The 57465-nt window shown below is 59.8% G+C and carries 52 protein-coding genes and 4 pseudogenes (2 of these 56 cut by a window edge); 23 read left to right on the top strand and 33 right to left on the bottom strand.

Going from position 1 to position 57465, the window contains the following annotated elements:
• Both alaC and F8N43_RS29930 read left to right on the top strand, forming a co-directional pair.
• On the top strand, window positions 1-790 hold the 3' portion of the coding sequence (gene alaC, locus F8N43_RS18055) for an alanine transaminase (protein WP_150633898.1). Its footprint begins 428 nt before the window's first position; 790 of the gene's 1218 nt are visible here — the last part of the coding sequence; the start codon falls outside the window, past its left edge; the stop codon is at window positions 788-790.
• 213 nt (window positions 791-1003) lie between these two features.
• Entirely contained in the window at window positions 1004-1858 is an 855-nt protein-coding gene (locus tag F8N43_RS29930) for an RHS repeat-associated core domain-containing protein (protein WP_150654108.1), read from the top strand.
• Window positions 1859-1988: 130 nt separating this feature from the next.
• On the opposite strand, the gene F8N43_RS18040 is transcribed toward F8N43_RS29930, so the two are convergent.
• Both F8N43_RS18040 and F8N43_RS18035 read right to left on the bottom strand, forming a co-directional pair.
• Window positions 1989-3341: a GntP family permease gene (locus F8N43_RS18040; RefSeq protein WP_150633896.1), complete on the bottom strand. Its 1353-nt coding sequence runs from the start codon at window positions 3339-3341 to the stop codon at window positions 1989-1991.
• Window positions 3342-3423: 82 nt separating this feature from the next.
• Window positions 3424-3957 (bottom strand): gluconokinase, encoded by a 534-nt coding sequence (locus tag F8N43_RS18035; protein ID WP_150633895.1) that lies wholly within the window; start codon window positions 3955-3957, stop codon window positions 3424-3426.
• A 215-nt stretch (window positions 3958-4172) separates the two neighbouring features.
• On the opposite strand from F8N43_RS18035, the gene F8N43_RS18030 reads away from it, so the two are divergent.
• From F8N43_RS18030 to F8N43_RS18020, 3 genes are all read left to right on the top strand, one after another.
• Window positions 4173-5204 (top strand): LacI family DNA-binding transcriptional regulator, encoded by a 1032-nt coding sequence (locus F8N43_RS18030; RefSeq protein WP_150633894.1) that lies wholly within the window; start codon window positions 4173-4175, stop codon window positions 5202-5204.
• Between the two features lie 80 nt (window positions 5205-5284).
• A complete protein-coding gene (locus F8N43_RS18025) occupies window positions 5285-5917 on the top strand; it encodes a glutathione S-transferase family protein (protein ID WP_150633893.1) in 633 nt (210 codons plus the stop codon).
• A 158-nt stretch (window positions 5918-6075) separates the two neighbouring features.
• A complete protein-coding gene (locus tag F8N43_RS18020; RefSeq protein ID WP_150633892.1) occupies window positions 6076-6639 on the top strand; it encodes a hypothetical protein in 564 nt (187 codons plus the stop codon).
• Window positions 6640-6723: 84 nt separating this feature from the next.
• On the opposite strand, the pseudogene F8N43_RS29925 reads toward F8N43_RS18020, so the two are convergent.
• The 3 genes and pseudogenes from F8N43_RS29925 to F8N43_RS18010 form a co-directional block, all read right to left on the bottom strand.
• A pseudogene (locus tag F8N43_RS29925) lies at window positions 6724-7146 on the bottom strand (methyl-accepting chemotaxis protein); the annotation flags it as partial.
• A gap of 120 nt (window positions 7147-7266) precedes the next feature.
• Window positions 7267-7938 (bottom strand): annotated as a pseudogene (locus F8N43_RS29920) (PAS domain-containing protein); the annotation flags it as partial.
• Between the two features lie 521 nt (window positions 7939-8459).
• The gene (locus tag F8N43_RS18010) at window positions 8460-9332 is read right to left on the bottom strand and encodes a LysR family transcriptional regulator (protein WP_150633890.1); all 873 of its coding nucleotides are present in this window, start codon (window positions 9330-9332) and stop codon (window positions 8460-8462) included.
• Window positions 9333-9431: 99 nt separating this feature from the next.
• Between F8N43_RS18010 and gstA the strand changes: the two genes are divergently transcribed.
• Entirely contained in the window at window positions 9432-10034 is a 603-nt protein-coding gene (gene gstA, locus F8N43_RS18005) for a glutathione transferase GstA (protein ID WP_150654107.1), read from the top strand.
• A gap of 127 nt (window positions 10035-10161) precedes the next feature.
• On the opposite strand, the gene F8N43_RS18000 is transcribed toward gstA, so the two are convergent.
• The 4 genes from F8N43_RS18000 to F8N43_RS17985 all read right to left on the bottom strand — a co-directional run bounded on the left by F8N43_RS18000 (window position 10162) and on the right by F8N43_RS17985 (window position 13669).
• Window positions 10162-11175 (bottom strand): ABC transporter substrate-binding protein, encoded by a 1014-nt coding sequence (locus F8N43_RS18000; protein ID WP_150639980.1) that lies wholly within the window; start codon window positions 11173-11175, stop codon window positions 10162-10164.
• Window positions 11172-11705, bottom strand: coding sequence for a sigma-70 family RNA polymerase sigma factor (locus F8N43_RS17995; protein ID WP_150639979.1), 534 nt, complete (start codon window positions 11703-11705; stop codon window positions 11172-11174). Before F8N43_RS17995 ends, F8N43_RS18000 begins: the two co-directional genes overlap by 4 nt.
• Window positions 11706-11861: 156 nt before the next feature.
• A complete protein-coding gene (locus F8N43_RS17990; RefSeq protein ID WP_150639978.1) occupies window positions 11862-12653 on the bottom strand; it encodes a phosphate/phosphite/phosphonate ABC transporter substrate-binding protein in 792 nt (263 codons plus the stop codon).
• Between the two features lie 74 nt (window positions 12654-12727).
• The gene (locus F8N43_RS17985) at window positions 12728-13669 is read right to left on the bottom strand and encodes a fatty acid desaturase (protein WP_150639977.1); all 942 of its coding nucleotides are present in this window, start codon (window positions 13667-13669) and stop codon (window positions 12728-12730) included.
• Window positions 13670-14100: 431 nt separating this feature from the next.
• On the opposite strand from F8N43_RS17985, the gene F8N43_RS17980 reads away from it, so the two are divergent.
• Window positions 14101-14523, top strand: coding sequence for a GNAT family N-acetyltransferase (locus F8N43_RS17980; protein ID WP_150634000.1), 423 nt, complete (start codon window positions 14101-14103; stop codon window positions 14521-14523).
• A gap of 120 nt (window positions 14524-14643) precedes the next feature.
• On the opposite strand, the gene def is transcribed toward F8N43_RS17980, so the two are convergent.
• The 3 genes from def to F8N43_RS17965 all read right to left on the bottom strand — a co-directional run bounded on the left by def (window position 14644) and on the right by F8N43_RS17965 (window position 16499).
• Window positions 14644-15183, bottom strand: coding sequence for a peptide deformylase (gene def / locus F8N43_RS17975; RefSeq protein WP_150634001.1), 540 nt, complete (start codon window positions 15181-15183; stop codon window positions 14644-14646).
• Window positions 15180-16136, bottom strand: a complete 957-nt coding sequence (locus tag F8N43_RS17970) for a YihY/virulence factor BrkB family protein (protein ID WP_150634002.1) — start codon at window positions 16134-16136, stop codon at window positions 15180-15182. Before F8N43_RS17970 ends, def begins: the two co-directional genes overlap by 4 nt.
• Window positions 16137-16307: 171 nt before the next feature.
• Complete coding sequence (locus tag F8N43_RS17965; RefSeq protein WP_010457349.1) at window positions 16308-16499, bottom strand: CsbD family protein; 192 nt, start codon at window positions 16497-16499, stop codon at window positions 16308-16310.
• Between the two features lie 200 nt (window positions 16500-16699).
• Here F8N43_RS17965 and F8N43_RS17960 point away from each other — a divergent pair, with 200 nt between their 5' ends.
• Window positions 16700-17077, top strand: a complete 378-nt coding sequence (locus F8N43_RS17960; protein ID WP_150634003.1) for a hypothetical protein — start codon at window positions 16700-16702, stop codon at window positions 17075-17077.
• A 173-nt stretch (window positions 17078-17250) separates the two neighbouring features.
• Here F8N43_RS17960 and fadD1 read toward each other — a convergent pair whose 3' ends face one another.
• Together fadD1 and fadD2 are read right to left on the bottom strand one after the other, a co-directional pair.
• Window positions 17251-18951: a long-chain-fatty-acid--CoA ligase FadD1 gene (fadD1, locus tag F8N43_RS17955; protein ID WP_150634004.1), complete on the bottom strand. Its 1701-nt coding sequence runs from the start codon at window positions 18949-18951 to the stop codon at window positions 17251-17253.
• Between the two features lie 354 nt (window positions 18952-19305).
• Entirely contained in the window at window positions 19306-20994 is a 1689-nt protein-coding gene (fadD2, locus tag F8N43_RS17950) for a long-chain-fatty-acid--CoA ligase FadD2 (protein ID WP_150634005.1), read from the bottom strand.
• A gap of 214 nt (window positions 20995-21208) precedes the next feature.
• Between fadD2 and F8N43_RS17945 the strand changes: the two genes are divergently transcribed.
• Window positions 21209-22153: an alpha/beta hydrolase gene (locus F8N43_RS17945; RefSeq protein WP_150634006.1), complete on the top strand. Its 945-nt coding sequence runs from the start codon at window positions 21209-21211 to the stop codon at window positions 22151-22153.
• Window positions 22154-22195: 42 nt separating this feature from the next.
• Window positions 22196-22666, top strand: a complete 471-nt coding sequence (locus F8N43_RS17940) for a MaoC family dehydratase (RefSeq protein WP_008151121.1) — start codon at window positions 22196-22198, stop codon at window positions 22664-22666.
• Window positions 22667-22709: 43 nt separating this feature from the next.
• Here F8N43_RS17940 and F8N43_RS17935 read toward each other — a convergent pair whose 3' ends face one another.
• The 4 genes from F8N43_RS17935 to F8N43_RS17920 form a co-directional block, all read right to left on the bottom strand.
• Window positions 22710-23573, bottom strand: a complete 864-nt coding sequence (locus tag F8N43_RS17935) for an HlyD family secretion protein (RefSeq protein ID WP_150634007.1) — start codon at window positions 23571-23573, stop codon at window positions 22710-22712.
• 10 nt (window positions 23574-23583) lie between these two features.
• Window positions 23584-23790 carry a DUF1656 domain-containing protein gene (locus F8N43_RS17930; RefSeq protein WP_150634008.1) on the bottom strand — a complete coding sequence of 69 codons (207 nt, stop codon included), beginning with the start codon at window positions 23788-23790 and terminating at the stop codon, window positions 23584-23586.
• A complete protein-coding gene (locus tag F8N43_RS17925; RefSeq protein ID WP_150634009.1) occupies window positions 23777-25765 on the bottom strand; it encodes an FUSC family protein in 1989 nt (662 codons plus the stop codon). The genes F8N43_RS17930 and F8N43_RS17925 overlap by 14 nt, the downstream gene beginning before the upstream one ends.
• Window positions 25766-25932: 167 nt before the next feature.
• Entirely contained in the window at window positions 25933-26400 is a 468-nt protein-coding gene (locus F8N43_RS17920; RefSeq protein WP_150634010.1) for a ferritin-like domain-containing protein, read from the bottom strand.
• Window positions 26401-26603: 203 nt separating this feature from the next.
• Between F8N43_RS17920 and F8N43_RS17915 the strand changes: the two genes are divergently transcribed.
• Both F8N43_RS17915 and F8N43_RS17910 read left to right on the top strand, forming a co-directional pair.
• Complete coding sequence (locus F8N43_RS17915) at window positions 26604-26840, top strand: DUF3820 family protein (protein ID WP_003213031.1); 237 nt, start codon at window positions 26604-26606, stop codon at window positions 26838-26840.
• A 9-nt stretch (window positions 26841-26849) separates the two neighbouring features.
• Window positions 26850-28031: an aminotransferase class V-fold PLP-dependent enzyme gene (locus F8N43_RS17910; RefSeq protein ID WP_150654106.1), complete on the top strand. Its 1182-nt coding sequence runs from the start codon at window positions 26850-26852 to the stop codon at window positions 28029-28031.
• A 2-nt stretch (window positions 28032-28033) separates the two neighbouring features.
• On the opposite strand, the gene F8N43_RS17905 is transcribed toward F8N43_RS17910, so the two are convergent.
• The 4 genes from F8N43_RS17905 to zwf form a co-directional block, all read right to left on the bottom strand.
• Entirely contained in the window at window positions 28034-28759 is a 726-nt protein-coding gene (locus tag F8N43_RS17905; RefSeq protein ID WP_150654105.1) for an intradiol ring-cleavage dioxygenase, read from the bottom strand.
• A 182-nt stretch (window positions 28760-28941) separates the two neighbouring features.
• A complete protein-coding gene (locus F8N43_RS17900; protein ID WP_150634014.1) occupies window positions 28942-29607 on the bottom strand; it encodes a bifunctional 4-hydroxy-2-oxoglutarate aldolase/2-dehydro-3-deoxy-phosphogluconate aldolase in 666 nt (221 codons plus the stop codon).
• A gap of 17 nt (window positions 29608-29624) precedes the next feature.
• Window positions 29625-30338: a 6-phosphogluconolactonase gene (gene pgl / locus F8N43_RS17895; protein ID WP_150634015.1), complete on the bottom strand. Its 714-nt coding sequence runs from the start codon at window positions 30336-30338 to the stop codon at window positions 29625-29627.
• Window positions 30325-31794 carry a glucose-6-phosphate dehydrogenase gene (gene zwf, locus F8N43_RS17890; RefSeq protein ID WP_150634016.1) on the bottom strand — a complete coding sequence of 490 codons (1470 nt, stop codon included), beginning with the start codon at window positions 31792-31794 and terminating at the stop codon, window positions 30325-30327. The genes pgl and zwf overlap by 14 nt, the downstream gene beginning before the upstream one ends.
• Before the next feature lie 242 nt (window positions 31795-32036).
• Between zwf and F8N43_RS17885 the strand changes: the two genes are divergently transcribed.
• Entirely contained in the window at window positions 32037-32897 is an 861-nt protein-coding gene (locus F8N43_RS17885; protein WP_172825977.1) for a MurR/RpiR family transcriptional regulator, read from the top strand.
• Window positions 32898-33046: 149 nt separating this feature from the next.
• On the opposite strand, the gene F8N43_RS17875 is transcribed toward F8N43_RS17885, so the two are convergent.
• The 11 genes from F8N43_RS17875 to edd all read right to left on the bottom strand — a co-directional run bounded on the left by F8N43_RS17875 (window position 33047) and on the right by edd (window position 46733).
• Window positions 33047-33901, bottom strand: a complete 855-nt coding sequence (locus F8N43_RS17875; RefSeq protein ID WP_150654104.1) for a D-hexose-6-phosphate mutarotase — start codon at window positions 33899-33901, stop codon at window positions 33047-33049.
• 112 nt (window positions 33902-34013) lie between these two features.
• The gene (locus F8N43_RS17870; protein WP_150634018.1) at window positions 34014-35360 is read right to left on the bottom strand and encodes a carbohydrate porin; all 1347 of its coding nucleotides are present in this window, start codon (window positions 35358-35360) and stop codon (window positions 34014-34016) included.
• Window positions 35361-35579: 219 nt separating this feature from the next.
• Window positions 35580-36740, bottom strand: coding sequence for an ABC transporter ATP-binding protein (locus tag F8N43_RS17865; RefSeq protein ID WP_150634019.1), 1161 nt, complete (start codon window positions 36738-36740; stop codon window positions 35580-35582).
• A 4-nt stretch (window positions 36741-36744) separates the two neighbouring features.
• Window positions 36745-37590 (bottom strand): carbohydrate ABC transporter permease, encoded by an 846-nt coding sequence (locus F8N43_RS17860; RefSeq protein ID WP_064679357.1) that lies wholly within the window; start codon window positions 37588-37590, stop codon window positions 36745-36747.
• Window positions 37583-38491 (bottom strand): carbohydrate ABC transporter permease, encoded by a 909-nt coding sequence (locus tag F8N43_RS17855; RefSeq protein ID WP_150634020.1) that lies wholly within the window; start codon window positions 38489-38491, stop codon window positions 37583-37585. Before F8N43_RS17855 ends, F8N43_RS17860 begins: the two co-directional genes overlap by 8 nt.
• A 185-nt stretch (window positions 38492-38676) precedes the next feature.
• Window positions 38677-39984 (bottom strand): ABC transporter substrate-binding protein, encoded by a 1308-nt coding sequence (locus tag F8N43_RS17850; protein WP_150634021.1) that lies wholly within the window; start codon window positions 39982-39984, stop codon window positions 38677-38679.
• Between the two features lie 117 nt (window positions 39985-40101).
• A complete protein-coding gene (locus F8N43_RS17845; RefSeq protein ID WP_150654103.1) occupies window positions 40102-41361 on the bottom strand; it encodes an AGE family epimerase/isomerase in 1260 nt (419 codons plus the stop codon).
• Window positions 41362-41595: 234 nt separating this feature from the next.
• Window positions 41596-43065 carry an ATP-binding protein gene (locus tag F8N43_RS17840; protein ID WP_150634023.1) on the bottom strand — a complete coding sequence of 490 codons (1470 nt, stop codon included), beginning with the start codon at window positions 43063-43065 and terminating at the stop codon, window positions 41596-41598.
• Window positions 43055-43786: a response regulator gene (locus tag F8N43_RS17835; RefSeq protein WP_150634024.1), complete on the bottom strand. Its 732-nt coding sequence runs from the start codon at window positions 43784-43786 to the stop codon at window positions 43055-43057. Before F8N43_RS17835 ends, F8N43_RS17840 begins: the two co-directional genes overlap by 11 nt.
• 173 nt (window positions 43787-43959) lie before the next feature.
• Window positions 43960-44910: a glucokinase gene (locus F8N43_RS17830; protein WP_150654102.1), complete on the bottom strand. Its 951-nt coding sequence runs from the start codon at window positions 44908-44910 to the stop codon at window positions 43960-43962.
• Window positions 44907-46733 carry a phosphogluconate dehydratase gene (gene edd, locus F8N43_RS17825; protein WP_150634026.1) on the bottom strand — a complete coding sequence of 609 codons (1827 nt, stop codon included), beginning with the start codon at window positions 46731-46733 and terminating at the stop codon, window positions 44907-44909. Before edd ends, F8N43_RS17830 begins: the two co-directional genes overlap by 4 nt.
• 220 nt (window positions 46734-46953) lie before the next feature.
• Here edd and gap point away from each other — a divergent pair, with 220 nt between their 5' ends.
• From gap to F8N43_RS17780, 10 genes and pseudogenes are all read left to right on the top strand, one after another.
• Window positions 46954-47955 carry a type I glyceraldehyde-3-phosphate dehydrogenase gene (gene gap, locus F8N43_RS17820; RefSeq protein WP_150634027.1) on the top strand — a complete coding sequence of 334 codons (1002 nt, stop codon included), beginning with the start codon at window positions 46954-46956 and terminating at the stop codon, window positions 47953-47955.
• A gap of 146 nt (window positions 47956-48101) precedes the next feature.
• Window positions 48102-48566 carry a methylglyoxal synthase gene (locus F8N43_RS17815; protein ID WP_150634028.1) on the top strand — a complete coding sequence of 155 codons (465 nt, stop codon included), beginning with the start codon at window positions 48102-48104 and terminating at the stop codon, window positions 48564-48566.
• Between the two features lie 77 nt (window positions 48567-48643).
• Window positions 48644-49162 carry an RNA polymerase sigma factor gene (locus F8N43_RS17810; RefSeq protein ID WP_150634029.1) on the top strand — a complete coding sequence of 173 codons (519 nt, stop codon included), beginning with the start codon at window positions 48644-48646 and terminating at the stop codon, window positions 49160-49162.
• 82 nt (window positions 49163-49244) lie between these two features.
• A complete protein-coding gene (locus tag F8N43_RS17805) occupies window positions 49245-50210 on the top strand; it encodes a FecR family protein (RefSeq protein ID WP_150634030.1) in 966 nt (321 codons plus the stop codon).
• 122 nt (window positions 50211-50332) lie between these two features.
• Entirely contained in the window at window positions 50333-52924 is a 2592-nt protein-coding gene (locus tag F8N43_RS17800; RefSeq protein ID WP_150654101.1) for a TonB-dependent receptor, read from the top strand.
• Window positions 52925-53038: 114 nt separating this feature from the next.
• On the top strand, window positions 53039-53641 hold the full coding sequence (locus F8N43_RS17795) for a biliverdin-producing heme oxygenase (protein WP_150654100.1): 603 nt from the start codon (window positions 53039-53041) through the stop codon (window positions 53639-53641).
• A gap of 163 nt (window positions 53642-53804) precedes the next feature.
• A complete protein-coding gene (locus F8N43_RS17790) occupies window positions 53805-54200 on the top strand; it encodes a YbaN family protein (protein ID WP_150654099.1) in 396 nt (131 codons plus the stop codon).
• A gap of 201 nt (window positions 54201-54401) precedes the next feature.
• Window positions 54402-55634 (top strand): annotated as a pseudogene (locus F8N43_RS29915) (chemotaxis protein); the annotation flags it as partial.
• Between the two features lie 381 nt (window positions 55635-56015).
• A pseudogene (locus tag F8N43_RS29910) lies at window positions 56016-56540 on the top strand (methyl-accepting chemotaxis protein); the annotation flags it as partial.
• Between the two features lie 197 nt (window positions 56541-56737).
• On the top strand, window positions 56738-57465 hold the 5' portion of the coding sequence (locus tag F8N43_RS17780) for a CoA transferase (RefSeq protein WP_150633181.1). It continues 604 nt past the right edge of the window; the window shows 728 of its 1332 coding nt (coding positions 1-728); the start codon lies at window positions 56738-56740; its stop codon lies off the right edge, out of view.

Here is a 57465-nt window from a genome sequence, read left to right as displayed (position 1 = left end):
CGCCCAGGTGCGTTCGGTGCCGTTGATTCCGGGCGTGGATTTCTTCGCGGAACTGGAACGGGCGATTCGCGGTTCGATTCCAAAACCGAAAATGATGATCCTCGGCTTCCCGTCCAACCCGACCGCGCAGTGCGTGGAGCTGGATTTCTTTGAGCGGGTGATTGCCCTCGCCAAACAGTACGACGTGCTGGTGGTGCACGACCTGGCCTACGCCGACATCGTCTACGACGGCTGGAAAGCCCCGTCGATCATGCAAGTACCGGGCGCCAAGGACATCGCGGTGGAGTTTTTCACCCTGTCCAAGAGCTACAACATGGCGGGCTGGCGCATTGGTTTCATGGTCGGCAACCCGGAACTGGTCAACGCCCTGGCGCGGATCAAGAGTTACCACGACTACGGCACCTTTACTCCGCTGCAAGTCGCGGCGATTGCGGCGCTGGAAGGCGATCAGCAGTGCGTGAAAGACATCGCCGAGCAGTATCGGCAGCGTCGCAACGTGTTGGTCAAAGGCCTGCATGAACTGGGCTGGATGGTCGAGAATCCGAAGGCGTCGATGTATGTCTGGGCGAAAATCCCCGAGGCGTATGCACACCTGGGTTCACTGGAGTTCGCCAAGAAAATGCTCGCCGAGGCCAAGGTCTGCGTCTCGCCGGGTGTCGGGTTCGGGGAATATGGGGATGATCATGTGCGCTTCGCGCTGATCGAAAACCAGGACCGGATTCGCCAGGCCGTGCGCGGGATTCGCGCAATGTTCCGCGCCGATGGGTTGATCACAAAAACCAGCGCCTGACACAAAACCTGTGGGAGCGAGCCTGCTCGCGAATGCGGTGTATCAATCAACATCACCATTGACTGATACGCCCCCTTCGCAAGCAGGCTCGCTCCCACATTTGTTTGGCGGTGCACTCGACGAAACCTGGTAGTTCTACCAGTTACCGGTGCTGGAACAACGTGAAATGCTGGAGACCTTTATTGACCTGCGGTCTAACAAAGAGGCCCCACCATGCCCACATCCAAGCCTGCCCATCACACATCCCGCACCTTATTGTTGGCCAGCGACTGCAAAAACACTGTGATCGCCGAGATGGCCGGCAGCATTCATCACCTCGCCTACTCCCCCTATGGTCAGCAGTCCTCCCGACAGGAGGTCATGACGCAATTGGGGTTTAACGGCGAACGGCGAGAGGCGAAGATTGATGGGTATGCTTTGGGGAACGGTTATCGCGTCTATAACCCGCGATTGATGCGCTTTCACAGTCCGGACAAATCCAGTCCTTTCGAAAAGGGTGGAATGAATACGTACATGTATTGTGGTGGTGAGCCAGTGATGAATGTGGACCCGACGGGACGTTCCTTTTGGAGCAAGTTACTCAACATCTGGGATTTTTTAAGTTTGTCCAATACGTCAAGTGGCCCGCGAAGAAACGCACTACTACCCCAAAAGGGATCTGGAGAAAGTGGACTTTTGAACGTTGCTGGCGGCATTGTCGAGAATGCCCAAATGAATAGACGCCCCCCAATCGTACCAGCCGGGGGGAAAGGTCGAAGACACGCCGCGCCCACCTGGAAGGGCGAACAAGCTCACTCGAATCCGGTCACAACATCCCCAGCGACCTCTACAGAAGCCACGACACCGAATACAGCGCAAAACGGGGGCCTGTCTCGCCAACCATCCAGACGCAGCGTCTCCAGTCACTCCAGTTCTGCTTCCACTCCCAGCACTGTCAGTACTGTTTCAAGCATCAGCAATCACAGTGCTGACTCGGGTTATGCGAGCTCAACCCCGGGCTCCAACAGAAGCAATGCTTCTGCCGATGACCGGCTCCAAGTGCGTCTTAATAATCTGCGACAACGCTAACTGCGCCCAGCATAAAAAACTGTGGGAGCGAGCCTGCTCGCGAAGAGGGCTTAACATTCAATGAAGATGTTGAATGTCAGTCCGCATTCGCGAGCAGGCTCGCTCCCACATTTGGTGTTTTGAGCTGTATTTAAACGAACATCGACAACAGCAGGATAAAGCCCAACCCGACCACCGACAGGATGGTTTCCATGGCCGTCCAGGTCTTGAAGGTTTCCGCTACGGTCATGTTGAAGTACTGCTTCACCAGCCAGAAACCGGCGTCGTTGACGTGCGACAGAATCAACGAACCGGCGCCAGTCGCCAGCACCAGCAGCTCACGGTTCACACCCGGAATCATCCCCACCACCGGCACCACGATGCCTGCGCCAGTAATGGTCGCCACGGTCGCCGAGCCGGTCGCAATACGGATCACCGCCGCCACCAGCCACGCCAGAAGGATTGGCGAGATTTCCGCGGCCACCGCCATGTTACCGATGACATTACCCACGCCGCTGGTCACCAGCATTTGCTTGAAGCCACCACCGGCACCGATGATCAGGATGATCGCGGCGGTTGGCGCAAGGCTCGCGTCCAGCCATTTGAGCATCTGATTGGAACCAATGCCCTGCTTGTAGCCAAAGGTGTACAGCGACAGCAGCAACGCCAGCAGCAGCGCCGAGATCGGGTGACCGATCAGGTCCATGAAAGTGCGGAAGAAGTTGCCGTCCGGCAGCACCACATCGGCAAAGGTCTTGAGCAGCATCAGGAACACCGGCGACAGCACGGTAATCAAGGTGATGGAGAAGCTCGGGAGATCGGCAGAATCGTTCTCGCGCGCCAGTTGATCCACCAGTTCCTGGTTAGGGTGGCCGGGGATGTATTTGGCAATGAATGTGCCGTAGATCGGGCCGGCGATGATGGCCGTCGGCAGCGCAACGATCAGGCCGTAGAGAATGGTTTTACCGATGTCGGCACCGAACACGCCGATCGCCAGCAGCGGGCCCGGGTGTGGTGGCACCAGACCGTGCACCGCAGACAGACCGGCCAGCAGCGGGATACCGATCTTGATGATCGACACGCCGGTACGTCGGGCGACAATGAACACCAGCGGGATCAACAGCACGAAACCGATTTCGAAGAACAGCGGAATGCCGACCAGGAACGCAGCGAACATCATTGCCCACTGCACCTTGTCCTTGCCGAACGCGCGAATCAGCGTCTGGGCAATCTGATCCGCCCCGCCCGACTCGGCCATCATCTTGCCGAGCATCGTGCCCAGCGCCAGGATGATCCCGACGAAACCGAGCACACCACCGAAGCCGTCCTGGAACGCCTTGATGATGGTGCCGATCGGCATGCCGGAGGTCAGCCCGAGAAAGGCTGCGGCAATAATCAGGGCAATGAACGGGTGGAACTTGAACTTGGTGATCAGGACGATAAGCCCGATCACCGTGACCACTGCATCGAGCAGCAGGAACGTCTCGTGGGACATGCCAAACATTAGGGGTGTCTCCTGGTTGTTGTTGTTATTAAAGCGGGTAATTCGAAAGCCATAAGGACAGCGCTATCTCTTCAAGCAAAATTTAACCGGCGCGTTTCAAGCCGTGTTCCAGCCACCAGGCATGCGCCTGTATCGCCAATTGGTCGACGCTGTGGTTCGAGGCATCGAGGGCCAGTGTCAATGGTTCACCAACGGGGGATTCAAGGGTGGCGAACTGGCTGTCGATCAGGGTCGACGGCATGAAGTGGCCCGGCCGATGGGAGACGCGATCGGCGGCGACTTCAGGCGTGAGTTCAAGGAACACGAAGCCCAGGCCTGGCAAGGCACTGCGCAATACTTCGCGGTAACTGTGTTTGAGCGCCGAGCAGGTCAGCACCGGGCGCTGGCCCGTGGCGTCGACGCGACGAAGTTCATCGCACAGGCTGTCGAGCCAGCCGGCACGGTCGTCGTCGTTCAGGGGAATGCCCGCGCTCATCTTTTCGATATTGGCGGCGGGGTGAAAAGTGTCGCCTTCAATGGCCGTGGCGCCGCTGAGCTCGCACAAGGCTTCGCTGACGCAGGTCTTGCCGCAACCGGCAACGCCCATGATGACCAGGGCGGTGATGGGATGATTCATGTAACACCTCAGCGCGCAGACAGCGCTACCTTTGCCAGTTATGACACTAGATCAAAAGCAGAAGTTGCCGACGCCTTCTTGTCATTTTTGTGGGTTGCAGCATGTTCGTTGCCGACGCTGAAAAGCGAGGTTCAGGCAAAACTCGCTTACGCATTTGCAGCTGCATCGGGACAGCGCTACCTTAGTGCCTTGAATTTTGTTTGGCAAGCCGCCCGATGACCTCCTCTAAAAACGATAAAAATACGCGAACCACTGGCCGTCCTACCCTCAATGAAGTCGCCAGACTGGCCGGCGTCAGCCCGATTACCGCCTCCCGCGCCTTGCGTGGCGTGAGCACGGTGGCCGCCGAACTGGTGGAAAAAGTGCAGAGGGCCGCGCTTGAACTCAACTACGTGGTCAACCCCGCCGCTCGCGCGTTAGCCTCGGCCCAGAGCCATTCCGTGGTGGTTTTGGTGCCGTCGCTGTCGAACTTGCTGTTCATCGACACGCTGGAGGCCATTCATCAGGTTTTGCGACCGAAGGGCTTCGAAGTGCTGATCGGCAACTTCCATTACTCACGCGATGAAGAAGAAAACCTGCTGCGCAATTACATGGCCTATCAGCCACGCGGCTTGCTGCTGACCGGGTTTGACCGCACCGAAAGTTCGCGGCGGATGATCGAGGCGAGCAATATTCCCTGTGTGTACATGATGGAACTCGACAGCGCCGCCGGACTTAATTGCGTAGGTTTCTCGCAACTGGCGGCCGGAGAAACAGCGGCGGAGCATTTGCTGTCCCGCGGCCGCAAGCGCCTGGCGTACATCGGTGCGCAACTGGATCAACGAACGCTGCTGCGTGGCGAAGGTTTTCGCAAGGCCCTGCAAAAGGCCGGTCGATATGATCCCGACCTGGAAGTGCTGACACCACGCGCGTCCTCCGTCGGTCTGGGCGGCGAGCTGTTCCTGCAACTGATCGCCAGCCATCCCGATGTCGACGCCATCTTCTTCGGCAACGATGACCTGGCGCAGGGCGCGCTGCTGGAAGCGATGCGTTGCGGGATCAAAATCCCTGAACAAGTGGCAATCCTCGGTTTCAACGACCTGCCAGCCTCGGCGCACATGGTCCCGCGCCTGAGCAGCATCAGCACTCCGCGCGAGGCGATTGGCCGGCGCGCGGCGGAACAGATGCTGACGTTGATGGCGGGCAATACGGTGGCAAAACCGGTGCAGGACATGGGGTTTGAGTTGAAAGTGCGCGAAAGTACGTAGCACTGTAGGAGCCGGCTTGCTGGCTCCTAGAGGGGTATTCTGACCTTCCAGAAGCGTCTGATCGCTAAAGGAGCAGCTCCATGGAACATGTACTGAAAATCCTCGGTAAAGCGTCGTCCATCAACGTCAGAAAAGTCCTGTGGACCTGCGACGAGCTGGACCTTTCCTACGAGCGAGAAGACTGGGGCAGCGGTTATGCGTCGACCCACAGCCCCGAGTTTGTCCGGCTCAACCCCAATGCGCAGGTACCGGTGATCATCGACGACGCTGGCGTGCTGTGGGAGTCCAACACCATCTGCCGTTACCTGGCCGGCAAACATTCACACGCTGAATTGCTGCCGCACGAACCCGCGGCGCGTGCCCGGGTGGAGCAATGGATGGATTGGCAGGCCACTGATCTCAACTCGTCCTGGAGCTACGCATTCACAGCGCTGGTACGCAAAGACCCGGAGTTCCAGGACGCGCACCGGATTGCCACTGGCTTACGCGGCTGGAACCAGAAGATGGGCATTCTCGAACATCAGCTCTCGGCCACTAAAGCTTATGTTGCAGGGCCACGGTTTACGCTGGCCGATATCGTCATCGGGCTGTCAGTCAACCGTTGGCTGATGACGCCGATGGATCGACCGGATTTCCCGGCCATCGACGAGTATTTCCAACGTTTGGCGCAACGACCAGGGTTCCTCAAACATGGCTGCAACGGTCTGCCTTGATGGGTCGACCTCTGCCGGCAGGCGGCAAAGGTTGACCGCAATTCTTCCGCCAATGGCTCAAGCAAAAACATAACTCATTGAAAATATTTGAGTTTATTGCTTAGGCACGCTATTTGCTGAAATCACTGCAACGCAAACACCTACAAGGTCTATTCATCATGTTGGTCAGTGCAAAACAGAACGTAATGACGCCGCTCCCCAAAAAGCCGGGCGACGAACCGACCGCGGACGCCGCTGCAGGTCTTCAGGGTGGCCTGCAAGCCGTGTTGATGCAGAGCGTGCAAAACAATATCCAGCTGCAAAACCTGAAGAACGAGGGGAAGGTCCAGGCATCTACTGCCAGACTCGCCACGGAACAGGTCAACGCCGCCAACAAAATCAGCGACAACATCGATGAAGCGTTCGCCAAAACCCGTGTTGCGTTGCAAGCCACCGATGCCTCGCCAGTGCCGAAGGCCGGTGAAAGCAGCGCCATGGCAGACTTCAAGGACTACATGAGCAAAACCCCGGAACAGCGGTTGCGCGACAGTATTCTGGAGGAGATGGGGATTACCGAAGAAGACCTGAAAGCCATGCCGCCAGAGAAACAACTGGCGATCGGTAAAGAGATTGCCGAGCGCCTGCAAGACAAGATGAAACTGGCGCAGGCCGATAAAGACAACGGCAGCAGCAGTGAGAAAGGCAGCACCCAAGTGGTCGACAAGTTCCTCGCATCGCTCTGAATTTGCTGATGCATCTGTTGAAGCCCGGCTTGCCGGCGATGGCGATCTTCAGGACGCCATCGTCAGCAAGCTGGCTCCAGCGTTTCAATTCAACTGTAGCGTTGAATTGAACTGGCTGATCGCGTCCACCACATGCCGCGAGCCCTGCTGGATTTCCAGAATCACCTCCCCCGCTTCGTTCGCCAGTTCCACCCCAAGACCGGTGCGGCTCAGACTCGACTGCATGCTCGACACCGCGCTCAACGACAAATCATGGTTTTTACGCACCACGTCGACAATCTCCAGCGTCGCCTGACTCGTGCGTGCCGCGAGGTTGCGAACCTCATCCGCCACCACGGCAAACCCTCGGCCGTGTTCCCCGGCCCGAGCCGCCTCGATGGCCGCGTTGAGCGCCAGCAGGTTGGTCTGGTCGGCAATGCCGCGAATGGTCTGAACGATGGTGCCGATGATGTCGGACTGTTTGCTCACCGCATCGATGCTCATCGCGGCTTCGTTCAAGTTTTTGGAAATGTCCTGGATGATCTGCACCGTCTGCTGCACCACCTGCGATCCCTTCTGCGCACAGGCGTCGTTCTGTACAGAAGTGCTGTGGGCCGACTCCGCCGCCGTTTGCAGTGTGGTCACTTGTTGCGTGATGTCGCTGGCGAACTTCACCACTTTGTACAATCGGCCGTTGGCGTCGAACAGCGGGTTGTAGGACGCTTCGAGATAAATGGTATGACCGTGCTTGTCTCTGCGTTCGAAACGGTGTGAGTGATATTCGCCGCGATTCAGTGAGGCCCAGAACGCTTTGTAAGACGGCGATTCAGCTTCGGCGCGGTGGCAAAATAGACTGTGATGCTGGCCGACGATTTCGTTGAGCGCGTAATGCGTGGTCTTCAGGAAGTTTTCATTGGCAGTGATCACATTGCCTTCGGGGGTGAATTCGATCATCGCCATCGACCGACCGATTGCAGCGAGCATGCTTTCGTTTTCGTGTTCCTTGTTAATCCTGTCCGAGATGTCGGTCGCGACTTTGATCACACTGCTGACTTGCCGGTCGGCACCGATAACCGGCATGTAACTGGCTTCGAGCCAGATCTCCTTGCCGCTCTTGTTCAAGCGTAAAAAAGTCCCGCTGACCGGTTCGCCACGGGCCAGGTCACGCCACAACTTCGCGTAGGCTTCGCTGCGATAAAACGCTTCTTCGCAAAAGATCCGGTGATGTTTGCCGCGCACTTCTTCGGCGCTGTAACCCATGACGTTGCAAAAGTTGTCGTTGGCATCAAGCACGATGCCGTCAGGGGTGAATTCAATCATCGCCATCGAACGACTGACGGCAGCCAACTTGGCGTTGGCCTCGGTCAGCGCACAACTGTAGCGCTCGATTTCCAGCAGGTCAGACTTGTGATGTAGGTTAAACATGGTCGTATCACCCTAAGCGCGGTCGTTTGATTGATGAAAGTTCTGCGGTCTTTCAACGTATCCACCACAACGTTCCATGGAACAGGCACACGCATTCCTCCAAGGGAGGATTTGTCAGGTGATCAATGATGTTGAATCGGAGAGTCCATGTGGCAACGCTCTTATCAAGACATCCGTCTCTTGATAGCCCGGGACCGGGCCAGCCCTAACGTTTTTTCCATAAGTAATTCCCTTTACCGTAACGCTCCTTGTGCTCGCATCGGCGCCTTGGGTTGCGCACTCTTGGAGCGGGCATGACGGCCTTCACATGGCGACCGACATGGTTACTCAGAACTGAGCATAGCCAGCCGCAATAGGCTTGCAAGGCCACTAGTCGGCCAGTATCGAGGACAAAATCGGTTCAGCTAACGCCAGACTTATCGTTCCGCCAGCATTCCCAACAACGCCTGCACCGCCGCCGAGGGTTGTTTGTTTGCCGCGACCACCAAGGCAAACTCGCGATCGATACGCGGTTTGACCGGCACCACACGCAGCCCCTGGAGATGGCTGGGCAAAGTCATTTCCGGCACCAGGGTTACCCCGATGTTTTCCCGCACCAAGGTGAACGCACTGCTCCACTCACGAACCTCGACCCGAACGTCGCGCAATTGCAGACCGGCATCGAGGGCCAGGCTGCGGGCGTTGGTCGAACAGCCGCCGGTGGCCAGCACAAACGGCTGGTCTGCCAACTCCGCGAGGGTGACGCCTTGTTCAATCGAGCGGCGCGCCAAGGGATGGCCGCCCGGCAACACCGCGACCCAGGCATCGCGCCCCAAACGACCGGCATTGCGCTCCGGCGCCGGGTTCAGCACCACGCCGACATCCACCAGACCGGCGCCGAGCAATGTTTCCACTTCATCGTCGCTGACTTCCAGCGCGACTACCTGAATGCCAGGGTAAAGCCGACTGAAAGTGCGCAGCAACGGCGGCAGAAAGGTCGCCAGCACCATGGGGAAACTCGCCAGCCGAATCGTCCCGCGCTGGATGTCTTTTGCGGCATCGACGGTGCTGCGGATGTTTTCCAGGGCGCCGAGCATGGTCCGTGCCTGCTCGATGACCGGCAGGCCGATGGCGGTCGGCAGCGTTTGCCGATTCTCCCGAGTGAACAGCTGCACGCCGAGGGTTTCTTCGATCAGCGCCAACGCCTGGCTCGCGCCTGATTGAGTCATGCCGACCCGCTCGGCCGCGCGGGTGATGTTGCCCGTATCGGCCACGGCCACCACCATTCGCCAGTGCATCAGGTTCATCATGGCAGTAGCTTTCCTTATGGCAATTTTCTGAAAAATTAATTTTACCGATGCTCCCGCGCACTATGACACTGGCACAAATCCCCAACCAGAGCCCCGCCGATGAAGTTGTACTACGCCCCCCACGCCTGCTCGCTGGCACCGCACATTGTGCTGCGGGAACTTGATCTGCCGTTCGAGTTGATCCGCGTCGACAACCGCACCAAACAGACCGCGAGCGGTGCCGACTTCCTCGCCATCAACCCGAAGGGTTACGTCGCGGCGCTGCAACTCGACAACGGTGAGGTGCTGACTGAAGGCCCGGCGATCCTGCAATACCTGGCGGACCTGCGACCCGAGGCGGGTCTGGCGCCCGCCAATGGAACGTTCGAGCGGGTAAGGTTGCAGGAGTGGCTGAATTTCGTTTCGACGGAGATTCATGGCGGGCTGGGCTGGCTGTTCAACACACAGTTCCCTGAAGAAGTGAAAACGCTGCTCAAGGAGAAACTGTTCAAGCGCTTTGCGGTGTTGTGCCAGACACTGGAGCGGCAGGATTATCTGCTCGCGGGTGGCTTCAGCATTGCCGACGCGTATTTGTTAACGGTGTTGCGGTGGGCGCCGTTGTTTGCGATTGATTTGAATGACTGGCCGGCGTTGGTGCGGTTTCAGGCACGGGTAGATTTGCGCCCGACAGTGCAAGCGGCGTTGGCCGCAGAATCTGCGTAAGCCTTGAGATCATCGCGGGCAAGCCCGCTCCCACAAGGATCGGCTGTGTGCCACTCGATGAGTGAACACCGACGAACCCTGTGGGAGCGGGCTTGCCCGCGATGGCGATCTTCCAATCACAGCAGAACTACAAACTCGCACTCACCTTGGTCGCCACCTCACCCGGCACCCAACCCTTCCAGATCTGCGGCTGATCACGCAAAAACGCCTGCGCCACCTGACGCGGGTGCTGGCGTTTTTCGCTCATCTGCGCCAGCGTCTGGTTCAGCAGATCGATCGGCAAATCGACTTTCTCGAAGAACGCTACCAAATCCGGATACTGCGTCTTGAACGGCGCAGACACGCCGATCGCTAGGCTCGCCGGCATCGAGCGCGTGCCTTTAGGGTTTGGATTGTTGGCATCGGCCAGGGTCTTCCAGGCTTCGGCGTCGAACGGCGGCTCTTCGAGTTTCACCAGTTTGAAGCGACCCAACAGCGGCGTTGGCGACCAGTAGTAGAACAACACCGGTTTGCCGCGACGGATCGACGATGCGACCTCGGCATCCAGCGCCGCACCAGAGCCGGTGCGGAAGTTGACGAAGCTGGTGGTCAGGTCGTAAGCCTTGAGTTTCTGACTGTTGACGATCTCCGAGGTCCAGCCGGTCGGGCTGTTGAGGAAGCGTCCGCGGCTTGGGTCTTCGGGGTCGCGGAACACGTCTTTGTAGCGCGCCAGATCGGCAACGGATTTCAGCTCCGGCGCCAGCGGTTTGATCCCGCGTTCCGGGTCGCCCTTGATCACGTATTCCGGCACCCACCAGCCTTCGGTGGCGCCTTTGACCGTGTCGCCCAGCCCAAACACTTTGCCTTCCGACGCAGCCTTGACCCACGCGGGACTGCGACCGGCCCATTCTTCGCCGATCACTTGGATGTCGTTCTTGGCCAATGCCGCTTCGAGGCTGACAGTGCTGCCCGGCAACGTGTCGGTCGGGTAGCCGTAACCTTTTTCAACGATCAACCGCAGGATCTCGGTGATCAGGCTGCCGCTTTCCCAGGTGATGTCGCCGAAGTGGATCGGCGCGGTTTTTTCTGCGGCAGGAACGTGGGTCGCCACAAGGCTCAGGGCCAGCAGCGAACTGCCGAGCAGGGTTTTGATCGATTTCATGCGGACCTCTGGTGCAAGGGTTCATTGGCGCTGTGCTGGGTGCACAACGCTTGGGAGCGGGTCATGTAGACGCTGACCGAGCGCTGGGAAATGCCCAGTTCGGCGGCGATTTGCGGGTACGTCAAGCCATCGATGCGCGACAACAGGAACGTCGCCCGGACTTTGCCCGGCAAACGCTCCAGCGTCCGGTCGAGGCGGTGCAACGCCTGGGTCAGCTGCAGCAATTCCTCGGGCGAGGAGGCGCGTGGCTGATCGAGGTGTTGCAGTTGATCGAGGTGCTGACGTTCCAGATCGCGACGACGCCAGAGCTGATAAATCAATCGGCGGGCGATGGTGGTGAGCAAGGCGCGAGGCTCGCGGATCGGCGTCAGCCCCGGCGATTCCAGCAGTTGCGCGAAGGTCTCGGCGGCAACGTCTTCGACGCTGGAACTGGCCCCCAGAAACTGGCGCAACCGAGCGCACAGCCAGGGGTAATGGGCGCGGAACAATCCGCCGACATCGTTTCGATGGGACACGTCGGTGCCGGACATAGAGGCTCCAAGAGTTAGGGTCGCTGAACGTCCGGTGGTCCGGTGACGCGAATCCTAGCAAGGAGCCTTATTCGTTAATAATACTTAAAAAGCATTTTTATATTCTTTTATGGAATTACCTAACGATCGATGGCTTGCCCGCGAAAAAATCTTAAGTCAACGCAGACGCCCGAACCCCAACGCCTCGGCTTCCTGCTGATAGTCGAGAACAATTTGATAGTCCCCCTCCCTCGCCGGTAAAACCTCCTGCAAACCAAGGACTTCAACCACATCAGGCAGCTCCCGCAATGCCTCGTTCATCACCTGCCGTAGCGCCTCAACCTGTTCATCGCTAACCGTCGCCACGGTGATATACGGCAAGGTCGGGCTGAACGCGCTACGTACCACCACTCTCAATCCCGCGACTTCCTCTTCGGCGTGCTGCGCAAGGTAGGCGAAGGTCACGCTGTCGATGGCGGCGAGGTCGGCACGGTCTTCACGCAGCCAGCGCAGGCTTTCACGATGGCTGCCGCTGATACCGACATTGGCGAAGAATTGTCCGTCACGGTGCAACGGCGCCAGTCGTTGGCGCAACAGGTTCATGCCGCTGTTGGAGTCTTCGCCGTTGATCACGCCACGGCTGCCGAAAAACGCGGGCAAGGTCCGGCGTGAATCATCGGCACGGCTCAGCAGCAGGCTGCAATGGTTGCCGCCGCTGCTGTCCGGCAGTTCGTAGCGAGGCCGGCCGATGATCCGAACCTGGCCGCGCAATGCGGTCATCAGCGGGTAGCCGCAGGTTTGGGTCACCAGCAAATGCGGGGACAGCCACAACTCCATCAGCGACGCCGCTTCGGCGTTTCGACGGGTTGCACCCAGACGCTCGAGGATCCCTGTCAGCCAGCGCTCGTTGGCCTCGCGGATCGGTTCGGGGGCGACGTACATCAGTAATTCGGCGATGTCTTGTGTCATCAAAAGTCTTCCCGGCAACGGAGTTCAACTGTGGGAGCGAGCCTGCTCGCTCCCACAGGGGAATGGGTTCGTAATCAGTGAAATGGATGTTTCGGGCTATCGATCGCCTTTATCCCATTCTCACGCCACAACTGGCCATAACCCTGCACCAGAAACCCGCCGCTGCGCGCCACCCATTGCTCGCGACGCGCGTGATAGGCGCGGGGCAAGTCGTACCAGGGCAAGCCAGGCAGGTCGTGATGCACCAGATGAAAATTGAGGTTCAGGAACAGCCAGCGCCACGGCCAGCCGGCTTCGTTGAGCACGGTGCGTTGCTCGGGTTGCGCATGGGGACGGTGTTCGTAGTAAGAGCGGATCATCGAGATCGACAGCGCTGGCACACTGATCAACAACAGGTAATGCCACACCGGCAGCACGCTGTAGCGGGCGATGAACAGCAACATCAACACCGTCAGTGTGCCGTGGGTCAGCCACATCAACCAGGCCTGCCGCTCACCCGCTTTCAGGCGCTGCAGTTCTTCGCGGGCCAGCGCCAGCAAGGCCAGCGGCGCACCGAGGATGAAGCGCCCCAGCACGGTTTTGTTCAGCCAGTGCAGGCTCTGCTCGAACACTGAGCTGCCCTGCCACCGCCCGGCACTCAGGTAACGGCTTTCCGGATCGATGCCCGGCAGGGTCAGGTCTTCGTCGCGGTGATGCAGCAAGTGGCTGTCGCGATACAAGGTGTAGGGATACCAGACGGCGAACGGTGCATAGCCGAGGATTTTGTTCAGCGTGGTCCATCGGGTGGGGTGACCGTGGAGCAATTCGTGCTGCACCGACAACCACAGCACCACCAGCGGAATCAGCAGCAATGTGCTCCACCAGATGCCCAATCGATCGCTGACCAGCACGATGCTGAACCAGCCGACGTACACGCCGATCAGCAGCAACCAGGTCGGCCACTCGGTGCGAGCGGTCAGGCGTTGGCGCAGGGTTTCGATTTCTTCTTGGTGGGCGCTATCGAAATAATGGGGCATGGCGTTGCTCAGATCGGGGACCAGTCCCCTTCTGTGCAATGGCATCGGGAAATCTTGCAGATTATTTTGCGCCCCCTGTAGGCGCTGGCTTGTCGGTTCGCCGCACCGCAGCGATGGGCGTTAACGACGACGCGTTTACAAAGATAAACGCGGGGTCTGAAAGTCCATCGCCGGCAAGCCAGCGTCTACAGGGGAACGTGGGTTTGATACTTACAGCTTAATGGCCGAACACATCCACCTTCTTGGCCTTCTTGTCCGCGCGCTTTTCATCGGCGGTTTTCGCCGGTTTTTTCTTCGCTGCTTTTTTTGAATCCATGCCTTTGGCCATGATACGTACTCCACTCATACGGGATGTGAGATCAGGTATACACCTATCCCCCGCCGCGCGTTCTTTTATAATCGCCCGCTTTGCGCACTCACAGACCCAACCCATGCCCGACACCCAGTACACCTTGCTCGCCGAGCCGTTATGGCCGCTGATGAACAAGTTTTATCGTGCCCACCAATCGTCGATGAAAGCAGTCCGCGACGCTCGGCTGTGGGTGGCCAGGCGCGACGAGATCATTGCGGCACTGTGCTTGCGGCCAGTCTCGGGCGGGCATTGGTTGACCGGTTTGTTCGTCGATCCCGCCTGTCGTGAACAAGGGATCGCAGCGACGCTGATTGCCGAAGCGGTGAAAGGTCTCGAACTACCGGTGTGGCTGTTCTGCCACCCGGATTTGCGCGGATTTTATGAACGACGCGGTTTTACCTTCGATCCGGCCATGCCTTACGCCATGGTCGAACGCTTGAGCCGCTATGCGCGCAGCAAACCGATGATTGCGATGGGGCTGGAACCGGTAGGGTCGACATGAAGATCAACTGTGGGAGCGAGCCTGCTCGCGATAGCGGTTTTACATTCAACACATCGGTTGACTGACACACCGCTATCGCGAGCAGGCTCGCTCCCACATTTGTTTTGTTGTGAATTCGGGTTAATCGTCGGCGTTGGGATCAAGATCCGGGAACATGACTTCGGTGAAGCCGAACTTGCTGAAATCGGTAATCCGCGACGGATATAACCGGCCGATCAGATGATCGCATTCGTGCTGCACCACACGGGCATGAAAGCCCTCGGCAATGCGCACGACCGGCTCGCCCTTAGGGTCGAACCCTTCGTAACGAATCTGCTGATAACGGTCTACCGCGCCACGCAGGCCGGGCACCGACAGGCAACCTTCGAAACCCTCTTCCATCACCGGGCTCAACGGCGTGATCAGCGGATTGATCAGAATGGTCTGCGGCACCGCTTCGGCATCCGGGTAGCGCTCGCTGTGCTCGAAGCCGAAGATCACCAGTTGCAGATCGACGCCGATCTGCGGCGCGGCCAGACCGACCCCACCGACGCTTTCCATGGTCTGGAACATGTCGTCGATCAGTTGCCACAACTCGGGGCTGTCGAACATCTCGGCGGGGACCGGCGGTGCAATGCGCAGCAGGCGCTCGTCGCCCATTTTCAGAATTTCACGGATCATTTGATGACTTCGTCAGTGCTCGGTTTGATCGAGTGGTCCCGACCCAGTCCCGAAACGTGGTGTTTGTGTTCATGGTCGAGCTCGCCGGGGACCTTTTCGCCAGGGTCCTTGCCTTCGGTCGACATGTGTTCGATCACCGCATTCATCTCCGCGCCGAGCAACAGCACCGCGGCGGAGATGTAGAAGTACAGCAACAGCACGATGATCGCGCCGATACTGCCATACATGGCGTTGTAGTCGGCGAAAGTCTTGACGTAGAACGCGAACCCCAGGGAAGCGACAATCCACACCGTCACCGCCAGCACCGAGCCAGGGGTGATGAAACGAAACTCTTGCTTGACGTCGGGCATGACGTAATAGATCAAAGCCACCGCAATCATCATCAGGACAACGATGACTGGCCAGCGGGCGATCGTCCAGACCGTGACAATGAAGTCTTCCAGCCCGACCTGCGCAGCAATCCAGCCCATCACCTGCGGCCCGAGCACCATCAACGCGGCGGCGATCAACAACATGCCGGCAATGCCGATGGTGTAGAAAATCGACAGCGGAAAACGTTTCCACGCAGGACGACCCTCCACCACATCGTACGCGGCGTTCATCGCGCTCATCATCAGGCGCACGCCGGCCGAAGCCGTATACAGCGCGATGACAATACCGACCGAGAGCAAGCCACCCTTGGATTGCTGGAGCTGGTCGATCACCGGGTTCACCTGCTCCAGCGCCTGGGGCGGCAGGACCAGTTCCGATTGCAGGCGCAGCCAGGAGAAGAAGTCCGGCAGGTGCAGGAAACCGATCAAGGCGATCAGGAACAAGATGAAGGGAAATAGCGAAAACAGCATTTGATAGGCGAGCGCCGAGGCATAGGTCGACATCTCGTCGGCGACGAACTCGGTCACCGTGCGCACCATGACACGGTGCAGGCGCAGGCCTTTCATGTGTGGGAAAAACATTAGCGTCTCCTTTCGCCGCAAATCGGGTTGAAGTCGTGGCGACTCAGGGGCCGTTTTCTACATCAAAGTAGCCTACTTGGCGACTTTGAAACAATTTCAGTGTGCAAGTTCAGGCTGACACAAAAACGGCCATCCGTGGATGGCCGTTTCTGATACTCACCCAAGGCCGAATTAAGCCTTGTCGACGCCTTTCTTGATGGCGTCCTTGGCTTTGCCCACTGCTTGCTGAGCTTCGCCTTTCCTTTCCTGCACGACGCCTTCGGCGCGCATTTTGTCGTTACCGGTGGCCTTGCCGACGCCTTGCTTGACGTTGCCGGCGGCTTCGTTGGCCATGCCTTTTACTTTATCGCCAGTGCTGCTCATGGTGATTCTCCTGTGAACAATTGAACGAGAAAAGTCGTTACACAAGGATTGACCGGAGCCGTTTGTGCGGAGTTTCATTTATTTTCCCGGCGTCATTTCATCGTTCTGTGCAGGTTGGGCTTTATGTTTGCCAACCAACCCCCGAGAATGCGCAACGTATTCAGGCCATGGCGCTGAAGATCCAATCCCGTAGGAATGTTATGAAACTCGATAAAAAGCAGGCCATTGCCCGCAGAAACCTGGAACTCGGCGGTGCTGTGCTTGGCGTCAACAACTGCCATTTCGCCGAATTGAACCGTAACCGCAACATCTGGTGGTTCGATCTCCCGGTGGCGCGCCTGGCCATTGGTCAGTACGAATGGATTCACCTGCTGATGCACACGCCGGACACCGACGAACTGCTGCACCTGAAAGTGCCGACGGTGTTCCTGCGCGAGAAGCTCGAAGGCCTGGTGGTGCGCAACGAAGGTAAACGCAAAGCGGCCTTGAGCCTGGAACTGAGCGCCGACAAGGACTCGTACCTCCAGGACATGCGCCCGGCGGGTACCAACGTCAATTTCGCGCAGTTCCGCCTCTGAGCTAAAAGCTTCGCGAGCAGGCTCGCTCCCACAGTTGACCGAGTTCCTCCAGGAAGAATGCGGTCACATGTGGGAGCGAGCCTGCTCGCGAAAGCGGTCTGACAGACAATGAACCTTTCCGGTCAGGCAACAAAAAGCCCCGCATCTTCGGCATCTGCGGGGCTTTTTGTTTGTTACGCGCCTACTTTCTTCGCGTTGATCTTCTTCAGCTCTTCGTCGCGCAACTCACGACGCAAGATCTTGCCGACGTTGGTGGTCGGCAGCGCATCGCGGAATTCCACCGCTTTCGGCACTTTGTAACCGGTGACGTTCGCACGCATGTGCTCCATCACCTGCTCTTTGGTCAGGGTCACGCCCGGTTTGGCGACGATGAAAATCTTGATCGCCTCGCCCGACTTCTCGTCCGGCACGCCGATCGCTGCGCATTGCAGCACGCCCGGCAGGGTCGCCAACACGTCTTCCAGTTCATTGGGGTAGACGTTGAAACCGGACACCAGAATCATGTCTTTCTTGCGATCGACAATGCGCATGTAGCCGTCAGGCTGGATCAGCGCGATGTCACCGGTCTTCAACCAGCCTTCGCTGTCGAGCATTTCGTCGGTGGCTTCCTGACGCTGCCAGTAGCCCTTCATGACCTGTGGGCCTTTCACACACAGTTCGCCGATTTCGCCCAACGGCTGTTCAACACCGGCATCGTCGATGACTTTGCACAGGGTCGACGGCACCGGAATGCCGATGGTGCCGATCTGGATGTGCTGGATCGGGTTCACCGTCGCGACCGGGCTGGTTTCGGTCATGCCGTAACCTTCACAGATGGCGCAACCGGTGACCGCTTTCCAGCGCTCGGCCGCGGCCAGTTGCAGGGCCATGCCGCCGGACAGGGTGACTTTCAGCGCCGAGAAATCCAGCTTGCGGAAGCCTTCGTTGTTGCACAGGGCCACGAACAAGGTGTTGAGGCCGACGAAGCCGCTGAACTTCCACTTCGACAGTTCCTTGACCATCGCCGTCAGGTCGCGCGGGTTGCTGATCAAAATGTTGTGGTTGCCGATCAGCATCATCGCCATGCAATGAAAGGTGAAGGCATAGATGTGGTAAAGCGGCAGCGGCGTGATCAGGATCTCGCAACCTTCATTCAGGTTGGAACCCATCAGCGCCTTGCACTGCAACATGTTGGCGACGAGGTTGCGATGGGTCAGCATTGCGCCCTTCGCCACGCCGGTGGTGCCGCCGGTGTATTGCAGCACCGCCACGTCGCCGCTGGCCGGGTTGGCTTCCGCCACTGGCTGGCCATGGCCCTTGCTCAACACGTCGTTGAACTTGATAGCTTTGGGCAAGTGATACGCCGGGACCATCTTCTTCACGTACTTGATGACGCTGTTGATCAGCAGGCGCTTGAGCGGCGGCAGCAGATCGGCGACTTCAGTGACGATGACGTGCTTGACGCCGGTTTTCGGCACGACGGTCTCGGCCAGATGCGCCATGTTGGCCAGGCACACCAGGGCTTTGGCGCCGGAGTCGTTGAATTGATGTTCCATTTCCCGCGCGGTGTACAGCGGGTTGGTGTTGACCACGATCAGCCCGGCACGAATGGCACCGAACACGGCGACCGGGTACTGCAATACGTTGGGCAGTTGCACGGCGATTCGATCGCCCGGCTGCAAGTCGGTATGCTGTTGCAGGTAAGCGGCAAAGGCACCGGACAATTCGTACAGTTCACCGTAGGTGATTGTCTTGCCCAGGTTGCTGAATGCCGGCTTGTCGGCGAAGCGCTGGCAGGACTGTTTCAGCACTGCCTGAATATTCGGATACTCGTCCGGATTGATGTCGGCAGCAATCCCGGCAGGGTACTTATCCTTCCAGAAGTCTTCGATCATGGAAGCCCACTCCTCAGCAACGCGAATTCAAATACCGCATTTGATGCGATTATTATTGGTGTTTGATTATTGGTGAGTCTGGGCTTTTACAGAGGCCGAGAGGTCACAAAGCGCGCCGAGAGTAGCAGCTTTGCCAAGGGCCGACTAGAGCCAAAAGCGGCCTCTACAGTCACATTCGTGACTCAAGAATAACAAGCAGTCATTTTAGAGCAAAAATTCTATAAACCCCTGAAAGCCTTTAAAATCGGGGGCTTGTCCAAAAAAATCGCGAGCAGGCTCGCTCCCACAGGATCACCGGTGACCTTGTGGGAGCGAGCCTGCTCGCGATCCGCGCAAAACGCGGCCATTCACCGATCAGGCAATATCGCGCAACTCCCGCCGCAGAATCTTGCCCACCGGCGTCATTGGCAACGACTCACGCAACACGATGTGCTTGGGCACTTTGTACGCCGTGAAGTTTTCCTTGCAGTAAGCCTTCAACTCTTCAAGGCTGACCCCCGACTCACGCGCCACCACAAACAACTTCACCGCCTCGCCCGAACGCTCGTCCGGCACACCAATGACTGCGCAGTTGGCGACTTTCGGGTGAGCCATCACCACGTCTTCGATCTCGTTCGGGTACACGTTGAAACCCGAGACAATGATCATGTCTTTCTTGCGATCAACGATGCGCACAAAACCGTCCGGGTCGATCACGGCAATGTCGCCGGATTTGAACCAGCCTTCGGCATCCAGCACTTCGGCAGTGGCTTCGGGTTTCTGCCAGTAGCCCTTCATGATCTGCGGGCCTTTGATGCACAGTTCGCCGCGCTCGCCCATCGGCTGCTCGACACCTTCATCGTTGATGACTTTCAGCGTGGTACCCGGCACTGGCAGGCCGACCGTGCCGATCCGCGATTTGTCGCCGTACGGGTTGGTGCACGCCACCGGCGAGGTTTCGGTCAGGCCGTAGCCTTCGGTGATACGGCACCCGGTCAGTTGCTCCCAACGCTCGGCGGTGGCCTTGACCAGCGCGGTGCCGCCGGAGTTGGTGAGCTTGAGGCTGGAGAAGTCCAGGGTTTTGAAGTCCGGATGGTCCATCAGCGCGACGAACAGCGTGTTGAGCCCCAGCAACGCCGAGAACCGCCAGTTTTTCAGCTCCTTGATGAAGCCCTTGATGTCTCGTGGATTGGTGATCAGCACGTTGTGGTTGCCGGTCACCATCATGCACATGCAATTCGCGGTGAAGGCATAGATGTGGTACAGCGGCAGCGGTGCGATCATCACCTCCTGGCCTTCGCGCAGCAACGGCTGGCCGTCATCGCCGAACTGGCCGAGGCAGGCGCGGGCCTGCTGCATGTTCGCCACCAGATTGCCGTGGGTCAGCATCGCCCCCTTGGCCAGACCGGTGGTGCCACCCGTGTATTGCAGCACGGCGATGTCGTTGAGACCGGCGTTCAACGGTTTGATGCCCAGGCCTCGGCCCAGACGCAGCGCGCTCTTGAAGGAAACGGCCTGCGGCAAGGAATAGTCCGGGACCATTTTCTTCACTTTGCTGACCAGGGTGTTGACCAGCCAGCCTTTGGCGACGGGCATCAGGTCGCCCATCTTCGCTTCGATCAGGTACTGGATGTCGGTGTCGGCCAGCACTTCCTGGACCTTCTGCCCGAACATGTTCAGGTACACCAGCGCGCGGGCACCGGAATCCTTGAATTGGTGACGCATTTCCCGTGCGGTGTACAGCGGATTGGTGTTGACCACGATCAGCCCGGCGCGCAACGCACCGAACACGGCAATCGGATAATGCAGGACGTTGGGCATCTGCACCGCAATGCGATCCCCCGGCACCAGGTCGGTGTGGGCTTGCAGGTAACCGGCGAACGCGGCGCTGTAGCGTTCCAGTTCGGCGTAGGTCAAGGTGATGCCCATGTTGCTGAAGGCCGGGCGGTCAGCAAATTTTTTGCAGGAACGCTCGAACACCTCGATCACCGACTTGTAAGCCCCTTGATCGATGTCCAGGGGTACGCCGGCCGGGCGTTTGTCATTCCAGAAATCAGGTTGCATTGTTCTTGTCCTCTTTACCTGAACCTATCCGGGGCCGCTTTTGTGTCGCCTTGAAAAAGCGGAGCTTCACGGACACTAGCAGCTATGGCGAATCAGGCAAATATGCCAACAACCGTCATTGACCGTGTGAATCTTGGTGCCGTGGTGCGGCCTGATCAGACGGCAAGCGCAGGATGCGCTATACAATGGACCGAGCCCATGCAAAGGAATCGCCATGATCCACGACACCTTCTGGCTGACCGCGAGTGACCGCAGCCGCCTCTTCGTCAACCAGTGGCTGCCCGCAGCGCCGTTGAAAGCGGTGATCCTGCTGGCCCACGGCATGGCCGAACACAGCGGTCGCTACGCGCGCCTGGCAGAACAGCTCTGCGAACAGGGCTACGGTATGTATGCGCCGGACCTGCGTGGACATGGCAAAACCGCCGAAAACGGGACACTCGGTCATTTCGCCGACGACGATGGCTGGTGCAAGGTGGTCGGCGACCTCGCCAGCCTCAATCAGCACATTGGGCAGCAACATCCCGGCGTGCCGATCGTGCTGCTCGGCCACAGCATGGGCAGCTACATCGCCCAGGCTTATCTGCTGCATCACAGTGCCAGCCTGTATGGCGCGGTGCTCAGTGGTTCGAACTTTCAACCCGTAGCGCTTTATCGCGCAGCCCGGCAGATCGCACGCCTCGAACGCTTGCGCCAGGGGCCGAAGGGCCGAAGCGCGCTGATCGAATGGCTGTCGTTCGGCTCGTTCAACAAGAAGTTCAAACCGGCGCGCACCTCGTTCGACTGGCTCAGCCGCGACCCGGCCGAAGTCGACAAGTACGCCAACGATCCGCTCTGCGGCTTTCGCTGCACCAATCAGTTCTGGATCGATTTGCTCGGCGGCTTGCAGCAAATCAGCAAAGCGTCCAATCTCGCCCAGATCGATCCGGGCCTGCCGCTGCTGGTGATTGGCGGCGAATGTGATCCGGTGAGTGAAGGCAAGCGTCTGAAAGATCTGGCCGAGGCGTTACGTGCCGCTGGCAGCCAGAGCCTGCAACTGAAAATTTACCCGCAGGCACGGCACGAACTGTTCAACGAGAGCAATCGCGATGAAGTGACGGCCGATGTGCTGAGCTGGATCGCGCAAGCCCTGAGCCACCGCCGCCCGCCCCGATCCGAATAGTTTTTTTTGTGGTTTTTTTATTTGTCACAGGAATTGAAACAGATGACCCAGGTTACCAACACCCCGTACGAAGCCCTCGAAGTCGGCCAGACCGCCAGCTACAGCAAGACGGTCGAAGAGCGTGACATTCAGTTGTTCGCCGCCATGTCGGGTGACCACAACCCAGTGCACCTGGACGCCGAATTCGCCGCAGGCACCATGTTCAAGGAGCGTATCGCGCACGGCATGTTCAGTGGCGCATTGATCAGTGCTGCGGTTGCCTGCGAGTTGCCAGGGCCGGGCACTATTTATATCGGTCAGCAGATGAGTTTTCAGAAGCCGGTGAAGATTGGCGACACGCTGACGGTGCGCCTGGAGATTCTTGAGAAGCTGCCAAAGTTTCGTGTGCGCATTGCCACACGCGTGTTCAACCAGCGCGATGAGTTGGTGGTGGATGGTGAGGCGGAGATTCTGGCACCGCGCAAGCAGCAGACCGTGACGTTGCCGACCCTGCCGGCGATCAGCATCGGCTGAACCCTGCGCACTTCTGTAGGAGCGAGCAGGCTCGCTCCTACAGTTATTTTGGCCCTTCCTGCACCTGCACACTCGCCGTCATCCCCGAACTCAAATTGATCCCCTCGGGCACCTGGTCCAGTTTGATTCGCACCGGAATCCGCTGCGCCAGCCTGACCCAGTTAAATGTCGGCTCCACCTCCGCCAGTAACTGCCCATCCGGTGTGGTATTGCGATCGGTAATGCCGCGACTGATGCTTTCCACATGCCCTTCCAGCGCCTCTCCGGCACTCATCAACCAGACCTTTACCGGATCGCCGACGCGAATCCGCGGCAGTTTGGTTTCTTCGAAATACGCCTGCACATAAAACGTTGAATCATCGATCAACGCCATCACCGGTTGCCCGGCATTCACGTAGTTGCCTTGGGCCAGACGCAGATTGGTGATGTGACCGCTGCGTGGCGCATGGACCTGACTGCGGGCGAGGTTGAGTTCGGCAACCTTGGCTTCGGCCTGAGCTTCACGCAGTTCGCCACGAGCGATGCCAGCGTTGATTTGCGCGTTCTCGCGCAGCTCGGCACTGATCGCTTGCGGCCCGAGGCTGGCGCGACGGCTGGCTTCGCGCTCGCGCAGATTGAGTTGCTGCTGACGGGTCTGCACCACCGCTTGCGCCTTCTCCAACGCAGCTTCGAAACGGTCGCGATCAATGCTCAGCAACAGATCGCCGGCCTTCACCGCCTGGTTGTCGAAGACTTTGAGCTCACGCACCCAGCCCGACACATCCGGGGCGATCACCACCACGTCGGCGCGAATCCGCGCATCCCGGGTCCACGGTGTAAGCATGTAGTACTGCCACAAATGGAAACCGGCAAAAATCGCCAGCGCCACCAGGCACAGGGTAACCGCGACACGTACGGGTGTACGCATGTTCAACTCCTTATAAAGGTCCGAGGACGACGGTGATCAAGGTCAATACACAGACGTACAAGGCGCAATCGAATAACGCTTCGTGCCAGATCCAGCGACCGGCCGGGGTCAGGCGCAACAGCAGGCGCAAGGCGCCGGTGACCAGCAACGCCAGCAGCACATAAATCAGAAAAGGACTGAGCAGCACGCCGCCCACCGACCATTCATGCAAGCCCATGGCTTTGCTCCTGTTGGTGGCACCACGTGCGCCAACTGTTCTGCAATTGCAGCACCGCGCCTTGGGCCAGTTTCACGGCGTCACTGGGCGGCAATGCGTACAAGGTCTTCAAGAATTCTTCGCTGGGGTGTTCCAGCGCATCCGCGCAGTGGCCGGCCGGGCCTTGCTCTAGGACATTTTCCAGTTGCTCGAGATACCGCCGCTGCGCGGCACTGACCGGAGCCTGCGCCACCGCCAGACTCAAGCGCAGGTGCAGCAGCTCGTCGCCAATGTCGAGACCGAGCAAGCCGTCGTCCCAGCGACTGCGCGCCGGTTCCGGCAGTTCCGGGTAGTGCCGCGCCAGTTGCAGCAAGCGGTCGGCCATGCGTCCGCCGAACCAGCTTTCGGCACCGCGCAGATTACGCCGGGTCAGGCGCACCAGGTCGCCGAGGGTCGCCGCCAGCAAGCGCCGACCGTGCCACGTCGGGTTGCGCAGGATCAGCAAGTGAAACGCCAGCACCGCCGCACCGACACCCACCACCATGGCTTGAGCGCTGTTGAAGAACGTCGCGACGTCGAATTTCATCGCGTTGAGCGGTGACACCAGTACGATGAAATGCAGACAGAACGACGTCGCCGTGGCGCCGATCTGCGGCCTGGCCATGCCCAGCGCGCCGAAAAACAACGGCACGCCCATGCCCATGCAGAGCAGCGCAAAACCACTCCATTGCGGCAGCAAAATCTGCCCGACGAAAAACGCCGCCGGGATCGCCAGAAAAATCCCGCGCATGAAACTCATGCCGATTTGCGCGCCGTTTTCGCGACTGGCGAACAGGCTGCACACCACGCAGGTCAACAGCAACGCCCCCGAGGCGGCGGGCCACGCGGTGGCCAGCCAGAAACACGACACCACCAGAAACGCCAGGGCACTACGCGCGCCGAACACCAGCGCCAATGACAGATCGCGGTGCGGTGTCAGCGTGCGCGGCGGGTCGACGGTTTCCTTGCCCTCCTCCACCGCAGTCAATGCTGCGTTCGCCGCCATCGCGGTATCCATCAACAAGGCGAAACGGACCAGACAGTAACTCTGCGCGGAACTGATCTGCGGGTCATGGCTGGCATCGAGCAAACGCGGGCGCAAGGCTTGCAACGTTGCGGTGTCCGGGCTGGCGAGCGCTTCTTGAACCTCGGTCATCCACGGCAGCAACTGCGCGGTTTCCTGCGCTTCAAGTTGCTTCCACTGCCGCCGCACCGATCGCGCAATGCGTAGCAGCATCAACAGCTTCTGGCTCAGCCCACTGATGGCCCGCGCTCGTTGCCGGCCCAGCCCGCCCTCGAACCAGGCATGTTCGCGCTGGGCATCCACCGCGACGATGCGCCCAAGGATTTCCAGCAAGCCCTTGCGCGCCTGACCATCGCCGGCCAGGGTGGCGCGTGCGGCATTCATGCCACTGTGCCACGCGGCGCGTGCCTGGTCCGCCAATTGCCGCTCGACCCGCATCGGCCACAGCAGCGCGCTGGCGGCGGTGGCGCAGAGAATGCCCAGACAGATTTCCGTACAGCGCGCCACGGCTTGGTCGAACACCGTCAGCGGATGGGTGATGGCCGGTAACGCGATGATTGCCACCGTATAACCGGCCAGCACAAATGAATAAGACCAGGCACTGCGCAACAGCGTCGAACTCGCCGTACACAACCCCAGCCACAACGCCAATGCCAGCAAAAACAGCCACGGCGTCTGGGCGAACAGGCCCATGAACACCACCGACATGAACGTCCCGATCAGCGTGCCCAGCAGCCGCGCCAAGCCCTTCTGCACCACCATCCCGGACAACGGCTGAGCAACGATGAACGCTGTCATCAGCGCCCACGCCGGTTGCTCCAGCCCCCAGCGCAATGCCAGCCACAATGCCAGGCCGCCACCGATCAGCGTCTTGATCGCGAACTGCAAGGCGCGGCGGTCAGGCGCGAATAAAGCCTGCAAAGTGATAGGCACGAAAAACACTCTTGAAAGGACGATTTAACGATAGTCGGGTTCATCCAAGTCATTGAATGATCCGTTTGAATCAAATTATTAGCTGGCTATCTATCAGGCGTCCAGCGCTAAAACCCGGGCACAAAAAAACGCCAGGCTAGCTGGCGTTTTTGACAGACTTTATGCGCTTACGAGCGTGCGCGAGCCTGGTTACGCAGGGCTTTCACCTGATCGTGATTGCGTTGCACGCCGTGGTACTGACGTTCAACCAGGTCACGAATGCCCACCAGGTTGTGCTTGTTGATTTTCTCGATGGCTTCTTTGTAAGCCTTCAGCGCATGGTCTTCACCGCGCTCGGCTTCGTTCAGCACGGCTTCTTCATCCTTGCCGGTGAACATCGCCTTCACGTCGACCCAGCGACGGTGCAAATCACCACTGACGCTGGTGGAAGTTTCCGGATCGCCGCCCATCGAACGAACCGCTGCTTGCAGTTCAGAGGCCGCAGTGGCGCAGTCGGCGGAGCGAGTGATGAACAATGTTTTCAGTTCTGGGTGCTTGATGTCTTCAGCGCATGTCTTGAACCCTTCCTGACCATCTTTGCTGGTTTCAATCAGGTCGTTGAGTACCGAGATCGCTTCTTTATTCATGTCGGTCATTTTCAATTCCTCACGGGTTGATGAAAGATGCAATAGCTATTGCACCCTGCATGCCAGCTTTGAATTGATAATTTATTCGTTATATTTCAATCACTTAACTTTATAGCTGAAATCTGTATCCGCGTTATTTGCATGATCTGTCAATTGGCCTGCATGCAGAATGCCTGTATTTTCCAGACTGACCGATTCAAGACGACTGACTGATGAACCCTGAAAAGCTCGAACTGCTGATTACCCGCGAAATGCCCTTCGGCAAATACAAGGGCCGCATCATTGCCGACCTGCCCGGCCCCTACCTGAACTGGTTCGCCCGAGAAGGCTTCCCCCATGGCGAACTGGGCGGACTGCTGGCCCTGATGCAGGAAATCGATCACAACGGCTTGTCGGAGCTGCTTGAACCGCTGCGCGCCAAGCACGGTAAACCCGCCCCCCGCCACTGAGCCGTCCCTATGCCCGATAACACCCGCCGCGCCCGTGATGAATTGTTTTGGCAAACCTTTGCCGACCGCTATGCCGTCGAACCCGGCCCGATCAACCTTGAGAACGGTTACTTCGGTCGCATGTCGCGCACGGTGGTCGAGGAATACCAGCACAACATCGAACTCATCAACCGCGGCAACTCGGTGCATGTGCGCCAGCGTTTCGAACAGGGTGAAAACGAACAGGTTCGCGCGCAGCTCGCCGACCTGATGGGCGTAACGGCCGAATCCGTCGCCTTCACCCGCAACGCCTCGGACGGTTTGCAATCGCTGATCCGCAATTACAATCGCCTGCAACCCGGTGACCAGGTACTGATCTGCGATCTGGAATACGACACGGTCAAAGGCGCGATGCGTTGGCTGGCCAGGCATCGCGGCGTGGAAGTGATCGAGATCGAACATGCACACCCCGCCAGTTTCGACAGTTTGCTGGCGACTTACCGCGACGCCTTCGTGCGATACCCAAAGCTCAAACTGATGGCCCTGACTCACGTCACTCACCGCACCGGTCTGGTGATGCCGGTGCGGGCGATTGCTGCCGCCGGCAGGGAACACGGGATCGACGTGATTCTCGACGGCGCCCATGCGCTCGGCCAGATCGAGTTCAACCTCGATGACCTCGGCATCGCATTCGCCGGTTTCAACCTGCACAAATGGATCGGTGCGCCGCTGACCCTGGGCTTCATCTACATCGCCCCGGAGCGCCTCGCCGACATCGACCCGGACATGGGCGAAATGCATTTCCCGGTCACCGACATTCGCGCCCGCACGCCATACAGCACGCCCAACATTCCGGCGCTGCTGACCCTGCCGCTGGTGTTCGAAGAGCATCGGGCGATGGGCGGTTCCGCCGCCAAGGGCGCCCGGCTCAATTACCTGCGCAACCGCTGGGTCAGCGCCGTGCGTGACTTGCCGGGCATCGACGTGATGACCCCGGACGACCCGCAACTGTATTGCGGCATCACGTCGATGCGCTTTACCCGGCATGCCGACCAACAAGCGATGGCCGAGCGGCTGCTCAAGGACTACAACCTGTTTACCGTGGTGCGTAGCGGTGCAGCGAGTGGCCCGTGCATCCGCATCACGCCGGGGCTGACCACTACCGCAGCAGACATGGACACGCTGAGCACGGCACTGAACGAACTGCGCTGACGTCACACGGTGTACTTGTCGAAGTCCTCCGGTTTGATCTGTGATGAGGCCGCGAACGTGTCGATGCCAATGGTCATGTGCCCAAAAAAGCCGTCTTCCTTCGAATCTCGACCGAGGGTGTGAACGTTCAGGGTCGAGGCTTCGCCGCCCATGGTGGCGTAGTAGTAATCCTCGTCGTTGGTCAGCGCGGTGACGGTTCGACCACGGTACTCCCTGGCATTGAGCACCGAGCGCGAGGCCACTTCGGGAAAGTACAGTTGGCCGACCCAGGCGACGTGGCGCTCTTCGAGATAGTTGTTGCCGGCGGTGACTCGGACCGCGACGTGAATGTGCAGCGCGCGGCCGGCATAGAACCCTGGATAAATCGTGGTAAAGCGCACGATGCCATTTGGGTCCGTGAACTGCCCGCCGCGCAGATAAGTGTCGTCGTCGGTACGCGCAATCGCGCCGATATCGCCGACGTCGACTTCATTGTCCGGGTTGATTTTGCTCCACCCCGAATAGGCGCCGCGAGCATTGCAATGCCAGATATCAACGATGGCCCCGTTGACGGGTTCATGGGTCATCGCATCGATGATCGTCAGCCGCAGCACCAACGGAATCCCGTCCAGGCCTTCGCTGATGTTTCGCCTGATCAGTTTCGGGTTGCGAAAATACGGGCCGGCGATCTGTTCGGGTGACAGCAGGTAAGCCGGCGGTGGGGATGCAACTGGGGGGGTGGCGACCATGACGCTCTCTCTTCCATAAGATGAACGCAGGTTAACGCTGGATCAGCGGCGAGAGGCGGTAACTATGTATCGCGTGATGTCCTGCAGGAGAATGGTTTTTCGTTGGGCAAAAAAAAACGGTGCACCGACCAAGCGCACCGTAAAGCCGTAGAACACACAACGAAGTGTTGGGTAAAAGCAAATCAGTCCAGCAGCGCCAAGGCCTCGGCGGTGCATTCCTGAATGCGGGCCCAGTCGCCGTTCTTGATCCACTCCGGATCAAGCATCCAGCTACCGCCCACGCACATCACGTTTTTCAACGCCATGTAGCTCTTGATGTTAGCCGGGCTGACACCGCCGGTCGGGCAGAATTTCACTTCGCCGAACGGACCGCCCAAGGCTTTGATTGCCGCGACGCCGCCGCTGACTTCCGCTGGGAACAGCTTGAAGCGGCGATAGCCCAGACCGTAGCCTTCCATGATGCCCGAGGCGTTGCTGATGCCTGGCAACAGCGGAATCGGGCTGCTGACGCTGGCCTCGAGCAAGTCACGGGTGATGCCCGGCGTGACAATGAACTGCGAACCGGCGGCTTCTGCGGCGGCCAGCATGTGGCGATCGAGCACGGTGCCGGCACCGGTCACCAATTCCGGACGCTGCTCGCGCAGGATCTGGATGGCCTTGAGGCCGAACTGCGAACGCAGGGTCACTTCCAGGGCTGTCAGGCCACCGGCCGCGAGGGCGTCGGCCAGCGGCAGCACGTCCTGTTCACGAGCGATGGTGATCACCGGCAGAATCCGCGCCTTGGCGCAGAGGCTGTCGATCAGGGCAACTTTGTCCGCCATGGAAACGGTCGGGGATGGGGTTGTCATAGCGGCTGTTCCTTGGCTCATGGGCACCAGTAAATCTCTAACGTGGGTTGCAGAAACGCGCGAATCGGCATGGCGGCGACATCGTCACCGGCCAATGCGGCACTCAGGGTGGTCAGCTTGGACTGACCGGAAATCGATAGAACAGTGTGTTTGGCCGAAGCCAGCAGCGCGCGACTCATGGTCAGGCGCTGATGCGGTACGGTCGGCGCCAGCATCGGGTAGCAACGACGTTTGCCGTCGGATTTCAAGGCATCGGCCAGGTTCGGGCTGTTCGGGAACAGCGACGCGGTGTGACCGTCATCGCCCATGCCCAGTACCAACACGTCAATCGCCGGTAGCTCGGCGAGCAAGCGATCAGCCTGTTCGGCCGCTTGTTCCAGGTTCGCGCTGGCGCTGTACAGACTCAGGAACTGAGCCTTGGCCGCCGGGCCTTGCAACAGGTAACGCTTGAGCAGACCGGCATTGCTGTCGGCATGTTCAACCGGCACCCAGCGCTCGTCCGCCAGGCTGACCACCACGTTCGACCAGTCCAGCGTCTGCTTGGCCAGGTGCTGGAAAAACGCCACCGGACTGCGTCCGCCGGACACCACCAGCGTGGCCGTGCCTTGAGCATCAATCGCGTCGCTCAATTGCCTGGCCACCTTCAGTGCCAGGCCTTCGGCCAGCAGCACCGGGCTTTTGAACGCATGGGCGCTGACGCCCTGCGGCAGTTGCAAATCAGATATCGCCATACCACGACCTCCCGTCCCGCGTGATCAGAGCAATGGAGCTCATCGGTCCCCAGGACCCGGCCGCGTACGGCTTGGGCGCATCACCGGATTTTTTCCACCCGGCAATCAACTGGTCACACCACTTCCACGCGGCTTCGATTTCATCTTTACGGACAAACAGGTTCTGATTGCCGCGCATCACTTCCAGCAACAACCGCTCGTAGGCATCGGGAATCCGTGCGCTGCGCCAGGTGTCGGAAAAATTCAGCTGCAACGGACCGCTGCGCAGCTGCATGCCCTTGTCCAGGCCTTGTTCTTTGGTCATCACGCGCAAGGAAATGCCTTCGTCCGGTTGCAGGCGGATAATCAGCTTGTTGCTGATTTGCAGGCGCTGCTCGGGGGCGAAGATGTAGTGCGACGGTTCCTTGAAGTGGATGACGATCTGCGACAGTTTCTGCGGCATGCGCTTGCCGGTACGCAAGTAAAACGGCACGCCGGCCCAACGCCAGTTGCGGATGTCGGCCCGCAGGGCAACGAAAGTTTCGGTGTCGCTCTGGGTATTGGAATTCGGTTCTTCCAGGTAGCCGGGAACCGGTTTGCCTTCGCTGTAACCGGCGATGTACTGGCCGCGCACCACTTGGGTAGTCAGGCCTTCCGGACTGATCGGCGCCAGCGCCTTGAGCACTTTGACTTTCTCGTCACGAATACTGTCGGCGGACAGGTCGGCCGGCGGGTCCATGGCGATCAGGCAAAGCAGTTGCAGCAGGTGATTCTGGATCATGTCCCGCAGCTGACCGGCCTTGTCGAAGTAGCCCCAGCGGCCTTCGATCCCGACCTTTTCGGCCACGGTGATTTCCACGTGGGAAATATAATTCTGGTTCCACTGGGTTTCGAACAGGCTGTTGGCGAAACGCAGGGCGATGAGGTTTTGAACGGTCTCTTTGCCCAGGTAGTGGTCGATGCGGTAGGTGCGGTTCTCCGGGAAGAACTGCGCCACGGCGTCGTTGACCTTGCGCGAGGATTCGAGGTCCGAGCCGATGGGTTTTTCCAGCACCACACGGGTGTTCTCGGCCAGGCCGACCTTCGCCAGGTTCTCGCAGATCGCGCCATAAACGGCGGCTGGCGTGGCGAAATAGGCAATCACTCGTTGAGCGCTGCCGGCCATTTCGGCCAGGGCCACATAGTCTTCGGACTTGAGGAAATCGACGTGCAGATAGGTCAGGCGAGCCAGAAAGCGTTCGACCACCGCTTCATCCAGCTCTTTGGCACCGACGTAGCGGCGCAGCTCGGCAGCGATGAACGCCAGATGCTCCTGCTCACTGCCGGGCTCACGGGCCAGCCCGATGATGCGCGTGTCTTCGTGCAGCAGGCCCGCACCATCGAGTTGATAGAGGGCAGGAAACAGCTTGCGCAGGGCCAGATCGCCAAGCGCGCCGAACAAGGCAAAGGTGCACGGTTCAACCGTAATCGAAGGCATGATGTTTGTTCTTTTATCAAGTTAAGCTACAAATACCTTTTTTCAAGGCATCGCTCAAGCAAAAATGTAGTAATAACCACAACATTTTCGCAAAATACAGATTCCGAGTGGTGGTCGGTCGGAGCCATCAGTAGGATAGGCCACCGTTTGGGGCAGTATCAAAGTCCCAATTTGCATAGCAGCACGCTTGCTTGCATCGCAGAGCACTCTTGTAGGCGAACCTAGGAAACCATATGGACCGCGTGCGAAATTTACTGGAACAGATCCAGAATCGCCTTGAAGACCTGAACAAGGCAGAACGCAAAGTTGCCGAAGTGATCCTGCTCAACCCAGAGCAGGCCACCCGGTTCAGCATCGCCGCCCTCGCCCAGGCCTCCAAGGTCAGCGAGCCGACGGTCAACCGTTTCTGCCGTTCGTTCGGCGTCAGCGGCTACCCGGAGCTCAAGCTGCAACTGGCCCAGAGCCTGGCCAGTGGTGCGGCGTATGTCAGCCGTGCGGTCGAGGCCGACGACAACCCGGAAGCCTATACCAAGAAGATTTTCGGCAGCGCCATCGCCTCACTGGACAGTGCCTTGCAGGCGCTCGACCCGAACCTGATCAGCCGCGCCGTCGACCTGTTGATCCAGGCCCGGCAGATCCACTTCTTCGGCCTCGGCGCCTCGGCCCCGGTGGCGCTCGACGCGCAGCACAAATTCTTCCGTTTCAACCTGGCCGTCACCGCCCATGCGGATGTGTTGATGCAGCGCATGATCGCGTCGGTGGCCCACACCGGTGAGTTGTTCGTGATCATTTCCTACACCGGTCGTACCCGCGAACTGGTGGAAGTGGCGCGTATCGCCCGGGAAAACGGTGCTTCGGTGCTCGGTCTGACCGCCGAAGGTTCACCGCTGGCCAAGGCCAGTACGCTGAGTCTGAACATTCCATTGCCGGAAGACACCGACATCTACATGCCGATGACGTCGCGGATCATTCAGTTGACTGTGCTCGACGTGCTGGCGACCGGCATGACGTTGCGCCGCGGTGTGGATTTCCAACCGCATTTGCGCAAGATCAAAGAGAGTTTGAATGCGAGCAGGTATCCGGTGGGGGATGAGTTCAACTAGGCCAATATCTTCATAGCCTGATCTGGCCTCATCGCGGGCAAGCCCGCTCCCACAGTGTCCGTGTCGAGCACAAAACCTGCGACTGCCACCGAACCTGTGGGAGCGGGCTTGCCCGCGATGAGGCCCGGTGCAACACCGCAGAATTTGAGCTAAGCCCCGACCCTTGCCTGCAAACTCAAATGCGCCTTCTGCCCCGGCGCCAGGCTCAAGCTATCGGTCCCGCCGCTCGCCGCCTCCACACAGACAAACTCGGAAATCTCGTTCCAACTGACGCCCAATAGCGGCCGCGTCCCGGGATGCCAGACCACCGTGTCGGCGGTGTCCCCGGTATCGATACACAATTCCCGCTGCCAGGCATGGTCCTTGAGCTGCAATTCGCCGTCATGCTGGAACACTCGCTGACAGCCGCCCTCCACCCGCAACTCGCCTTCCTGCTGGCAAACCTGGCGGTTCAACTGGTCATAACCTTGCGCCCCATCGAGCCCAGACAGCGCTATCTCACCGACATCACCAATACGCCAATAGGCGTGCAAAGCCTGACTCAATTGGCACGGCAGGCTGTCTTGATGCTCGGTGCTCAGGCGCAACTCCATGCGTTCGCCAAGGTGGGCATGCAGGTCTACTTGCCAGTCGCACAACTGCAGTTGCCAGTGCAGGCGCACGCCATCGTCGTCATGACTGCTGTCGAGGAGTTTCCAGTCCAGCAACCGTGCCCAGCCATGGGACGGCCAGGCGTTTTCGCTCGGATGCCGTCCGTACCACGGCCAGCACACCGGCACACCGCCGCGAATCGCACCGACGTGCGGCCACTTCGCCGCGCACCAGAGCCAGGGCTTCTGGCCCTTGGGCTGGAAGTGCAGCAACTGCGCCCCCTGACGACTGAACACCGCCTGACACAGCCGATGATCGATCACCAACACGTCGCGCATCTGATAGCGCTCCCACGCAAACACCGGACGTTCGCGCAAGGATTTGAAGAAGCGTTGTAGCGGATGCTCATGCATGTGCCACGGTCCTGAAAATCATCTTTACCGGGGGGCGCCGCCCCAAAAAAAAGCGGACAGCCTGGGCTGTCCGCAAAAATGCGCACATAGAGAGGAGCTTATCGCAACAGCGTTAGAACACCGACTGAATTTTCACCCCGGCGACCAGCGCGTTATCGACTTCATCCACACCGCCCGGGTGAGTGATGTACTGCAGGTTGGGACGCACGGTCAGCCAGTTGGTAACGTGGAAGCCGTAGTTGATCTCGTAGTTGTACTCGGTGTTACGCAGTGGCGAGAACGCTGGATCCTGATAGTCAGTGACATTGTTGGAGGCGTTGACCAGCTCGGCGTTTTTCTTCACGTCATCGTTGACATGGATACGGGCGGCACCGATACCAACGTCATCTTTCGGACGGGCATCGAACGGGCCTTTGTACACCAGCATCAGCGACTGGTAGTTGTCGACGATGTTGGTGTCCTTGTCGTGGAACGTGGCGTTGGCCGAAACGGTCAGGCCGCGGCTCTTGTCACCGTTGTGGTCGGTCAGCTGCTGCTGCGCCACGAACCAGTACCCGGACTTGCTGCTGTGGCTGCGGTAAGCGTTGCCGCTGGTGGCCGCATCAGCACCGTTTTCGTCTTCACGAACGTCATCGGCCTTGGCCGTGCTTTTGTAGTAACCGACACGGTATTCGCCCGGCAGGTTGTTAGGGTTCGGCAACCACACCAGTTCGACCGGCAACACGGTGCCCTTGGTACCACTGCCGCTGAGCTTGAAGCCGTTACCGTGCTCCAGTTGCGACGGGTTCTGGTTGTACGCGCCGATCTGCGCATAGAACTCAGGCGAGATGTTGTACTTCACGCGGACCGCCGCCTGGCTAACCGGCCAGTTGTACCAGATGTTGGTCGCCCAGTTACCCACCTGGGAACCGCAGAACGCCAGGTTCTGGAACTCGCACGGGAAGGTGTTGAAGTCTTCGCCTTCACCGAAGTAACCGGCCTTTACGTCCAGTTTGCCGTCGAGGAACTGGTGCTTGATCCACAACTGGGTCAGACGGACCATATGGCCACGACCGTAGACTTCCTGGGAGGAACTCAAGGTGCCGGCACGCGGGTCGCCGACACGGTCATTGGAGATGTTTTCGCCGTTACGGTTGGTCAGCTGGATCTTCGCCTGGGTGTTATCCCAGCCCCACAACTTTTGCAGGTCCAGAGCCACGCCCAGGCCAAACTGGTCGGCGTAACGCGCCGTCTTGTCGTTGTTGTAGCCGCCGTGAAGGTTGCCGCCCACTTCACCGACGTAGTCCATCTTGATGTCGATACCCTGCTCGATCAGCTTGGTCCGCTCACCACCCCAATCGCCGGTCATCCATTCGGAATCGGCGCTGAACGCGTCAGCCGCGTGCACGCTACCGGCCAGCATCATTGCCGCAATCGCCGACAACTGGCAGATAAGCTGAGCGTTTTTGTTCTTCTTCATCCCTACATCCTCGTTTTATTGTTATTAACTGTTTTTATCTAACGCGGTTACATCAGTTGCGAAGAGCGACAGGCCGCTCAGCGCATATCCCCCTGTGGGACCAGGCTTTTGTGGGAGCTGGCCTGCCGGCGATGCAAACGACTCGGTTTAACGTCGAACCGATTTGATGCTATCGCTGGCAGGCCAGCTCCCACACAACCCCATTCCCACCTTTGATCTTCAGCGGCCCTTGAACTGGGTCACGTTGGCGCTGTGCACTTCGGTTTTAGGCAGACCGGCCACCCCCAGGCGCTCCCCGGTCTTGGCATCGAACAGCAACACTTTCGATGGATCGAATTGCAGCGTCAGGGTCTCGCCCACGGCCGGTGCGACGTCCGGCGCCAGGCGGCAGCAGACTTTGGTGTCGTTGAGATTGACGAACACCAGCGTGTCGGGACCGGTCGGCTCGGTGACCTGGACTTCGGCGCGAATGGTCGGCAAACCGTTCGGCTCACTGCCCGCCAGCACGATCTGCTCCGGGCGCATGCCGAGGATCACTTCGCGGTCTTCCAGGCCGGCGTCCTGCATGCCCAACGGCAATTCGCAACGCGCCTGACCGCTGTCGAGCAGAGCCACCAGGCGTCCGTCCTTGCGCTGCAAACGCAGAGGGATAAAGTTCATCGGCGGCGAACCGATGAAGCTCGCGACGAACAGGTTGGCCGGGTTGTTGTAGATGTCTTTCGGCGTGCCGAACTGCTGGATGATCCCGTCCTTCATCACCGCCACCTTGTCGCCCAGCGTCATGGCTTCGATCTGGTCGTGGGTCACGTAAACCGTGGTGGTTTTCAGGCGCTGGTGCATCAGTTTCATTTCGGTACGCATCTCGACGCGCAGCTTGGCGTCGAGGTTGGACAGCGGTTCGTCGAACAGGTAAATCTTCGGCCGCCGCGCCAGGGCACGGCCCATCGCCACGCGCTGTTGCTGACCACCGGAGAGCTGACCGGGTTTGCGGCTCAGCAGGTGCTCGATCTGCAACAGCTTGGCGACGCGGGCGACTTCTTCGTCGATTTCGGCAGTGGGCATTTTGCGAATCTTCAGGCCGAAGGCGATGTTGTCGCGCACGCTCATGGTCGGGTACAGCGCGTAGGACTGGAACACCATGGCGATGTCGCGATCTTTCGGGCTCATGCCGCTGATGTCAGCGTCATCCACCAGAATCGCGCCGCCGCTGATGGTTTCAAGTCCCGCGATGCAGTTCATCAGCGTGGATTTACCACAGCCCGACGGGCCGACCAGAATCAGGAACTCACCGTCATCGATCTTCAGTTCGATGTTTTTCAGGGTGTCCGGCAAACCGGCGCCGTAGGTTTTGTTGACGTTGCGTAATTCGAGAGTTGCCATGTTTCTACCCCTTGACCGCGCCGGACGTCAGCCCACGCAGGAAATACTTGCCAGCGAATATGTAGACCAGCAGTGTCGGCAGCCCGGCGATCATCGCGGCGGCCATATCAACGTTGTATTCCTTGGCCCCGGTGCTGGTGTTGACCAGGTTGTTCAGGGCCACGGTGATTGGCTGCGCATCGCCACTGGCGAAGACCACGCCGAACAGGAAGTCATTCCAGATCTGGGTGAACTGCCAGATCAGGCAGACCATCACGATCGGGATCGACATCGGCAGCAGGATCTTCCAGAAAATCGTGAAGAAGCCCGCACCATCCAGGCGAGCCGCCTTGACCAGCGCATCCGGAATGCTCACGTAGTAGTTGCGGAAGAACAGCGTGGTGAACGCCAGGCCATAGACCACGTGCACCAGCACCAGACCGGTCGTAGTGTTGGCCAGGCCGATCTTGCCGAGGGTGAACGAGGCTGGCAGCAGCACCGTCTGGAACGGCAGGAAGCAGCCGAACAGCAACAGGCCGAAGAACAGTTGCGAACCGCGGAAGCGCCACATCGACAGCACGTAGCCGTTCATTGCACCGATGAAGGTGGAGATAAGGACAGCGGGCACCGTGATTTTCACCGAGTTCCAGAAATAGCTGCCGACACTGTCCCAGGCCTTGATCCAGCCGATACCGTCAATCACTTGCGGCCAGCTGAGCAAGTTGCCGGTGCGGATGTCTTCCGGGGTCTTGAAACTGGTCAGCAGCATCACCACCAGCGGGATCAGATAGACCGCAGCGGCCAGCAGCAGCGTGGCGTAGATGGCGACGCGGCTGAAACTCAAGGCGGGTTTGCCAAGTTGATTACTCATGGCGTTTGCCTCGCAATTCGGAGTACAGGTACGGCACGAGGATGGTCAGCACGGCACCGAGCATCAGCATGGCGCTCGCCGAACCAATGCCCATCTGGCCACGGCTGAAGGTGAAGGAATACATGAACATCGCCGGCAGGTCGGACGAGTAGCCAGGACCGCCCGCGGTCATCGCCGCCACCAGGTCGAAGCTCTTGATCGCGATGTGCGCGAGGATCATGAAGGCGCTGAAAAACACCGGGCGCAGGCTCGGCAGGACGATCTTCAAATAGATGGTCGGCAGGCTCGCACCGTCGACTTGCGCGGCACGGATGATCGATTGATCGACACCGCGCAGACCGGCCAGGAACATCGCCATCACAAACCCGGAGGCTTGCCACACGGCGGCGATTACCAGGCAGTAAACCACGCGATCCTGATCCACCAGCCAGTCGAGACGGAAGCCTTCCCAGCCCCAGTCACGCAGCATTTTGTCCAGGCCCAGGCCTGGGTTGAGCAGCCATTTCCACGCGGTACCGGTGACGATCATCGACAGCGCCATCGGGTACAGGTAAACGGTGCGGATGAAGCCTTCCTTGCGAATGCGCTGGTCCAGCAGCACCGCGAGAAACACGCCCAACACCAGGCTGATGCCGATGAACATGCCGCCGAAGAGCGCGAGGTTCTTGCTCGCGACCCACCAGCGATCGTTGTCCATCAGGCGGATGTATTGCTGCAGGCCGACCCACTTGTAGCTCGGCATGAAGCTGGAATTGGTAAAGGACAGTACGAATGTCCAGATGATGTAACCGTAGAAACCAACCAACACGATGAGCATGCTTGGCGCGAGTACCAACTTGGGTAACCAGCGTTGCAGCGCATCGAACGGTGAGGCTTTGCTGAAAACCGCCACAGAGCTCATCGGGATAATCCAGGTGAAGAGAAATGAATCGACACGGTGATCCCTGGTGGTAGCTGGACCCTGTGGAAGCTGGCTTGCCTGCGATGGCATCGACACGGATCGAAGTTAAAACCGAGTCGCTTGCATCGCGGGCAAGCCCGCTCCCACACAATCCCATTCCACCCGGGAACAGGTTGTGTCAGGGATTACTGGGCAGCTTTGACAGCCGACGCCAGTTGGGCAGCGGCCTTGGCCGGGTCAGCATCCTTGTCGTTCATGAAGTTGGTGACCACGTCGAAGATCGCGCCTTGCACAGCCAGGGAAGTGGCCATGTTGTGCGCCATGCTCGGTTGCAGGCCGCCGGTCTTCTCGTCCGCCAGGAAGTCCTTGGCGGCGGTTTGAGCGCAGGCGTCGAAACCGAGCTTGTCCATCTCGTTCAGCATGTCGGTGCGAACCGGAATCGAACCCTTGTTGATGCTGAAGACTTTCTGGAAGTCCGTGCCCAATGCAACTTTTGCCAGGTCTTGCTGGGCGGCGATGTCGCCCTTGCGATCAGCTTTCAACTTGAATACAGCCATCGAGTCGATGTTGTAGGTGAAAGCTTTTTCGGTGCCAGGGAACGGCACGCACTGGTAGTCCTTGCCGGCGACTTTCTTCGCCGCAGTCCATTCGCTTTTCGCCCAGTCGCCCATCATCTGCATACCGGCCTTGCCGTTGATGACGTCGGCGGCAGCGATGTTCCAGTCACGACCGGCGCGGTTCGGGTCCATGTAGCCGGTGAGTTTTTTCAGCTCGGTGAACGACTTGGTCATCTCGGCACCCGAGAGGGTTTTCTGATCCAGGTCTACCAGTGCTTTTTTGTAACCATCGGCGCCCATGACCGAGAGCACCACGTCTTCAAACACGGTGCTGTCCTGCCAAGGCTGGCCACCGTGGGCGAGCGCGATGAAGCCGGCGGCTTTGAGCTTGTCGCCGGCGGCGTAGAATTCTTCGAGGGTGGTCGGGGCTTTGTCGATGCCGGCTTTCTTGAACACTTGCGGGTTGATCCACAGCCAGTTCACACGGTGAATGTTCACCGGAACGGCGACGTAGTCACCTTCGTACTTGACGGTGTCGGAGACTTTCTTCGACAGCAGCTCATCCCACTTTTCCGACTTGGCGACGTCTTTCAGGGTGTCGGTGCTGAGCAGGCCTGTGCTGCCCCACTCCTGGATGTCCGGCCCCTTGATCTGGGCAACGCCCGGTGGGTTACCGGCGACTGCACGGCTTTTCAGTACGGTCATGGCCGTGGAACCGCCACCACCGGCGACTGCGCCGTCCTTCCAGGTAAAGCCGTCTTTTTCGACCTGAGCCTTGAGGACATCGACCGCTGCTTTCTCACCACCCGACGTCCACCAGTGAACAACTTCCACTGAACCTTTGGAATCGGCGGCAAGGGCACTGAGGGGAAATGCACTGAGGGGAAGCAGCGACGCGAGAGAAACGACAGTAGCGAGGCGAGAAATCGCATTCATCTAGAAGTACCTTTCTTGTTGTTATGCATGCAAGTCTGGTGCTTGCGCTGCATTGGATTTTAAACAGGAGTCATCCCCTCGCAGGTAACGAAGGGACGCGTGAATGTCACCGCATGGTTACATAGAACCGCTCTGGGACGAGCTCGCCAAGGCACTGGCCATGCTTGGCGCCAGCGGCAGGCGCGGAATCAGAATGGCTTGCCAGGCATGATAGAGGTCGGGTTTACCGGCCCAGATATCAGCGCTCGGGCGGTTCTGCGGATCGAGTTCGTGGTACCAACTGCCATCCCAGCGATCGATAAAATGACTGTCACAAAATTCCCAGAACAGTCGGTACCAGCGTTCGTATTGCGCCTCTCCGGTGCGTTTAAGCAGCGCGCTGGCGGCGGCGCTGGCCTCGCAATGGGTCCAGTGCAAACGATGGCGAACCACCGCCCGATTGTCCCAATCGAGGGTGTAGACAATCCCGGGCAGCCCGTCGACATCCCAGCCGTGACGGCAGTTATGCTCGAAGAGTTTTTGCGCGTCGGTGGCGAGCCAGCCCGGCGTCAGCATTCCGGCCTGTACCCGCGCGGCTTCGAGGTGCAGCAGCAGTCGCGCCCATTCGAAGCCGTGACCCGGCGTGGTGCCGTAAGGGCGAAAACCGTCCGCCGGGTTGTCGTGGTTGTACTCGCGCAACGGCTGCCAGTCGCGGTCGAAATGCTCGACCACCAGGTAGTCGTTGGCGGCGGCGTGACCATGAATTACACGCTCGACAATCCGTTGCGCGCGACACAACCAACGGTTGTCTTCAGTGACATCGGCCAGCGCGAGGAAGGTTTCGGTGGCGTGCATGTTGCTGTTGGCGCCGCGATAACGTTCCTCTTCACGCCAGTCGCGGTTGAAGGATTCGCGCATCGCGCCCTCCTCCTCGCTCCAGAAATGCGTGTCGATGATGTTGATTGCGTCATCGAGCAAGGCTTGCGCGCCGGGACGTTGCGCGACCACGGCGGAACTGGCGGCCAGGGCGACGAACGCGTGCAGGTACGCCGCTTTGCCGGTGTTGTCGTCAAGAGCATGCGCGGCGGCGAACCAGCCGCCATGTTCGGCGTCACGCAAAGGGCCACGGAGGGCGTTGATGCCGTGATCCACCAGCTCGGCGAAACCCGGCAGACCCTGGATGTGCGCCATGGCGAAGCTGTGGGTCATGCGCGCGGTATTCATGGTTTCGGCATGGGCGTTGGCCGGGAGCCGGCCTTTTTCATCGAGATTGCCAAAGCCTTCAGGGAGCTTCGACGCCTTGGCAAACGCCAGCAGGCGCAGACCTTCGGCGGCGAGCCATTGCTGATGGGCCGGTGCGTTCAGCCAACTGCTGAAGGCGGGTTGGAAGGTGTCCATGGGGTGCCTTTTTTGTTGTTATGACTGCGGGCAGTCTAAACAACGGGCGGTGGCGGGCTTGTAACGAAGGGGGCGAGTTATGTCACCGAGTTGTGACATTCATTTCGAAAAATTTGTTGATAGATCTGACGCCATCGCGGGCAAGCCCGCGCCCACAGGTCCTGCGGTATTCTCGCGGCCGATGCGATACCTGTGGGAGCGTGGTTTGCCCGCGATGGCCTCGACGCGGTCTGACTATTCAACACTACGCGGCAACTGCAACGTCACCCGCAATCCACCTTCACGCAGGTTTTGCAGGCTGACTTCCCCGCCATGGCTATGGGCAATGTTGCGCGCAATTCCCAACCCCAACCCATACCCCTGCTGCTGCCCGGCCAGACGGAAGTGCGGCTCGAACACCTGCTCCAGCCGCTGCTCCGGCACGCCCGGCCCTTCGTCATCGACATGCAGGACGAACGCATTCTCGTCGTCATCGATGTGCAGGTGCGCGTTCTGCCCGTACTTCAAGGCGTTGTCGATCAGGTTGCCGATGCAGCGCTTGAGCGCCAGCGGCTTGCCGGGATACGCCGCCAGCGCCCGGCCCTGCTGGGTCACGCGACCATTGCCATTGGGCGCCAGATACGGCTCCACCAGGCAATCGAGCACATGATTGAGGTCCACCTGTTCGATGTTCTCGTGAATATCGGTGTCTTTCACGCATTGCAACGCGCCTTTGACCAACAGCTCCAGCTCATCCAGATCACGACCGAACTTGGCTTGCAGCTTTTCGTCTTCGAGCAATTCGACACGCAGTCGCAAGCGGGTAATCGGCGTGCGCAAATCATGGGAGATCGCGCTGAACAACTGGCTGCGTTCAGTCAGGTAACGGCTGATACGTTCGCGCATCGCATTGAAGGCGCGCCCTACTTCAACCACTTCACTGCCGCCGCCCTCCGCCACCGGCTCGACCTCAGCACCGAGGGACATGTCCCGCGCCGCCCGCGCCAAGCGCTTGAGAGGACGACTTTGCCAATGCACCAGCAGGCCGATGAACAACAACAAAAAGCCGCTGGTGAGGACGATGAACCAGACTTGCTGCGCCGGCAGGCCTTGCTCTTCAAGGCTGGTGTAGGGCTCGGGCAACAGCGAGGCGATGTACAACCACTCGCCCGGCGCCATCTGGATTTGCGTGACCAGCACCGGCGGATTTACCGGTTCCAGCGTCAACGCGTAATGCGCCCAGGAACGCGGCAGCTCGTCGAGTTTCAGGCCACCATTGAAGATCCGCAGGTCTTCGGGACTGACGAAGGTCACCGAGATATCGGTGTCCTGCCCCAGCGACTGGCGCAGCACTTCGTCCACGGCTTTGAGCACCGCCTCTTTACGCGGGGTGACCGGCAGCACTTGCATGCCCAGGGGTTTGTCGTTGAGGGTGACCACGAAACGGGTGCCACCCATGCTGCGCAACTGGTCAAGCACCAGTGGCCGGAACGCCACCGGCAACGAGCGAAAATAACTGACGCTGGCGGTCATCGAATGCGCGAGGCTGCGGGCGCTGGTGACCAGGCCTTCCAGCTGAGTGGCGCGCAGTTGCGAGACCCAGATCACGCTCGACAACGCCTGGGCGAACAACACCGCCAGCAGCGTCAGCAGCAACATCCGCCCGAGCAGCGAACGCGGAACCGGAACCTTTGCCGCGAGCTTGCGCAAAACCTCAGTGACCATTGCTGGCAACCACATTGGCTGCCAACTGATAACCGCTGCCGCGCACGGTGCGAATCAGTCGCGGCGGTTTTTCCGTGTCGCGCAGGCGTTGGCGCAAACGGCTGACCGCCATGTCGACGATCCGGTCCAGCGGCATCAGATCGCGGCCACGGGTGGCATTGCCGATGGTGTCGCGGTCGAGGATTTCCTGCGGGTGATCGAGGAACAGTTTCAGCAGGGCGAAATCGGCGCCGGAGAGAATCACTTCTTCGCCGTCGATGTGGAACAGCCGATGACTGACCACGTCCAGGCGCCAGTCGTCGAAGGCCAGCACTTCACTGCCGGATCGTTCCTGACCGAATTGCGCACGACGCAACAAGGCTTTGATTCGCGCCTGCAATTCGCGGGGGCTGAAGGGTTTGCCGAGGTAGTCGTCGGCGCCCAGCTCCAGGCCGATGACGCGGTCGGCTTCGTCGGAGCTGGCGGTGAGCATGATGATCGGCACTTGCGCCTGACGCGGGTGCTGGCGAATCCAGCGGCAGAGGCTGAAGCCGTCTTCGTCGGGCAGCATCACGTCGAGGATCACCAGATCGCTCGGCGCCTCGTTCAACGCCTGGCGGAAACCGGCGCCGTCGGGCGTGGTACGCACCTGGAAACCCGCGCGGGTCAGGTAGGTGTCCAGCAACTCGCGTATCTCTTGATCGTCATCGACCAACAAAATCGACTTGTTGACTGAGCTCACGGGGCGGCGTCCTTGTTGTTTGAATTGGGCGGATTATGCCTGATCGATCGTGAATCCATGTGTCTGTGAGGGTTCCATCGCTGGCAAGCCAGCTCCCACAGGTCTTGTTCACATTCTGAAAATGTTACCAATCCTGTGGGAGCGGGCTTGCCCGAGATGCAGTCGGCTCGGTTTCAAGCCTGGTCGAGCGCCACACCCGCGCCGACAAGGCCGGAGTACGGCGCCGTCACCAGCCAAACCGGTATCCCCTTGAAGTAATTGCTCATGCAGCCCTTGTCGGCAAAGCACCGGGCAAATCCGCTTTCGACAAAGAAATCGGCAAACCGTGGAATCACCCCGCCAACAATGTACACACCACCGCGTGCACCGGTGGTCAGCACGTTGTTGCCGGCCACGCGACCGAGCCAGCAGCAGAACTGCTCCAGCACTTCGAGGGCAATCGGATCACCCGCCAGACCGGCCGCCGTAATGGCTTCCGGCGTTTCGAGCACAGGCGTGTGACCGTCCACCGCGCAGATCGCCCGATAGACTCGCGGCAAGCCGCCGCCGCTCAACGCTGTTTCAGCGCTGACATGCCCAATCTCGTTGAAAATGTGTTGCCACAGTTGAGTTTCCCGCGGGCTGCTCAACGGCAAATCGACGTGACCGCCCTCGCCCGGCAACGCGGCGAAGCGGCCCTCGCCCAAGTCAAGCAAAGTGCCAACGCCCAGGCCAGTGCCAGGGCCGATCACCACCGCCGGTCGCAATGGCTCCGGCGTACCTTCACAAACCACGCGGAATTCGCCCGGTTGCAAACGGGTCATGCCCAGCGCCATCGCCGAGAAGTCGTTGACCAGCAGCAGTTGATCGACCTGCAAGGTCTGGCAAAACGCTTTGCGGCTTAGGCGCCAATGATTGTTGGTGAACTTGAATTCATCGCCGCTCACCGGGCCGGCCACCGACAGGCACACCGAACCGATCGAACCCAACGCCAGACCGAGCCCGCTCAGGTAGAGCGCAATCGCCTCTTCCGGGCTGGCATGGTCCGCCGTCGCCAGCACCTGGACCGATTCCAGCTGCTGGTTTCTCCACAACGCGAAACGTGCGTTGGTCCCACCGATGTCACCGACCAAAGCCAGTTTCAATTAAGCGTCTCCAGGGCAGAAGTAAAGGCGCTGGCGCCCTGCTCTGCGGAGCTGAAGGCCATGCGCATGAAACCAAACAGCTCGCGACCGCTGCCAATGTTGTTGCCCAACAAGCCCTTGGCAGGTTCGCGCGCGGCGAATTCGGCGGCGTCCACCTTAAGCTCCAGGGTGCCTTTGACGCCATCGACGCGGATGATATCGCCCTCTTGCACGCGCGCCAAAGCGCCGCCCACATACGCTTCAGGGCTGACGTGAATCGCCGCCGGGATTTTCCCCGAGGCGCCGGACATGCGCCCGTCAGTCACCAGCGCGACTTTGAAGCCGCGATCCTGCAGCACGCCGAGGAACGGTGTCATCTTGTGCAGTTCCGGCATGCCGTTGGAGCGCGGGCCCTGGAAGCGCATCACCGCGACAAAATCCTTCTCCAGCAAACCGGCCTTGAACGCATCGGCCAGATCCTGCTGATCCTGGAACACCATCGCCGGTGCTTCGACGATCTGGTTTTCCAGTGCCACTGCCGAGACTTTCATCACCCCGCGACCGAGGTTGCCTTCCATCACCCGCAAGCCGCCCTCAGGCGAGAACGCACGCGCGACCGGGCGCAGGATGGTTTCATCGAGGCTGTCGGTCACGCCTTCGCGCCAGACCAGTTCGCCGTTATCGAGGAATGGTTCCTGGGTATAGCGGCTCAGGCCGTGGCCCAGCACGGTGTTGACGTTTTCGTGGAGCAGCCCGGCTTCCAGCAGTTCGCGGATCAGGAACGACATGCCGCCCGCGGCCTGGAAGTGGTTGATGTCGGCTTTGCCGTTCGGGTAGACGTGGCTCAGGGTCGGCACGACTTCGGAGAGGTCGGCCATGTCCTGCCAGGTCAATTGAATACCCGCGGCCATGGCGATGGCCGGCATGTGCAAGGTGTGGTTGGTCGAACCGCCGGTGGCGTTCAGTGCCACGATGGAGTTGACCAGAGAACGCTCATCGACGATTTCGCCGATTGGCATGAAGTTGCCATTCTGTTTGGTCAGGCGCGTCACTTGATGCGCCGCTTCGCGGGTCAGGGCATCGCGCAGTGGCGTGTTCGGGTTGACGAAAGACGAGCCCGGCAAGTGCAGACCCATGACTTCCATCAGCAGCTGGTTGGTATTCGCGGTGCCGTAAAAAGTGCAGGTGCCGGGGCTGTGATAGGAATTCATTTCCGATTCCAGCAGCTCTTCGCGGCTGGCCTTGCCTTCGGCATAGCGCTGGCGCACATCGGCTTTCTGCTTGTTGGAGATGCCCGAGACCATCGGCCCGCCCGGCACGAAGATCATCGGCAGATGACCGAAACGCAGCGCGCCCATCATCAGGCCCGGGACGATCTTGTCGCAGATGCCGAGCATCAGCGCGCCGTCGAACATGTTGTGGGAAAGGGCAACCGCGGTGGACAGCGCGATCACTTCACGGCTCGGCAGGCTCAGTTCCATGCCCGGCTCGCCTTGGGTCACGCCATCGCACATGGCCGGGGTGCCACCGGCGAACTGGCCGACGGAGCCGATTTCGCGCAGGGCTTTTTTGATCTGTTCGGGAAAGACTTCGTACGGCTGATGCGCCGAGAGCATGTCGTTATATGACGAAACAATCGCGATGTTGGCGGAGTTCATCATGCGCAGGCTGTGCTTGTCCTCGGTGCCGCAACCGGCCACGCCGTGGGCGAAGTTGGCGCATTGCAGCTTGCCGCGCATCGGACCGTCGCTGGCCGCACCGCGAATGAGCGCAAGGTAAGCCTCGCGGGTTGCGCGGCTGCGGGCGATAAGCCGTTCGGTGACCTCAAGGACGCGGGGATGCATGTGTTGAACTCCAGGCTAACGGATGTGGCGACCTGATTGTCTATGCTGAACAAGCGCCGTTGTTGATGGGATGACAGACGGCTTTCTTGATCATTCGGACCAGTTGATTCAGGTCGCTCGTTGTAGATTGAACAAAATATTGCCATTAAAAAGGCTTGTTTTCTATTTTTATGCGAATAATCTTGTAATTCCAACAACAAAACGACGGCGGCCCTGTTAAATGACTCTTCGAATCGCAATCAATGGTTTTGGCCGTATCGGCCGCAACGTCCTGCGCGCACTGTATACCCAGGGCTACCGTCAGGACCTGCAGATCGTTGCCATCAACGACCTCGGTGACAGCTCGATCAACGCTCATCTGCTCAAGTACGACACTGTTCACGGCACGTTCGATGCCGATGTGCAGCACGATCAGGAAAGCCTGACCGTCAACGGCGACCGTATTTCCGTCAGCGCCATTCGTAATCCGGCCGAACTGCCTTGGGCCGCTGAAAAAATCGATGTCGTCTTCGAATGCACCGGTTTGTTCACCGACCGGGCCAAAGCCGCTGCGCATATTACGGCCGGCGCACGGAAAGTGATCATCTCGGCCCCGGCCAAAGGCGCCGACGCCACCGTGGTTTATGGGGTTAACCACGACATACTGCGCCAATCCCACCAGATTATTTCCAACGCCTCGTGCACCACCAACTGCCTGGCGCCGGTGGCTCAGGTGCTGCACCGCGAACTGGGCATCGAAAGCGGCCTGATGACCACGATTCATGCCTACACCAACGATCAGAACCTGACCGACGTCTACCACACCGACCCGTACCGCGCCCGTTCGGCCACTCAGAACATGATCCCGAGCAAGACCGGTGCAGCGGAAGCGGTCGGCCTGGTGCTGCCGGAACTGGCGGGCAAGCTGACCGGGATGGCCGTGCGCGTTCCGGTGATCAACGTGTCGCTGGTAGACCTGACCGTACAGCTCAAGCGCGAAGCGTCGGCCGATGAGGTGAATGCGCTGCTGAAAGAAGCCAGCCAGCATTCGAAGATTCTGGGCTACAACACCCTGCCGCTGGTCTCCAGCGACTTCAACCACAACCCGCTGTCGTCGATCTTCGACGCCAACCACACCAAATCCAGCGGCAAACTGCTGAAGGTGTTGGCCTGGTACGACAACGAATGGGGCTTCTCCAACCGCATGCTCGATAACTGCCTGGCGCTGTGCAACGCCGAGTAAGTAAAGCTTACGAGTAGGAGCTGCCGCAGGCTGCGATCTCTTGATCTTGATCTTTTCGGGATTGCTGAAAATCAAGATCAGAAGATCGCAGCCTGCGGCAGCTCCTACAGGTATTGCGTCGTTCATTACGTCCTGGAGCAGCACCCATGATCGGTATCAGCTTCACGCAAAAGACCGTGGCGGCGCGCAAGCGTATCGCCCTGGTCGCCCATGACCACTGCAAGGTGTTTTTGCTGGAATGGGCCGAGCGGCACAAAGACAAGCTCGCGCAACATGAACTGGTCGCCACCGGCACCACGGGGTTGTTGTTGCAACAACGCCTCGACCTGCCGGTGGAAAGCATGATCAGCGGCCCATTGGGCGGCGATCAGCAGCTCGGCGCGCGAATCGCCGAACAGCGGGTCGACATGCTGGTGTTCTTCTGGGACCCGTTCGAACCACAGCCACACGACCCGGACATCAAGGCGTTGCTGCGGGTCGCGGCGGTCTGGAACATTCCGGTGGCCTGCAACGAATGCAGCGCCGACTACCTGCTCAGCAGTCCGCTGATGGAGCAGGCTCACTCACAGCGCATCCCTGATTACGCGACTTATTTGCTGGGCCGAGCATAAACCTTCACAAATCAATACTTGACCACTCAAGAGGATGATAAGCATTATCATTCGCTCGAAATGGATCAGGTTATCCCGTGAGTCAATCGCGCTTCAATCACGTCTTCATTGCCCAGCGGGTTTCGTTGCTGCGCACGTTGGAGCGGATGGTCAACAATCACAGCACCGCCGAAGACCTCCTGCAGGAGACCTACCTGCGCGTGACCCGAGCCCTCGGCGAGCGCGCCATCGATCACCTTGAACCCTTCGTTTTCCAGACCGCCCGCAACCTGGCGCTGGACCATTTGCGTGCGCGGCGCATTCAGTCCCGGACGATGCTCGACGACGTCCCGCCGGACGTGGTGGAAAGTATCGCCGCTCCCGCCAGCAGTGCCGAGGACGCCGCCCATGCCGAACAATTGCTGGAGCGTTTGAACGTGAGCCTTGGTGAGCTCAGTGCCCGCCAGCAGCAGATCTTCATCCTCAGTCGCCTGCACGGGCACAGCTATCTGGAGATTTCCGAGAAACTCGGTGTGTCGTTGAGCACCGTGCAAAAGGAGTTGAAGCTGATCATGGCCATCTGCATCGGTGTCGCCGAGCGGTTAAACGGCGACTGAGCACGCCACGCTTTGCTACCCTTGCCCACTTTCAAGCTTCACTAAAAAAACAGCCGTGCAAAGACACTGCCGAGGAAACACCGTGACGGACACCCACCGCTCTCCTCCGCCCTCCCCGGCGCGGGACGCCGCAAGCGCGATGGACCAGGCTTTGGACTGGCTGATCGTGTTGGGCAGTCCGAGCGAAGAACAGACTCGCCAGTTCCAGGCATGGCTGGACGCCGACCCTTTGCATGCGCAAGCGTTCGCCAAGGCCCAGGCCATCTGGGACGGCCCGCAAGTTGTGCAATGCGCGCAACACCTGGCCGCGCTGCCACCCAAGGTCACCGTGCTGTCCCGCCTGCGCCCGCACTGGAAACCGTTGGCCACCGCTGCCGTGTTGATCCTCGGCCTGTTCAGTTTCAGCAACCTGCCGCTGCGTCTCCAGGCCGATCACCTGACGGTGGTCGGTGAACGTCAGCGCCTGCAACTGGAGGACGGCTCGAAGGTCCTGCTCAATACCAATTCAGCATTCTCCAGCACCATCAATGATCAACGGCGTGTCGCCCGCTTGTATCAGGGCGAAGCGTTTTTCGACGTGCCGGCCCATCTCGGCCAGCCATTGGAAATCGATGCCGGCCCGGTGCAGGCCAGCGTGCACGACACGGCGTTCACCGTGCGTTACCTCGATGGCGTCACCCAGGTTCGCGTGCAGCGCGGGGATGTCGATTTACGCGCGACTCGCGACGACGCGCGGATCCGCTTGTCCGCCGGCGAGAGCATCCGCATCGGGCCCAACGGTTTCGACCGGCCCGCCAAGCTCGATGCCGCGACCGACCTGGCCTGGGTCCAGGGCCGACTGGTGTTCGAGAACTGCCCGTTGAGCCAGGTGCTGGCAGAGCTGCGACGCTACTACCCGGGCTGGATCATCAACACCAACGAACAGTTGGCGGACGTAGCCGTAACCGGCAATTACCGTCTCGACCAGCCGCTGGACGTAGTCCGCTCGCTGGCGCACATCACCTCGGCACGGCTCCAGGAATTCCCCGCGCTGGTGATCCTGAACTAAATGAGAATTATTTTTACTCGATAGCGGAAGCCCGTACGTCTCGTTATAGCCAATGCAATTGATTCGCATCTCCGGATGCCAATCAGCACCTATAAAGATTCGTGCGACACGGAGCGCTATCGATGTCCTCTCGCCTTACCCGCCACTCCTCTTCACCTTCCCGCGTGCTCTCGCTGCTGACCGCCGCCATTCTCATGGCCGGCAGCGCGCCGCTCTTGGCCGCCACCGCTGCCGAGCAGCCGGCGCGCAACATGGGCGATTATGCGTTCGCCATCCCGCAACAGTCGCTAGTCTCGGCACTCAATGCCTTTACCGCCGTGACGGGCTGGCAGGTCGGTTTGCCGGCAGAACTGGGGCAAGGCGTGGCCTCGCCGGGCGTGCGCGGGTCCCTGTTGCCGGAGAAAGCCCTGGATCGCCTGTTGGTGGGGACCAACCTGAGCTATCGCAAACTGGGCAACAACAACATCGTCCTGGAGAAGCGCCTGAGCAGCGGCGCCCTCAACCTGCAGCAGGTGACCATCAGCGCCACCCGCCAGGAACAAAGCGTCGAAAGCGTGCCGGGCACCGTCACCGTTCACACCCGCGAAGAGCTGGACCGCAACAACGTCAATACCATCAAGAATCTGGTGCGTTACGAACCGGGTGTTTCGGTGGGCGGCGCCGGCCAGCGCGGCGGGATTAGCGGCTACAACATCCGCGGCATCGACGGTGACCGGATTCTGACCCAGGTCGATGGCGTCGAAGTTCCGAACGACTTTTTCAACGGTCCTTACGCCAAGACCCAGCGCAACTACGTCGACCCGGAAATCATCAAGCGCGTCGAAATCCTGCGCGGTCCGGCCTCGGTGCTCTACGGCAGCAACGCCATCGGCGGCGCAGTCAGCTATTTCACCCTCGACCCGGACGACATTATCAAGCCCGGCAAAGACGTCGGCGCCCGCCTGAAAACCGGCTACAGCTCCGCCGACGACAGCTGGCTGAAGTCCGCCACCGTGGCCGGCCGCGCCGACCAGTTCGATGGCTTGCTGCATTACAGCCAGCGCGACGGACACGAAACCGAATCCTACGGCAGCAACAACGGCACAGGCCTTGCGCGTACCGCCGCCAACCCGGAAGACGTGCGTACTTCCAACGTGCTGGCCAAGATCGGCTGGAACTACAACGAAGATTCACGCCTGGGCCTGACGTATGAAAAGTACAAGGACGATCGCGACACCGATCAGAAAAGTGCCTACGGCGGTCCTTACTTCCAGGGCGCACCAACCGTTTCAAACAGTGCGCTGCCCGGCGGCATGTACCAGTGGCGCACCGGCAACGACACCATCACTCGCGAGCGCTTCGGCCTGGAACACCGCTTTGCCCTCGACAGCCTGCTGGTGGACAACGTCAAGTGGAGCCTGAACCATCAGGTGGCGAAGACTGACCAGAGCACCGAAGAGTTCTACTTCCCGTTCTCGCGCAAAGTGCTGCGTACCCGGGAAACCCTTTACGAAGAAAAGCAGTGGGTATTCGACGCACAACTGGACAAGGCTTTCAGCATTGCCGACACCGAACACCTGCTGACCTACGGCACCACGATCAAGCAACAGAAAGTCACCGGTTCGCGCAGCGGCAACGGCACCTGCTACCAGCCATTTGGCACCTGCCGCGTCGTCGGCGCCGTCAGTCCACTGGATGTCCTGAAAAAATCCAGCGACTTCCCGGATCCAACCGTCAACACCTACAGCCTGTTTGCCCAGGATCAGATCAGCTGGGACAAATGGACCTTCCTGCCGGGCGTGCGCTACGACTACACCCAGCTCAAGCCGCACATCACCCAGGAATTCATGAATACGGTGGCGGCTACCCCTGGCGGCACCGTCAGTGACGACACCAAGACCTGGCACCGCGTGTCGCCGAAATTCGGCCTGACCTACGCCCTGACCGACCACTACACCTGGTACGGCCAGTACGCCGAAGGTTTCCGCACGCCGACCGCCAAGGCGTTGTTCGGGCGCTTCGAGAACACCACCACCGGATATCACGTGGAACCGAATCCGAACCTTGAGCCGGAAACCAGCAAAGGCTTTGAGACCGGGCTGCGCGGTCAATTCGAATCCGGCTCCTTTGATGTGGCCGTGTTCTACAACAAGTACCGCGACTTCATCGAAGAGGACGCCATCACCCCGGGTTACGACGAACTGACCTTCCAGAGCGCCAACATCAAGCACGCCACGATCAAGGGCGCAGAGGTCAAGGGACGTCTGAACCTCGACGTGTTCGGCGCGCCACAAGGGCTGTATACCCAAGGCTCGGTGGCCTACGCCTACGGTCGCAACAACGACAACGGTGAACCGATCAACAGTGTCAACCCGCTGACCGGCGTGTTCGGCCTCGGTTACGACCAGGACAACTACGGTGGTTTGCTCAGCTGGACGCTGGTGAAGAAGAAGGATCGCGTCGACGACACCAAATTCAAATCGCCGGACGGTGTCAGCAACCAGTTCAAATCGCCGGGTTTCGGCGTTCTGGACCTGACCGGTTTCTACAAAGTGACCGACGACGTGACTGTCAGCGCCGGGGTCTACAACCTGACCGACAAGAAGTACTGGCTGTGGGATGACGTGCGCGGCTACGACGGCGTCGGCGAGGCTTCGGTCATCAGCCCGGCCAACCTGGATCGCCTGACTCAGCCGGGTCGCAACTTTGCGGTCAACCTGGTCTGGGACATCTGATCCTGCCCCTCTCGCTGCGCGGCTTTTTATAGAGCCGCACAGTGAGGTTTTTTACGCTCAGGCGCCTTCTTGTTCGTCTCGTTACCAAGCGCCTCTTTTCTTCAAGGATTTCTCATGACTACCCAGGACACTGCTCAACGCCGGGCTTTGCGTTCGCAACGTTTGAACCAGATCACGAACGAGCCACACACCAAACTCGACGCCTTGGTCAAAGCCCACGCACCGTTCGAAACCCAGGCCAGTTTCGCCCGTTTCGTGGTTGCGCAGTATTTGTTCCAGTCGGAACTGGCGGGGCTGTACAACGATGCCGAACTGATCGCCATCGTTCCGGATCTGGCGGCACGCTGCCGTGCCGAAGCGGCCAAGGCTGACCTGGCCGATCTGGAAGCCGAAGTGCCGGCGCCCGTCGCGGGTGCCGTGAAGAATCCGACCAAGGCCGAAGCGCTGGGTTGGTTGTTTGTTTCCGAAGGCTCGAAGCTTGGAGCAGCGTTCCTGATCAAGCGCGCAGTGGGCTTGGGCTTGAGCGAAACCTTCGGCGCCCGTCACCTCGGTGAACCGGCCGGTGGCCGCGCTGAAGGCTGGAAAAGCTTCGTCAAAACCCTGGATGGCCTGGAACTCACGGCCCAGGAAGAAGCGGAACTGGATAAAGGCGCAATTAATGCGTTCAACCGCTTCACCGTGTTGCTTGAACAGGCCTACGCCACCGAACCAGCCTGACCGAACACATCCCCCTGTGGGAGCGGGCTTGCCCGCGATTACGGAGCATCAGTCGACATAGATGTTGTCTGACCCACCGCAATCGCGGGCAAGCCCGCTCCCACACGGGACAGCGCCCATCTGCAAGAATTTAATCCTTTCCTCGACGCACACTCTTGAGCCTATGCCTCAATTCCGCTCCTCGAAACTCGCCCGTATCCTGTTCGGCCTTCTGGCCTACATCAGCCTCGCCATCGGCCTGATCGCCATCGTCGTGCCGGGGCTGCCGACCACCGAGTTCATTCTGCTCGCCGCCTGGGCCGCGACCAGGAGTTCGCCGCGCCTGAGTGCCTGGCTGGAAAACCATCGGCTGTTCGGTCCGATCCTCTGCAACTGGCGCAATGGCAAGATCGTCGCCCGTCGGGCCAAGGTCAGTGCCACCGTGAGCATGCTGCTGTGCGCCGGGTTGATGCTGATGATGCTCGATCACGGCTGGCCGGTTTACCTGGCCATCGCCGGCATGAGCCTGGGCAATCTGTGGATCTGGTCACGCCCGGAATCAATGCCGACCGCCTCCTGACCAACACCGCGATTTTCCCCCGTTTTACACCGCTTTTCGGCACATTTTTCCGCGCAAACGTTCAACCATGACCGTTCGTCGGAGCCACCATCATGCATCCCCGCCCCACGCCGATGTGCAGTGAATGGCGCTGAATGGATTTGGCGAACCGGGTCGACCTCGACTCACAGCCAACACCTCATTCATTCGCGAGTTCGTCCTATGTTCGACTCTCTGTCCATCCGCCTGAAAATCGTTCTGCTCTCCGGTCTCTGCCTGCTGGGTGTGGTTGTCCTGATCGTCAGCATGAATTTCTACCAGACCAACCAGAACGATGAACTGGTCAGCGCCTCCAGCCGCAAAATGCTCACCGACAGCGTGCAGGACCTGCTTCAGGCCAAGGCCGCCGAGCAGGCGGTGCGGGTGCAGAAGACGTTCGGCGAAAGTCTGCTGGTGGCGACTGCCCTGGCGGACCAGATCAAGGACATGCGCAACATGGCCGCCAAGCGTTCGCTTGAGGCCGGTGCCCTGCGTGAAGAGTTGAACCAGAGCCTGAAAACCGCCTTCGATCGCAACAGCAAGGTGCTGGGAATCTGGGCGGCGTTCGAACCCAACGGGCTGGACGGCAAGGACAGCGAGTTCGCCAATGATGCGGCTCGCCAGTCCAACGAAGCCGGTCGTTTCGCCAGTTACTGGAGCCGCGCCGGTGGTGCCGGGATCAACACAATCATGGTCGAAGCCGACATGACCAAAACCACCTTGAGCCTCAGCGGCACCCCTTACAACAGTTGGTACACCTGCCCTCGCGACAGCAAGCGCACCTGCCTGCTGGACCCGTATGCCGATACCGTCGGCGGCAAGGAAATGCTGATGACCACCATTTCCGTTCCGCTGCTGGTGGACGGCAAAGCCATCGGTGTGGTCGGTGTGGACATCGCCCTCGACGCCCTGCAGGCAGCGGCGGTCGATTCCCAGCGAGACCTGTTCAACAGCGCCGGGCACATGCTGATTGTCTCCGGCAGCGGCGTGCTCGCCGGTTACAGCGTCGACGCGAGCAAGGTCGGCAAAAGTATCGGCGACACCCTGGGCGCCGAAGGCAAGGATGTCCTGCAATTGCTCAGCGGTGGCGCACCGAAAATCCTTGAACAAGGTGATTTGATTCGTGCGGTGTACCCGGTCAGCCCGATCAGCGATTCCAAAGCCTGGGGCGTAGTGATCGACCTGCCGAAACAAGTACTGCTGGCCGACTCGGTGAAGCTGCAAGCGGTGCTCGATGACGCCCAGCAAAGCGGCACGATCAAAGCGGTACTTGTGGCGGTCGCTGCCGGTCTCCTCGGGCTGCTGCTGATCTGGCTCACCGCCTCGGGCGTGACCCGGCCGATCAACAGCGTGGCCGAGATGCTCAAGGCGATTGCCAGTGGCGACGGCGACCTGACGCAGCGTCTGCACTACAGCAAGAAAGATGAACTGGGCGAACTGGTCAGCTGGTTCAACCGCTTCCTCGACAAGCTGCAACCGACCATCGCGCAGATCAAACAGAGCATCACCGACACCCGTGGCACTGCCGATCAGTCTTCGGAAATCGCCCGTCAGACCAGCGAAGGCATGCAGGTGCAGTTCCGCGAAATCGACCAGGTGGCCACCGCGTCCAACGAAATGAGCGCCACGGCTCATGAAGTCGCCAACAGCGCCTCGAACGCGGCCAACGCAGCCAAAGGTGCAGATCAATCGGCCCGCGACGGCATGTCGATCATCGAACGCAGCACCCGCGACATCAATCATCTGGCTGACGAAGTCAGTAAAGCCGTGACCGAAGTCGAAGCGCTGGCGGTCAACAGCGAGCAGATCGGTTCGGTGCTGGAAGTGATCCGCAGCATCGCCGAGCAGACCAACTTGCTGGCGCTGAACGCCGCGATCGAAGCCGCCCGTGCCGGGGAAAGCGGTCGCGGCTTTGCGGTGGTGGCCGATGAAGTACGCAACCTGGCCAAACGCACGCAAGACTCGGTGGAAGAGATCCGCATCGTCATCGAGCGCATCCAGACCGGCACCCGCGGCGTGGTCGCCACCATGCATTCGAGCCAGTCCCAGGCCCACAGCAACGCCGGACAGATCCAGCAAGCGGTGCAAGCCTTGAGCAAAATCAGCGACGCGGTCACCGTGATCAGCGACATGAACCTGCAAATCGCCAGCGCCGCCGAACAGCAAAGCGCCGTGGCCGAAGAGGTCAACCGCAACGTCTCGGCGATCCGCACCGTCACCGAGACCCTGACCGGCCAGGCCACCGAATCAGCGCACATCAGCAGCCAGCTCAATTCGTTGACCACCCACCAGATGAAACTGATGGATCAGTTCCGGGTGTAGCAAACCAGCACAACCCCCTGTGGGAGCTGGCTTGCCTGCGATAGCGGAATGCCAACCAACTTGGAAGTCGACTGACACACCGCCATCGCAGGCAAGCCAGCTCCCACAGGATCAGGTGTTCGGTTGGCAATTGGGGATTTCATCCGGCCGGGCATTTTTTTGATCTATGATCGAGCTCTCGTTTCGGAGGGCCTTCGATGACTGATTTACTCACGTCCATTCAAGCCGCACTCGGCTTGCCCCACACCCCGATTCCGTTTACCTCGAGCGGCGCCCTGCCCTCGGCGTTCGCCGTCACCGACCTGGCCTGCGCCAGCATTGCCGCTGCCGGCCAGGCTGCCAGCGAATTACTGCAGCAGCAGACCGGTCGCTTACCCAACCTTGAAGTCGACCGTCGCCTCGCGTCTTTCTGGTTCGCCACGTCGATCCGCCCCGTCGGTTGGAGCATTCCACCGCTGTGGGACCCGGTTGCCGGTGACTATGCGACCAAGGATGGCTGGATCCGCCTGCACACCAACGCACCTCATCATCGTGCCGCCGCCGAAAGCGTGCTCGGCGCGTGTGCCGACCGCGCAGACGTGGCGAGCAAGGTGGCGCAATGGGCGAAAACCGATCTGGAACAGGCCGTGGTCGACGCCGGTGGCTGCGCCGCTGAGATGCGTACCTGGGCGCAATGGCAAGCGCACCCACAAGGTTTGGCGGTGAACGCCGAGCCGTTGATTCAGTTCAGCGCCGGTAACCCGCAACAGCCCAAGCCCTGGAAAGGTTCGGTGGCGCAACCGCTGGCCGGGATCAAGGTGCTGGACCTCACACGCGTGCTCGCAGGGCCCGTCGCCAGTCGTTTTCTCGCGGGCCTGGGCGCCGATGTCTTGCGCATCGACCCACCGACCTGGAACGAACCGGGCGTGGTACCGGAAGTCACGCT

Origin of the sequence: Pseudomonas fluorescens (assembly GCF_902498065.1) — a bacterium.
In the GTDB taxonomy this organism is placed as follows: domain Bacteria; phylum Pseudomonadota; class Gammaproteobacteria; order Pseudomonadales; family Pseudomonadaceae; genus Aquipseudomonas; species Aquipseudomonas fluorescens_BJ.
The sequence above is the reverse complement of the archived record's forward strand: the minus strand, read 5'-3'. Positions and strand labels throughout refer to the sequence as shown.

Bases quoted from the DNA above. Each gene is read 5' to 3' on its own strand.
- F8N43_RS18030 (WP_150633894.1), top strand. From the start codon at position 4,173: ATGACCTCCTCTAAAAACGATAAAAATACGCGAACCACTGGCCGTCCT.
- F8N43_RS17930 (WP_150634008.1), bottom strand. From the start codon at position 23,790: ATGGGCTTGCATGAATGGTCGGTGGGCGGCGTGCTGCTCAGTCCTTTT.
- F8N43_RS17815 (WP_150634028.1), top strand. From the start codon at position 48,102: ATGATCGGTATCAGCTTCACGCAAAAGACCGTGGCGGCGCGCAAGCGT.
- gap (WP_150634027.1), top strand. From the start codon at position 46,954: ATGACTCTTCGAATCGCAATCAATGGTTTTGGCCGTATCGGCCGCAAC.
- F8N43_RS17840 (WP_150634023.1), bottom strand. From the start codon at position 43,065: ATGGTCACTGAGGTTTTGCGCAAGCTCGCGGCAAAGGTTCCGGTTCCG.
- F8N43_RS17985 (WP_150639977.1), bottom strand. From the start codon at position 13,669: ATGCCCCATTATTTCGATAGCGCCCACCAAGAAGAAATCGAAACCCTG.
- F8N43_RS17915 (WP_003213031.1), top strand. From the start codon at position 26,604: ATGAACCCTGAAAAGCTCGAACTGCTGATTACCCGCGAAATGCCCTTC.
- F8N43_RS17900 (WP_150634014.1), bottom strand. From the start codon at position 29,607: ATGACAACCCCATCCCCGACCGTTTCCATGGCGGACAAAGTTGCCCTG.
- F8N43_RS17945 (WP_150634006.1), top strand. From the start codon at position 21,209: ATGATCCACGACACCTTCTGGCTGACCGCGAGTGACCGCAGCCGCCTC.
- F8N43_RS17960 (WP_150634003.1), top strand. From the start codon at position 16,700: ATGAAACTCGATAAAAAGCAGGCCATTGCCCGCAGAAACCTGGAACTC.
- fadD2 (WP_150634005.1), bottom strand. From the start codon at position 20,994: ATGCAACCTGATTTCTGGAATGACAAACGCCCGGCCGGCGTACCCCTG.
- F8N43_RS17790 (WP_150654099.1), top strand. From the start codon at position 53,805: ATGCCTCAATTCCGCTCCTCGAAACTCGCCCGTATCCTGTTCGGCCTT.
- F8N43_RS17995 (WP_150639979.1), bottom strand. From the start codon at position 11,705: ATGTCCGGCACCGACGTGTCCCATCGAAACGATGTCGGCGGATTGTTC.
- F8N43_RS29930 (WP_150654108.1), top strand. From the start codon at position 1,004: ATGCCCACATCCAAGCCTGCCCATCACACATCCCGCACCTTATTGTTG.
- F8N43_RS17910 (WP_150654106.1), top strand. From the start codon at position 26,850: ATGCCCGATAACACCCGCCGCGCCCGTGATGAATTGTTTTGGCAAACC.
- F8N43_RS17940 (WP_008151121.1), top strand. From the start codon at position 22,196: ATGACCCAGGTTACCAACACCCCGTACGAAGCCCTCGAAGTCGGCCAG.
- zwf (WP_150634016.1), bottom strand. From the start codon at position 31,794: ATGCCTTCGATTACGGTTGAACCGTGCACCTTTGCCTTGTTCGGCGCG.
- F8N43_RS18025 (WP_150633893.1), top strand. From the start codon at position 5,285: ATGGAACATGTACTGAAAATCCTCGGTAAAGCGTCGTCCATCAACGTC.
- F8N43_RS17800 (WP_150654101.1), top strand. From the start codon at position 50,333: ATGTCCTCTCGCCTTACCCGCCACTCCTCTTCACCTTCCCGCGTGCTC.
- F8N43_RS17980 (WP_150634000.1), top strand. From the start codon at position 14,101: ATGCCCGACACCCAGTACACCTTGCTCGCCGAGCCGTTATGGCCGCTG.
- F8N43_RS17990 (WP_150639978.1), bottom strand. From the start codon at position 12,653: ATGACACAAGACATCGCCGAATTACTGATGTACGTCGCCCCCGAACCG.
- F8N43_RS17865 (WP_150634019.1), bottom strand. From the start codon at position 36,740: ATGGCAACTCTCGAATTACGCAACGTCAACAAAACCTACGGCGCCGGT.
- F8N43_RS17970 (WP_150634002.1), bottom strand. From the start codon at position 16,136: ATGTTTTTCCCACACATGAAAGGCCTGCGCCTGCACCGTGTCATGGTG.
- F8N43_RS17905 (WP_150654105.1), bottom strand. From the start codon at position 28,759: ATGGTCGCCACCCCCCCAGTTGCATCCCCACCGCCGGCTTACCTGCTG.
- F8N43_RS18040 (WP_150633896.1), bottom strand. From the start codon at position 3,341: ATGTTTGGCATGTCCCACGAGACGTTCCTGCTGCTCGATGCAGTGGTC.
- F8N43_RS17935 (WP_150634007.1), bottom strand. From the start codon at position 23,573: ATGCGTACACCCGTACGTGTCGCGGTTACCCTGTGCCTGGTGGCGCTG.
- F8N43_RS17965 (WP_010457349.1), bottom strand. From the start codon at position 16,499: ATGAGCAGCACTGGCGATAAAGTAAAAGGCATGGCCAACGAAGCCGCC.
- F8N43_RS17875 (WP_150654104.1), bottom strand. From the start codon at position 33,901: ATGCATGAGCATCCGCTACAACGCTTCTTCAAATCCTTGCGCGAACGT.
- F8N43_RS17860 (WP_064679357.1), bottom strand. From the start codon at position 37,590: ATGAGTAATCAACTTGGCAAACCCGCCTTGAGTTTCAGCCGCGTCGCC.
- F8N43_RS17850 (WP_150634021.1), bottom strand. From the start codon at position 39,984: ATGAATGCGATTTCTCGCCTCGCTACTGTCGTTTCTCTCGCGTCGCTG.
- gstA (WP_150654107.1), top strand. From the start codon at position 9,432: ATGAAGTTGTACTACGCCCCCCACGCCTGCTCGCTGGCACCGCACATT.
- F8N43_RS17855 (WP_150634020.1), bottom strand. From the start codon at position 38,491: ATGAGCTCTGTGGCGGTTTTCAGCAAAGCCTCACCGTTCGATGCGCTG.
- F8N43_RS17795 (WP_150654100.1), top strand. From the start codon at position 53,039: ATGACTACCCAGGACACTGCTCAACGCCGGGCTTTGCGTTCGCAACGT.
- F8N43_RS17920 (WP_150634010.1), bottom strand. From the start codon at position 26,400: ATGACCGACATGAATAAAGAAGCGATCTCGGTACTCAACGACCTGATT.
- F8N43_RS18035 (WP_150633895.1), bottom strand. From the start codon at position 3,957: ATGAATCATCCCATCACCGCCCTGGTCATCATGGGCGTTGCCGGTTGC.
- pgl (WP_150634015.1), bottom strand. From the start codon at position 30,338: ATGGCGATATCTGATTTGCAACTGCCGCAGGGCGTCAGCGCCCATGCG.
- edd (WP_150634026.1), bottom strand. From the start codon at position 46,733: ATGCATCCCCGCGTCCTTGAGGTCACCGAACGGCTTATCGCCCGCAGC.
- F8N43_RS17870 (WP_150634018.1), bottom strand. From the start codon at position 35,360: ATGAAGAAGAACAAAAACGCTCAGCTTATCTGCCAGTTGTCGGCGATT.
- F8N43_RS18000 (WP_150639980.1), bottom strand. From the start codon at position 11,175: ATGAAATCGATCAAAACCCTGCTCGGCAGTTCGCTGCTGGCCCTGAGC.
- F8N43_RS18010 (WP_150633890.1), bottom strand. From the start codon at position 9,332: ATGATGAACCTGATGCACTGGCGAATGGTGGTGGCCGTGGCCGATACG.
- F8N43_RS17845 (WP_150654103.1), bottom strand. From the start codon at position 41,361: ATGGACACCTTCCAACCCGCCTTCAGCAGTTGGCTGAACGCACCGGCC.
- F8N43_RS18020 (WP_150633892.1), top strand. From the start codon at position 6,076: ATGTTGGTCAGTGCAAAACAGAACGTAATGACGCCGCTCCCCAAAAAG.
- fadD1 (WP_150634004.1), bottom strand. From the start codon at position 18,951: ATGATCGAAGACTTCTGGAAGGATAAGTACCCTGCCGGGATTGCTGCC.
- def (WP_150634001.1), bottom strand. From the start codon at position 15,183: ATGATCCGTGAAATTCTGAAAATGGGCGACGAGCGCCTGCTGCGCATT.